Genomic DNA, 57,671 nt, shown 5'->3' with positions numbered 1-57,671 from the left:
TGCTGTGCATCAACACCGGCGAAAAGAAAAGCACACCGGGTTATGATGATTTTGTAAACGACGACACCAACATTAAAGACCGCCGTTTCAAATTTCCCAACGACCAGTTTTATTTTAAAACACCCGAAGAAATGTCGGCCCTGTTCAGCGACATTCCCGAGTCGATCGACAATACCAACATGATCGTTGACCGGGTTGAAGTACTGAACCTGAAAAAAGACATTCTGCTGCCGGCCTTTCCGCTGCCCAAAGAATTTCAGGTGCATGAAGACAACAACCTGAACCAGTGGGAATTTCTGAAGCACCTTACCATGCTCGGCGCCAAAGAACGCTATGTTGATATAACACCCGATATTCAGGAGCGGCTCGATTTTGAGCTGTTTACCATTAAAACCATGGGGTTTGCGGGTTACTTCCTCATCGTAAGCGACTTTATTAAAGTCGGCCGGGAACGGGGTGTGTTCATTGGCCCTGGTCGTGGTTCGGCAGCGGGCAGTGCGGTGGCTTATTGTATCGGCATTACCAACATCGACCCCATTAAATACAACCTGCTGTTCGAGCGCTTTCTGAACCCCGACCGTAAGTCGATGCCGGATATCGATACCGACTTCGACGATGAAGGTCGTCAGAAAGTGATCGATTATGTGGTGGAAAAATATGGCAATAACCAGGTGGCTCAGATCATTACCTACGGTACCATGGCTGCCAAAAGCAGTATTAAAGACGTAGCCCGTGTGCTTGACCTACCCCTGGTAGAATCGAATGCCCTGGCTAAAATGGTGCCTGAAAAACCCGGTATTGAACTCAGGCGGGTGTTGAAAGCTCCGTTAACGGCCAAAGAAGGCGAAAAATCGCTCGAAGAAAAAGACGGTATTGGGCCAGATGAATTAGAAGTCATTAAAAAGCTGCGTGAAATATACAACGGGGCCGGTCTTACCGCCACTGTATTGCACGAAGCAGAAAGGCTCGAAGGGTCTGTTCGTAATACCGGTATACATGCCGCTGGTATTATCATCGCCCCCCGGGACCTCACCGACCTCATTCCGGTTTGTACCGCCAAAGACTCCAGCTTATGGGTTACCCAGTTTGAGGGAAGCCTCATTGAAGACGCCGGGGTAATCAAGATGGACTTTTTGGGTTTGAAAACCCTTACCATCATTAAAAACGCCCTGCGGCTGATAAAGGAAAATCATGGCGTAGAAATAGATATCGATACCATACCGCTCGATGATCCCAAAACATTCGAGCTGTACCAAAAGGCCGATACCATCGGTACGTTCCAGTTCGAAAGTCCGGGTATGCAAAAATACCTGCGCGACCTGAAGGCCGACCAGTTTTCGGACCTCATCGCCATGAACGCCTTGTACCGTCCCGGCCCGCTCGCTTACATTCCCAACTTCATCGATCGTAAACATGGCCGCGAAACCATTTCCTACGATTTGCCCGAAATGGAGGAATACCTGAAAGATACCTATGGTATTACCGTGTATCAGGAGCAGGTGATGTTGCTGGCTCAAAAGCTGGCCGGCTTTAGTAAAGGGGATGCCGACGTACTGCGTAAGGCGATGGGTAAAAAGCAAAAGTCGGTACTTGATAAAATGAAAGCCCAGTTTGTTAAGGGTGCATCCGGGAAAGGACATCCGGCCGATAAACTGGAAAAAATATGGACCGACTGGGAAGCATTCGCCCAGTACGCGTTCAACAAATCGCACTCTACCTGTTATGCTTATGTGGCGTATCAAACGGCTTACCTGAAGGCCCACTACCCTTCTGAATACATGGCGGCCGTACTGAACAACGCCGGCAGCATTGAAAAGATCACCTTCTTTATGGAAGAGTGTAAGGCCATGGGCATTAAATGTCTTGGCCCCGATGTTAACGAATCGAAAAAAGGGTTTTCGGTAAATAAAAACGGAGATATCCGGTTTGGAATGGCGGGCATGAAAGGCGTAGGCGAAGCTGCCGTGGAAAGCCTTATTGAAGAACGCGAAAAGAACGGGCCGTTTGTATCGATCTTCGACATGATCAAACGTGTTAACCAACGCACGGTAAATAAGAAAACGCTTGAAAGTTTGGCTTATGCCGGCGGATTTGATTGTTTTCCCGATATGCACCGCGCCCAGTACTTTTTTACACCGCCCAACGATACCAGCACCGGTCTCGAAAAGATCGTACGGTTCGGCAACATTTACCAGGCACAGAATACCCAAAGCAGCAATACGCTGTTTGGCGACCTGCCTGCGGTAATGGATATTGCGCCGCCTAAAATTCCGCCCTGCGAACCATGGGCATTAACCGAGTTGCTGAATTACGAAAAAGAAGTAACCGGAATGTTCATGAGCGGCCATCCGCTCGACCATTTCAGGTTCGAAATAAAGCATTACGGCATTACCACCATGGCCGAATTCAACGAAATAAAAGAAACCTTAGCCATTCAACCCAATCCCGGTCGCCCCTTCAGGCTGGCAGGATTGGTAATTGACGCCCAGCACCGGGTAACGCGTACCGGCAGGCAGTTCGGTGCTTTAACCATCGAAGATTATTCGGGCAAAAGTGAGTTTATGCTGTGGAGCGACGACTATATGCGCTTTACCAATTATCTCGAAAAAGGCAAGAACCTGTTTATTACCGGCGCCTTTAAAACCCGGTTCAACAAGCAGGAATATGAGTTTAAGGTAGAAAAGATCATTCTGTTGGAAAGCATCAAACAAATTCTAACAAAACAGGTTATTATAGATGTTGAGGCGAGATACCTTAATGAGGAGATGGTTCGGTTCTTTGAAAAGAACCTGAAGTCGTTCCCGGGGCGTTCGGGTTTGAAGTTTAATATAAAAGAACCTAAAAGCCAATGTAAGATCAGTTTGCAAACCCTTGAAACCGGCGTTGAAATGAATGACGAAATGGCCGCTTTTTTACAAAGCCATCCCGAAATTGACGTGCAGGTGGTAACGACATAAAGGATTGAAAGTTACCGGTTACCTGTTTCCTGTTACCTGAAAACCTGTGAATTGTCATTTACCGGAAACCGGCAACTGGTAACCGGCAACTGGCAACCAGAAACTGGTAAACTGGCAGGTTTTCAGAATGGCACAAAATTCGTCGAATTAATGACAAAACTTTAAAAAATAATTGTTCAACTTTACATTAGCAATTCGATTTCAATACTAAATAATACTAAATTTTATATTTATGGCTTTAGAATTTACAGACACAAACTTTCAGGAAAAAGTTCTCTCTTCAGATAAATTAACTGTAGTTGATTTTTGGGCTGAATGGTGTGGACCCTGCCGTGCTATCGGTCCGGTAATTGAGGATTTATCTAAAGAATATGATGGTAAAATAAATGTAGGTAAAGTAAACGTAGACCACAATCCGCAGTTATCAATTAACTACGGCGTTACTTCTATCCCCGCTATTCTTTTCATAAAAGACGGCAAAGTGGTAGATAAGCTGGTTGGTGCGCAACCAAAAAGCAATTTTGTGAAAAAGATCGAGCAGCATATATAATCAGTTCGCTGATATAAGTTATATATAGCGGTCTGCCAGCTGGCAGACCGCTTTTGTTTGTGCATACTTCTACTTCATACTTCTTACTTCCAAATTCCTATATATTCTCAACTTTCTATATCTTACAATCCGAATCCTTATAATCAACCACATGAAATCAATCCGTTTCTTTTCATTTCTAATTCCGGTAATAGCCCTGTTTATTGGTGCCGGTCATTTATCCGGTAATAATACCCCGGCCAATATGGTAACGGGTAATCATATAGCTGCCATTGAAGATGGCAAAGAGCATCCTGTAGAATTCACCGACAACAACTTTCAGAGCAAAGTACTTTCCTCCGATAAACTATCTGTTGTTGACTTTTGGGCAACCTGGTGCGGCCCCTGCCGGGCAATGGGCCCTGTAATTGAAGACTTATCAAAAGATTACAAAGACAAAGTGAACATAGGGAAAGTGAATGTCGATGATAATCCGAAGGTTACCACGTCATACGGCATTACATCTATCCCTACTATTCTGTTCATAAAAAACGGCAAAGTGGTAGATAAAACAGTGGGAGTATATCCAAAAAGCTATCTGATAAAAAAGATCAAAAAATATATGTGATTTAACTAACATAATTAACTATTTTAAAAAGCGGTTCCCCAAAGGAGCCGCTTTTTACTTCCTGCTTCTTTTTCTTTGTTCTGTCTTCCCATTGCCCATTGCCTATTGCCTATTGCCCTTTCTTTACGTACCTTAGTTTCCGTTATACCAAAAACACCGCCATGAAATCAATCCTTTCTTTCGCGTTGATGGCCATCATTACGACCATCATTATTACTGTCAGTTGCCAGAAATCAAATACCGATGGCCCTGATAACCCTAACAAACCCATTGAATATGTTACCGCTACCATTACCGGCAGAATATTGGACGAAAGCGGCCAGCCTGTAAGCGCTGCTGCGGTAAAAGCAGGAAGCACCGCAACCACAACCGACATTAACGGCAGTTTCAGAATTACCAATGTGAGCCTCGATAAAAACGCAGGTTTTATTAAAGTAGAAAAAGACGGCTTCTTTCAGGGCAGCCGCACAATTATCGTAAATGCAGGAGCGGTTAATTATATATCGCTTCAGCTTATTAAAAAAACAGTGTCCGGCACAGTTAGTGCCGCCAATGGAGGCAATGTCACCGTATCTTCGGGCGGAAGCATCAACTTCGGCGGCAACAGTTTCGTAAATACCGGCACTACCAGCGCCTACACTGGTACGGTTTCGGTGAGCGCCTTTTTTATCAATCCGGCAGCCTCCAACTTCAACGATATTATGCCCGGTACCCTGCGAGGTATCAATGCATCGAACCAGGAAACGGGTTTACAATCATTCGGAATGATGGCGGTTGAATTAACCGGCGCGGGCGGCGAAAAGCTGCAACTGGCATCCGGCAAAACAGCTACCCTCACCTTCCCTATTCCGGCAGCTTTACAGGCCTCAGCGCCTGCTACTATTCCTCTATGGAGTTTTAACGATACCACCGGTTTATGGAAAGAAGAAGGCACTGCCACAAAACAAGGCACCAATTATGTTGGCACAGTTAGCCATTTTTCGTTCTGGAACTGCGATTACCCTTATGGCATGGTTGATTTTAAAGCCATCATCAAAGATCAAAACGGAAATCCTTTATTTCCCGCTCAGGTCGTAATGAAAACCACCAGTGATGCGGTTTCATCATACGGCTACGGTTATACCGATACAACGGGTTTCGTAAGCGGTAAAATACCAACCGGCAAAACATTTGAGTTGAAAATTTTCAATAAGTGCGGTACGGTATTGTATACGCAGAATGTTGGGCCTTTTAATTCAACAGCCGACCTCGGTACCATTACATTAACCACTACATCGTATACACAGGTTACTGTTTCGGGTTCTGTTGTCAATTGCAATGGAGTGGCCGTTACCAATGGCTTTGTGGATGTTAATATCGACAGCGTTCATACCCGCGCAGTTGTAACAAACGGAAGCTTCAATCTTACATTCAGCCGTTGCAACAACACACAAACTACAGGTTATGTTACGGCATACGATCTGAGCACCAGTCAAAGCGGTACTGCATCTGCCATTACAGTAACATCGGGAGCAGTAAATGCGGGTACATTAAGCGCTTGCGGAACTACCGTGGCTGAGTTCCTGAACTATACGATAAACAGCACAAATTATGGTTTTGTACCGCCGGCCGACTCACTGACTATGTATGGTTCGGTTAGCAACGGATATACTGTATGGGCTTCGCGAAAATCGGGTAACACCAGGGACCAGATATACCTGTCGTTCAAAGCATCAGGCACCGGAACAGTGCCTCTTAACTATGTGGTAATAGCCGTCAATAACAGCGAGTATGTTGAGCAATCGGCAGTTAACCTGAACATTACCGAATTTGGTACACCAGGTAATTACGTAAGCGGTAATTTCTCGGCCGTTCTAAAAGACACGCTGAATTCAAACACTACTGCACCTGTAACACTTAGTTTCAGAGCAAAAAGATATCAATAAAAGGTTACCCTGATATTTATAAAGTCATAACCAACTGCAAAAAGCGATTCCATCGGGATCGCTTTTTGTTTTAACGCGCTGAAAAAACCTCATTCGGTCAGGTCTCTGTTGTGTTCTTAGTACTTCCTGCTTTCGACCTCAAACACCCAACTGATTCCGTGTTATTGCCGTACTTAATTTTAGCTACACCAAAACACACTGCCATGAAATCAATTCTTTCTTTGGCACTGATGACTATTATTACAGCCATCTTCATTACTTTCAGTTGCCAAAAGTCAAATAACGATTTACCCCACAACCCCAATAACAAACCCATCGAATATGTTACCGCTACCGTTATCGGGCGCGTATTGGACGAAAGCGGCCAGCCTGTAAGCGGCGCCGCTGTAAAAGCAGGAAGTGCTGCTACCACAACCGACATCAACGGCAATTTCAGAATTACCAATGTAAGCCTCGATAAAAATGCAGGTTTTATTAAAGTAGAAAAAGACGGTTTCTTTCAGGGCAGCCGCACAATTATCGTAAATGCAGGAGTGGTTAATTATATATCGCTTCAGCTTATTAAAAAAACAGTGTCCGGCACAGTTAGTGGCAGCAGCGGAGGCCATATTACCGTTCCTTCGGGTGGAAGCATTAGCTTTGGCGGCAACAGTTTTGTGAACATCGGTACCAACAGCGCCTATACCGGTACGGTTTCGGTGAGCGCCTTTTTTATCGATCCGGCGGCATCCAACTTCAACGAAATTATGCCCGGTACCCTGCGCGGCATCAATGCATCGAACCAGGAAACCGGTTTACAATCATTCGGTATGATGGCGGTTGAATTAACCGGCGCCGGTGGCGAAAAATTACAACTGGCATCCGGCAAAACCGCTACCCTCACCTTCCCCGTTCCGGCTGCCTTACAGGCCTCAGCGCCAGCCACTATTCCTTTGTGGAGTTTTAACGATACCACCGGTTTGTGGAAAGAAGATGGCACTGCTACAAAACAAGGCACTAACTATGTGGGTACGGTTAGCCATTTTTGTTTCTGGAACTGTGATTATCCCTATGCGCTCGTTTATTTTAAAGCCATCATCAAAGATCAGAACGGGAATCCTTTATTTCATGCTCAGGTTGTACTGAAAATAACCGGTGATGCGGTTTCATCGTATGGCTGCGGAAATACCGATACTACGGGTTTGGCATGTGGTAAAATACCTGCCGGCAAAACCTTTCAACTGAAAATATTCAACATGTGTGGCACTTTGTTGTATACACAGGATATTGGTCCTTTTAATGCGACTGCTGACCTGGGTACAATTACCGTAACCAATGCATCGTATGCACAGGTTACCATTTCGGGTTCAGTTGTAAACTGTAATGGAGTGGCCGTTACCAATGGCTTTGTGGATGTTAATGTCGACAACTTTCATAACCGGGCCGTTGTAACAAACGGAAATTTCAGTGCTACATTCACCCGTTGCAACAGCACACAAACTACAGGTTATGTTACGGCATACGATATGAGCACCAATCAAAACGGGCCCGCCGGCAGTTTTACGGTCACAACAGGCGCCGTAAACGTGGCACAACTAAGTGCCTGTGGCACTACGGTTTCGCAATTCCTGAACTATACTTTAAATAACACGAATTATAGTTTTGTACCGCCGGCCGACTCATTTGGCATATATGGTTCTGTTAACAACAGGTACACTGTATGGGCTGCACGTAAAAGCGGTAACACCAGAGACCAGGTTTATCTGTCGTTCAATGCCTCGGGTACCGGATCAGTGCCACTCAGCTGGATAACAATATACCTCAATAACAGCCAGTATGTTCCGCAATCGACCATTAACCTGAACATTACCGAATTTGGTACACCGGGCAACTATGTAAGCGGCAATCTGTCGGCTGTTCTTAAAGACACGCTGAATTCGGGCAATACGGCCCCCGTTACACTTAGTTTCAGAGCAAGAAGACCTCAATAGTAAACTGGTTGCAGGTTACATGTAACAGGTTACAGATTGCAGGCCTTGTAACCTGAAACCTGTAACCTGTACCATACTGCCTATTGCCCTTAATGTTGCATCGCCACCTTACCCGCCTGCTGACGATCATGTTTATATTTAAACACCAGCGGGAAAACGATACCTAACAACAGCGCATAGCCGGCAAAACTAAACCAGATAGAACGCCAGTCTTTAACCCCGCCGATAGTGAAATAATCTACCACACGTCCGCTGATATAATTTCCCAGGAAAGCGCCAATGCCATTCGTCATCAGCATAAATAAACCCTGGGCGCTGGCCCTGATTTTCATATCGGCTTCCTTTTCTACAAACAAAGAACCGGAGATATTAAAGAAGTCGAAAGCCATTCCGTAAATAATCATGGAAAGGATGAGCAGCCAAAGCCCCTCACCGGGGTCGCCAATGGCAAACAGGCCGAAACGGAATACCCATGCGAAAATGCTCATCAGCATTACCTGCTTTATACCAAACCGTTTTAAAAAGAAAGGAATGGTGAGGATAAACAGCGTTTCAGAAATCTGTGAAATGGAAATTAACACATTGGAATGCTTTACACCAAAAGCATTCGGATAGGCATTTTTAAAATCAGCGAGGAAAGTTGAGCCGAACGTATTGGTTATTTGCAGGGCCGCGCCCAGCAACATGGCAAACAAAAAAAAGATGATCATCTTTTTTCTTTTAAACAATACAAAAGCATCAAGCCCCAGTGAGGAAGCAAGGCTTTTCTTTTCGGTTGATTTAACGGGCGGGCAGCCGGGCAGGGTAAACGCATACACACCGAGCAACAGGCCCGAACCGGCGCTGATGTACAACTGCAGGGGGCTTAAATTAAACCCGCAAAGGTCTACCATCCACATAGCGGCAATAAAACCGATAGTACCCCATACCCTGATGGGTGGAAAATCCTTTACAATATTTAAACCTCTTTTTTCAAGAACGATAAACGACACGGTATTGTTCAACCCGATGGTGGGCATAAACACAAACGAATTCAGCAGCATGATCAGGTACAACGTGGGATAATCGGTTACTTTAGAGGCCCAGAATAACAAAAGGGCGCCGATAATATGAGCAAGGCCAAATACCCGTTCGGCATTCAGCCACCGGTCGGCCACAATGCCAAACAGCGCCGGTGTGAAAATGGAGGCAATTCCCATGGTGCCATATATGCTGCCTACCTGCACTCCGTTAAAATGCAGTACATTAAACATATATGCTCCCAGTGAAATAAGCCATGAACCCCAAACAAAAAATTCCAGAAAATTCATTAGAATAAGCCGAATTCTGATATTCACTACGAAATAGATTTGGTTGTAAAAGATTGTTGCGGCGCCCAACCGGGCGTTGGGCTGTTCATTATGGTTTAGGAAGGGAAGATAAAGAATTTTAAACCAATAGGCAATACGCAATAAGCAATACGCAATAAGCAATAAGCAAGCAATAGACAATAAGCAATCTCTAAACGCAGTCATCACACTAATAGTACACCAATTGCTAATTGCCCTGACGCCCCTTGCTTATTGCCTGTTTTTATTGTGAGTTGTCTATTGCCAATTGCCATTTGATTTTCCTGTAACTTTGCTGCCGTTTCTTTGTTACACATAAGAAAAGGAAGAAAAATTCGATCAAATGAGTACTAATATCCAGGCTGTTATAGCAGCAGAAAAAGATCCTGCCCTTCGTACCGTAGCTGAAAAAATAGTTAACCGCCAGCGCATCAGCCCCGAAGACGGATTGTTATTGTTCGAAAAAGGCGGATTGCCTTTTCTCGGCGCCCTGGCCAATTTTGTTCGCGAACGCCTGCATGGCGACACCACTTATTTCAATCGTAATTTTCATATAGAACCCACCAATGTTTGTGTTTTTGCCTGTTCGTTTTGTTCATACAGCCGCCTGTATGCCCATCGCGAAGAAGGATGGGAACTGACAAACGACCAGATGCTGAACATTGTAAAAGGCTACGATGGCAAACCGGTTACCGAGGTGCATATCGTAGGCGGCGTTCATCCTAAATTAACCCTCGAATTTTTTGCCGACCTGTTACGCAAAATAAAAGCCCACCGGCCCAACCTGCATATAAAAGGCTTTACCCCTGTTGAGCTTGATTATATGTTTCGCAAAGCCAAAATGAGCGTTGAAGATGGTATGAAATACCTGCACGAAGCCGGTCTGGATTCATTACCCGGCGGCGGCGCCGAAATATTTCATCCCGAAGTGCGGGAAAAGATCTGCGCCGATAAAGTAGATGCCGAAGGCTGGCTGAAAATTCATGAAACCGCTCACCAATTGGCTATGCACAGCAATGCCACCATGTTATACGGACATATTGAAGAATTCCGTCACCGTATCGATCATATGGAACGGCTGCGTCAGTTACAGGATAAAACAGGTGGCTTTAATACATTTATTCCACTTAAGTTCCGCAATAAAGATAACGACATGAGCAATGTGCCCGAGTCGGGCATTATTGAAGATATGCGCATGTACGCCATTGCGCGGTTGTACATGGATAACTTCCCTCACCTGAAAGCATACTGGCCCATGCTTGGCCGTCAAAACGCCCAGCTAACTTTATCGTTTGGTGTAAACGATATCGACGGCACCATCGACGACTCCACTAAAATTTATTCCATGGCCGGGTCCGAAGAACAAAATCCTGCTATGTCTACAGCACAACTGGTAACGCTCATCAAACAGGCGAAAAGAAAACCGGTTGAACGCGACACACTGTACAATGTGATTCGTGATTATTCTGATATGAGCGTTGAGGAAATAGCGGTGAATCCGTTGATGAATTAGAGAAGGCAACGAGACATAAAAGTATAAGGTTTAAAGTTTAAGGTGTTCAAAATTCAGGCTGCATAATTATAGTCAACAAATTTAAATCGCGGCAGCACCTTATACTTTAAACTTTAAACCTTATACTTTAGGTTAATAACCGTTAGGCATAATTCAGCCTAACCGGTATTGACATATGTTAAATTCCGGGAAACATATTATAAAAAATTTTCTATTAAGAAAATTTTAATATAATCTTGTGCCTTGTTGTACTAAACACCTAAACCCGTCCCCTCTGTTGAATACCTCTCAATATTAAGTATGGTTCCCCCGGAACAGTATCCGCAGTGTACCGGATCAACTGTTTATATTTTTTCCGCCCTATACCATCAAGGTTTTGCTGGTAGCGATGTTCACAACATGGAACACCTTTAGTCATGTTCCGTGAAGGACATCTTTTTTTGCGATTGAAACATTTCAACCGCATGGTCAATTCATTTTGAAACGCTCGCCCATATCCTGGTGAATTTCCAATCAGTTTCATTACTCATATCAGAATGAAATGGAATCCCACTATCAGGAGTAACTGAAAAACCATCTCTTTTACTCTATTTATTCTGCGTGTAATTCGCAGCAGGGTTCTTTTTGCCTAACCTGTATATGAACGGCCCAATACCTTTTATGAATACATGATTAAAATCCATCTGCATAATTTATAAAAGGCCGCTCATAAATCGAACAGGAAAAGGACCCATATGCGAAGAACTGCAGTTTGCAGAAAGAAGAGCATTAGGAATTCCTTTTGGAAACTTTTCAAAACAACATTTTATGAGTACACCAGATTTACACATTAAAGAAAGGTGGTGGTACAAAGTCAGGGCATACTACCTGTATGCAATAGCGGTTGCCCTGCTTGCCTTATTTCGGCCATTACCTGTTAAAGCACAGAACATCTCGGCCAACCTTGACCAGGGTTCTAACGACAAAAGCACAACGCCATTAAGCCCGGTTGCATGGGTTAACGGCAACCTGAATGAAAATTCAGCACACTTTCGTGAAGGATATTCTGTTCCTTACCGCGCTGTGTTAAAAGGACTCACCGTAAACAAAACCTACACGCTGGTTATAGGGTACGATGTTAAAAATGGCGGCAAACAGGCGCTTGATTACCTTACACATTTTCAGCGACTGGAACCACATGCAATTTTCGGGCACGCTGCCGAAACCGTAAATCCTATACTGGATATTGCAGGTTTTCCGGCCTCTTATTTTACCACTACCGACACTTACCCCATTCCCCCACCGTCGAGTGCAACTTCGCCGGTAGCCGGACAACCGACCACAAGTTTTAATGCATTGCCTGCTGCAGAAAAGGTAATTACCGGTTACAATGCCGATATAACTGCCATGACCTATGCTTCGAATGGCGATTTAGGTGCAGCCCAGGCCGAAACAGTGATGAACATTACGTTCACCGCCAAAAAGGAAACGGTAGTTTTATCCTGGGGCGGTCATATAGCCAGCGTTGTCGACTGGGGCCACGACCCCGCTACCGGAGAGCCACGGTCGGCTACCGGCATCAGCGGTTCGCCCTATCATATGCGGCTAAAAGAATGGATCGTAGACGGAGAAGTAATTAGCATCGGTAACCAGGACAGGTCGCTGAAAACAGCAGCCGTGTTTGCGCCGCCTGAAAGTAATGTTGCCGGTCCTGCAAAAGCATGCTCCGATACTGCATCACTTAGCTATACTTCAACCGTTAGCGGCGATACTATTGGTATTACATACGCATGGAGCTTTTTAACCAATACTACCAATGCTATTATTGTTAACCCTACACTAAAAAATATTACCGTAAAACCATCATCCGGTTCATTCACTCCCGGAACATTTACGTTGCGGTTGATTGTTACCAATGGACATGGTTTAAAAGACACCAGCTACATCAATTCCAATACAGCACCGGGTGATGTGGTTACCATTACCAAAATAAATGTAGATGCAACCGCCACCCCCGATCACATCGATCTGGCGATATCGAACACGTCGCAATTAAATGCGTTGGTTTCGGGCGGTACAGGTCCATATACCTATAGCTGGTCGCCGGCAACGGGTTTAAGCAGTACTTCCATTGCCAACCCGGTATTTACCGCACCGGGCGGCGGTAATTTCCAGTTTATTGTAACCGTATATGATAACGGAACCGGTTGTACCGGAAAAGATACCATAATCATAAAGGTAGCTGCTTCTCAAATGCCTTGCGATGTAAGCGGTCCTTCACCCGTATGTCCGGGTTCATCGAATTTATACAACGGACCAGCCGATCCGAACGGATTGATCGGCTCATACCAATGGGTCATAAAATCAGTAGTGGGCAGCACCATCCAGGGCGCCAATAATCAATCATCTGTTACTGTAAAAGCAGGTACAAAATGTGGAATTGATACCTTGTTCGTAATGCTGACTTCGCCCAGTGGTTTGTTGCACGACACCTGCCACAAGGTTATTGTGATTGAAGATGTAACAGCGCCATCACTGTCAGGTGTACCTGCCAATGCAACCGTAGCATGCGCATCGAATGTGCCTGCACCGGCCAATGTAACGGCATCAGACAACTGCGGACTGGTTAGACTGAACTTTAGCCAGGTAACGCAGGACAGCACCTGTGTAAACAAATTCACTATCGTTCGCACATGGACAGCCACCGATTCGTGTGGAAATACCCAATCGGCTTCGCAAACCATTACTGTAAACGATAATGTGGCGCCCGTAATTACAGCCAACTTCGATAAAGACATATCGGTACAATGCATAAGCCAGATACCGGCTGTACCAACGCCAACTGCCAGCGACAATTGCAGCGGTGATATTCAACCTGCTTTCTCGGCTGTTGGTTCAGGCAAAGGTTGTGATTCAACAATCACCCGCAAATGGGTATTCAGCGATGCGTGTGGTAATAAAGATTCGGTAATGCAGGTAATTCATGTGAAAGACAATACAGCGCCTGTATTAAGCGGTTCAGCACCGGATGCCAGCTTCACATGCGCCAAAGATGTGCCTGCTCCACCGGTTATTACGGCTACCGACAATTGCGATGCCAACCCGGTTATTACTTACAGCCAGGTTACCAGCGACAGCACCTGTATAAACCATTTCACCTTAACCCGTAAATGGTATGCAACAGACAAGTGCGGTAATGTAAGTACTACCTTAACACAGGTGATTACGGTGAATGATAACACCAAACCGGTTATCACAGCCAACTTCGAAAAGGAAATATCGGTACAATGCGTAAACCAGATACCGGCCGCACCAACACCAACTGCCAGCGACAATTGCAGCGGTGATATTCAACCTGCTTTCTCGGCTGTTGGTTCAGGCAAAGGTTGTGATTCAACAATCACCCGCAAATGGGTATTCAGTGATGCGTGTGGTAATAAAGATTCGGTAATGCAGGTGATTCATGTGAAAGACGATACAGCGCCTGTATTAAGCGGTTCAGCACCGGATGCCAGCTTCACATGCGCCAAAGATGTGGCTGCTCCGCCGGTTATTACGGCTACAGACAATTGCGACGCCAACCCGGTTATTACCTACAGCCAGGTTACCAGCGACAGCACCTGTATAAACCATTTCACCTTAACCCGTAAATGGTATGCAACAGACAAGTGCGGTAATGTAAGTACTACCTTAACACAGGTGATTATGGTGAATGATAACACCAAACCGGTTATCACAGCCAACTTCGAAAAGGAAATATCGGTACAATGCGTAAGCCAGATACCGGCTGCGCCAACGCCAACTGCCAGCGACAATTGCAGCGGTGATATTCAGCCTGCATTTTCAGCTGTTGGTTCAGGCAAAGGCTGCGACAGCACCATCACCCGCAAATGGGTATTCACCGATGCGTGCGGTAATAAAGATTCGGTAATGCAGGTAATTCATGTGAAAGACAATACAGCACCTGTATTGAGCGGTTCGGCTCCTGATGCTAATTATACATGCGCTAAAGATGTGCCTGCTCCGCCGGTTATTACAGCTTCGGATAATTGCGACGCCAACCCGGTTATTACCTACAGCCAGGTTACCAGCGACAGCACCTGTATAAACCATTTCACATTAACCCGTAAATGGTATGCAACCGACAAGTGCGGTAATGTAAGCACTACCTTAACACAGGTGATTATGGTGAATGATAACACCAAACCGGTTATCACTGCCAACTTTGATAAGGAAATATCGGTACAATGCGTAAGCCAGATACCGGCCGCACCAACACCAACTGCCAGCGACAATTGCAGCGGTGATATTCAACCGGTATTGTCTGTCATTGGCTCAGGTAAAGCCTGTGATTCTGTTATCAGACGCATATGGACGTTTACTGATGCCTGCGGAAACCAGGATACCGTATCGCAGGTGATTCATGTGAAAGACAACACAGCGCCTGTACTCAGCGGTTCAGCACCGGATGCCAGCTACTCATGCGCCAAAGACGTACCTGCTCCGCCGGTTATTACGGCTACAGACAACTGCGACGCCAACCCGGTTATTACCTACAGCCAGGTTACCAGCGACAGCACCTGTATAAACCATTTCACATTAATCCGTAAATGGTATGCAACCGATAATTGCGGTAATGTAAGCACTACCTTAACACAGGTGATTATGGTGAATGATAACACCAAACCGGTTATCACTGCCAACTTTGATAAGGAAATATCGGTACAATGCGTAAGCCAGATACCGGCCGCACCAACGCCAACTGCCAGCGACAATTGCAGCGGTGATATTCAACCGGTATTGTCTGTCATTGGCTCAGGTAAAGCTTGTGATTCTGTTATCAGACGCATATGGACGTTTACTGATGCCTGCGGAAACCAGGATACCGTATCGCAGGTGATACATGTGAAAGACAACACGGCACCTGTACTCAGCGGTTCAGCTCCGGATGGAAGCTATGCATGCGCCAAAGACGTGCCTGCTAAGCCAACTATTACGGCTACTGATAATTGCGACGCTAATGCGGTTATTACTTACAGCCAGGTTACAAGCGACAGCACCTGTGTAAACCATTTCACCTTAACCCGTAAATGGTATGCAACCGACAAATGCGGTAATGTAAGCACTACCTTAACGCAGGTGATTACGGTGAATGATAACACCAAACCGGTTATCACCGCCAGCTTCGATAAGGAAATATCGGTACAATGCGTAAGCCAGATACCGGCTGCACCAACACCAACTGCCAGCGATAATTGCAGCGGTGATATTCAGCCTGCATTCTCAGCTGTTGGTTCAGGCAAAGCCTGTGATTCAACAATCACCCGCAAATGGGTATTCAGCGATGCGTGTGGTAATAAAGATTCGGTAATGCAGGTGATACATGTGAAAGACAACACGGCACCTGTACTCAGCGGTTCAGCTCCGGATGGAAGCTATGCATGCGCCAAAGACGTGCCTGCTAAGCCAACTATTACGGCTACTGATAATTGCGACGCTAATGCGGTTATTACTTACAGCCAGGTTACAAGCGACAGCACCTGTGTAAACCATTTCACCTTAACCCGTAAATGGTATGCAACAGACAAATGCGGTAATGTAAGCACTACCTTAACGCAGGTAATTACCGTAAACGACAATCAAAAACCTGTGATTGTGTTTAAACCGGCCGACGCCACCGTTGCCTGCACTGTTAAACCTGTATTTGGTACTCCGGTATTCAGCGACAATTGCGGTTCATTGAAAGTAGATTCTGCTACCTGGGTCGAAGGCACCAGCTGTCCGTATAAAAATATACGCAGATGGATTGCAACAGACGCCTGTGGTAACATGGACTCTGTACGCCAAACCATCACTGTTAATTGCTGTATAGTTAACTGTACCTTTACACAGGGCTTCTACGGCAATACGGGTGGCAAAGGCTGTACTACAAAAGGAAGTTTATCTACAGCAAAACAAAAGATGACGGCAGCAGTTGATGCACAGGCAGGTGATTCGGTTTACTTTGGTTTGAAATCGACCGGTAAATTCTTCACCCTGTTCCTGATCGATGTCAACAACGATTACATCTTCAATTTGTTACCGGGCGGTGGTACACCGGCTGCCCTGAAAGGATATGCTACATACACCAAACCGGGCACATGGCCCAATGTTCCGCTCGAAACCAAACAAAACCAGTATGGTAAAATAAAGAACAACCTGTTATCACAAACTATGACCTTGTTCTTTAACATGTTTGGAAGCAGCGATCTGCCGGGAATGGCCATTATGAGCGATTCGCTGTTTACTTCGAAACAAACAAGCTGTGGAAGTGGCAAGCCGGTTGCTAAGGTAGACACCTTTATACTGCCATCTAAAGTGGTACAATATCTGCAAACGACCGGAACGGCTACCGTTAAAGGATTGTTCGACCTGGCAAACAGGTATCTTGGCGGACAAACCGTTTCAGGCATATCAGCATCTGATGTAAATAATGCAGTGGATGTTATTAATAATGCATTCGACGAGTGTGCATTACTGGCAGGATGGGGCAAAAGCACAACTGTTGTTAACGACATCACCAGCCGTTCGGCTACTGTTGTTACCGGTGACAACAATACCACCATCGCTACAGGTAACATGCAGCTTTCGGTATTCCCCAATCCTTACGGATCGGTAGTTAATTTCCGTTTCAAAACAGCCGTATCGGGCCGGGTTGAACTGGTTATTTACGATATCGTAGGCGCCCGCCTCGCAGTGATCAATAAAGGATATATTCAGGCAGGAACATGGCAAATGATTCAGTACCATGTACCGGCAGGAACACATCCAACATTGGTTTACCGTTTATTCACAGGAAACAAGGCAATGTCGGGTAAGATATTACCTTACCGAAATGAATAAACAGCGTCTTTGAACAGTTGCATAAACTGTAATCCCGCCCTGCTTTTGCGGGACGGGATTTTTTATTGGTTGGGAAACAGTTGCTGTTAATTCATTACATAAGCTTCATACGAAATAACCGGCAGCAGGTCGTAATCGATCCATATATAACCTGCATCGCCCCAGGTAGTGCCCCAGCTATTCATCACCTTGTAAGCATGTTTTGCATCGTCATATCCGCAAATAACCATGGCATGCGAACCGGCAAATCCCGCATAGGTCTTCCAGATAGTACCTACAGTTGCATACTTAAAAGTATAATCAATATTGCAGGTAAATGGAATGGGTTTATTGGAAGCAATCATTGTTTTAATAGTGGTTTGATCGCCAGGTGACACCTGAGCATACGAGGAAACTCTATAATTGGCAGCTTCGGTAGTTTGTGCCGATGTAGGCATTAGTGAACAACCATTTAAATAACTGTAAGGCATGCTTTGCCAGGTGCATACGCCCTTACTTACCATAAGGGCCATCGCATCCATCATAGCTGAACCACCGCAATTAGTGCCGAATTTTATCTGGTTAAAAACAAATTCAGGGCTAAAAATATTTGTTGCATTGCTATACGAAACGGCATTGGTAGCATAATACTGCATGCACGACCTGGCTGCATAACCAACAGACCATGCTACACAGGAACCTTCAGAACCCTGGTATCCTACAGGCGGCATTACCAAACTATAGCTCGATGGTATAGTTGTAGTTGGCGGCGGCACTGTAATAACCGGGCTGGTTGTTGTATCAGTAGGAGGAGGAGGCGTTGTTGTTGTTGAGGTGGTTCTTTTCCGCGCATTTGCATCGTTGCTTACTACTATTACAGGAATTTTTTTGAGAGCGGCCTTGTCGGCTAAAATGGCGCCGGTAGTGGTTTCAATTTTCTGCACATTGTTTTCACTCGGGTTGGCAGATTCTTCTTTCTGGCAGGCGGTTGCAAATAAGGCACAGGTAAGGGCTACAAACAGCACAGTTTTCATGTTAGTACGCATAGGTTTTTCAAATGGATTGTTATTGAATTGGTTTTCATAATTACGGATCAGCAGGCATTATTCGTTCCCAAAAGAAGAAAATGGAATATGCACTTACTTTTTCCTTTTTCCGGAATCGACAATGCGAATGTGTACCATAAAAAAAAGCGTTAAATCATCTCAAATATGATACCAATCACATTGCTTTTTCCTGATATATAACTGCGAATGGTATGCGTGCATTGTGGCTCCCGGCCTGCATTTCAGAGGCTTAGGAGGTTTCAATAAACCCAAATAAATAATTTTAACTAAGGGTAAGAGTATGCAATATGCAGTTGATACCAGCCAGGCGGTGAACAGTTTGCAACAATGCATACTGCTCAGTGGTACAGCCGATCAAATTATAAATGGAAACCCATAGCTTCAGGCATAAAGCATTGGAAAAAAGCAGTCTTAAGGGATTTGCTATTAAGCAGTACAAACCAGCTTCCAGGTTTGCCGGTTTTTGAACCAGCCGGCTATCGTTGATTCAGGTATCTTTTCTTCTTTAATAAACCGTAATGCACTCAACCGGTCAACAAGTACCGTTTCAGAAGCTGCCACAGAAAATCCGCAGGCATTAAAAAAATCAGCGGCAGATTCATAGCTGTCGAACTTTTTTTCTTCTACCTGGTGCGAAGCCAAAAAGTTTTTCGCCGCTTCGCTTATATAATGCTCCTGCTGTTCAGCAGTTTTTTTCAGGTATATATCACCTGTGATCCAGCAACCACCGCGCTTTGCAAGAACGGAACGGATATTGGCGCACAATTTCCGCTTTTCAGCTTCATCGAGGTACATAAGCAAGCCTTCATTCAAAATGGTAATCTCTCCGGGCGGAAAAAGACTGATCACTTTATCAAACGCTTCTTCATCCAATGCATTCAGCGCATGCATGAGCAATTTTCCTTTTACTGGCAGCTTCCCGTTTTCTATAATATTTTCAACCAGTTGTTTTTTGGTAGCCATTGAATCGGGCAGATCAGTATCGATATATACGATATCGTCATTTACGCATAGCTGCAAACCCCTGAAAGAAAAACCGGAAGCTATTTCAAGAATATTTTTGGAAGGAGGTGGCTGCAAAAAGGCATCGATTGTACGGTATCTGTTTTCGAAATGTAATAACCAGCCAAATGATTCGCGGTTTGCACGGCCCTGAAGCATGTGCCTTAAGTTTTCTTCACCCCAAATCAAAGCAGCTGCTTCACGGGCAAAAGGAATCGTTGTAAGGGCTTTGGTAAGCAGCAAACCTGTTGCCGATGGACTTATAGATTCAAAGTTGCGATCAATCATGGATAAGTGTTTTGGTGAATGGTCAATGGTGAATGGTCAATGGTGAATCGGTCCCGCCATGGCGGGATGAATCGGCAAAGCGCTCTGTTCTTTTTAACTTATCAACTTTTTCAACCTGTTAACTTTTCAACGCCTTAATACTTCTTACTTACCACTCACTACTGCCCACTGCCTATTGACTATTGCCCTTAACATTCCGGCAAACTCAGCGGAATATGCACTGCCAGTCCGCCTTCGGCGGTTTCCTTGTATTTGAAGCTCATATCGATAGCTGTATCCCACATGGTTTTGATCACCGTATCGAGCGATACTTTCGCAAAATCGGGCGTGCTTTGCAATGCCAGCTGTGAAGCGGTAATAGCCTTGATGGCCCCCATGGTATTTCGTTCAATGCAGGGAATTTGTACCAGGCCGCCAATAGGGTCGCAGGTCAACCCCAAATGATGCTCCATGGCAATTTCTGCAGCCATCAGCGCCTGGCGCTGACTGCCACCCAGCACTTCGGTAATACCGGCGGCTGCCATGGCAGACGATACGCCAATTTCGGCCTGACAACCACCCATAGCCGCTGAAATGGTAGCACCCTTTTTAAAAATGCTTCCTATTTCAGAAGCGGTAAACATAAACTGAAGAATTTTATCATCAAGGTCTTTGCCGCCGGCCGTTGTGGTTTGTTGAGGATAGCAAAACGTAACATAATAATGTAATACGGCAGGTATTACTCCGGCAGCGCCGTTCGTAGGCGCGGTAACCACTCTGCCGAACGAGGCATTTTCTTCATTGATGGCTAAAGCAAAACAACTTACCCAGTCAAGAATATATTTGAAATCATTACCGCCGGCACGTACAGCCTGCATCCAGCTGTCGAAATCTGTATATGGTTTGCCCTGCAATAATTTTTTATTAAGATTGGCCGCTCTGCGTTTTACCTGTAACCCGCCGGGCAACATGCCCTCGCTATGACAACCCCGGTACATGCAATCTTTCATTACCTGCCAGATCTTCAATACGCCTTTTCGGGTTTCTTCTTCGGGCCGCCAGCTGTTTTCATTTTCCATGACCACCTCGCTGATGCTGAGTCCGGTTTTACGGCACCAGTGCAACAGATCATCTGCGGTGTTGATAGGAAACGGTAACTGAACGGCTGATGATGAAGTTGTTTGTTCACCTTCTTTTTGTACAAATCCCCCTCCTACCGAGTAATAAGTTTCGGCCAGTTGTTCACCCTGTTGCAGCGTAACTAAAAATGTAAGCGCATTGGGGTGATATGGCAATGATTCGGTAAATAAAAAATCAATATCTGTTTGCGGGTCAAAATCAATTTCGTGTTTACCATGCAGCAACAGCTTTTTGCGGGATCTGATGTCGTGCATCTTTATATCGATCTTTTCTACATCAAAAGTAACCGGGTCATCGCCGCTTAATCCTAATTGAACGGCCACATCGGTACCATGCCCTTTACCGGTTTTTGCCAGTGAGCCATATAACAAAACCCTTAATGACTGAACCTGCGATAACTGTTTTTTCTGTTCAAGTGATTGTAAAAAGTACTGAGCGGCGCGCCAGGGCCCCAATGTATGAGAACTGGAAGGGCCAACACCTATTTTAAATATATCGAATACTGAAATGGCTTCGTGTGGCAAGGGTATACGTTTTGGGGCAAATGTAAGTGAAAAGACAGTAGCTACAACACGGTGCGTATTCTGTACAGATGGCTATATGGTTTGATTGTTAGATGGTTAGGAACCTGAATTTCATACAGTTTAACAATTTGTAATCAGGTTTGCAGAACGGAGTCCATAACAATCAAACTATCAATAAAAGGTCGTGAGGTTAATATCGAATATCAATATTGAATTAGCCGGAATGACCACGTTTCCGTTTTTATCTTTAAAATCAGTAGAACCGTACGCCAGTGTAGGTGGAACAAATAATTTGATATGACCGCCTTTTTTAATAAGTGGGATTCCTTTTTTTAATCCTTCTATAGAAGACCCCAGCGTAAATGCGGTGCTTTCATCGGCAAAAGTATTGCCATTGGTAAATTTGCCTGTATAAGTTAATTCAACCTGCGAACAAAGGCCCGGATTGCTTCCCGTTCCACCGTCGGCCACCTGATAATAAAAACCACTTGAATCTTTGGCGGCCGAAATGCTATATGAGGAAAGATAATTATATACAGCCTGCTGTTCACTAAGTGGTGCTACAATATTCTGTTCGCTATATCCACAGCCTGACTCCTTTTTACAACTACCGCCTAATACAAATAACAGTATAAAGCCCGGAAAACCCCAAACAAGATTTCTCATTAGAAGTTGTTTTGTTTATATAAACCCAACTGAATCAATTGGCAACAGGCAACTGACAATTGGCAATTAACCCAGCTAAAAGACAATGGTAAAAACTCGATAGCTGCTTTTCAACCAATTGGCAATTGGCAACGGACAATTGGCAATAGTTACCTTAGTTATAATTTGCAATTGTATTTTGCTAATTGCCTGTTTTTTGTCAATTGCATATTGCCTATTGCTTATTGATCCTGCTCTTCCTGCTCCTTCGCTTTCAGCTCAAGATACTGCTGTTCCTTCATTTCCCACTGGTGCCGCTTGTAAAAAACAGCTACAAACACGGCAATACATACTATGGCAACCATAAGTATAACAGGACTACTTTGGCTGTTAGCCTCCATATTGGCCCGCTGATACCAGAATTTACCCGAAAACAACATAATTAATACAGGGATGGCAAAAAGTAACCCGATGGGCAGGCCCAGCAACAATTGCTTGTTTACCTTTTTTTCACGTAAACGATTAGCTTCCCAGTACTGCAAAAAACGCCTTTCTGATTCAGTAAGCATACGTAATAAATTAATCCACAATCCAATAAACTTCCTGCAAAAATAATAACTTGCCGCGGCCCTTCTATTGCATACACGTAAAATATGATTAACTTACACAAAAAATCCTTAATCTCTTGAAAATCTCTGTTTTAGTAGCCCAATATTTTTACCAGCACAAGGTTTTGAATTTACCCGGAATTGGTAGTTTTTACCTTGATGACGTGGTAGATGTACAGAGTATTGCGGACAGAAATTCCCGCGACCTTCTGGAGCATATTCATTTTGCCCAAAAAACGATCGCCCGGCCAGATGATGAGTTAATCGACTTTATTCGCAAACATACCGGTAAAATAAAGCCACTGGCAGAATCGGATCTTGAAACATTTGTTGCCGACGGCAAGCTGATGCTGAATATCGGCAAACCATTTCATATCGAAGGAATCGGCACTTTACAAAAAAACAGAGAAGCCGTATACGAATTCACACCGGGCCTGCCCGTAGTACAACGCCTCGAAGCGCCCCCGCCACTGGCTCCGCTCGAACGCGAAACGCCCCAGGGCGGCATTAAAAAGAAATCGGTTTTTGATGACAATCCTTATGAATCACGAAGTAATACAATCCGCAAGCTGGCAGTTATTATAGGAATTGTAGTAGGATTTGGCATTATTTTGTGGGGCGGTTACAGCCTGTTTTCCAAAAAAGTTGCAACGGCCAACACTACGGCTGCCGACACTTCTGATTCGGAGATCACGCGTACAAATCAATATCTTCATAACATCGATACACCGCAAAAGGCCCTGGCCGAAGCGATTAACCGCGACAGTATTCACTTAAACGCGAACGATAAGGTAGAAACAACCAAAACCGTTACCCCTGTTCCTACTACGGTAACCAAAACTACTACACCACCACCTGCAGCAGGCCCTTCAACAACGTACAAGTATGTGCTGGAAACATTCAAATACAAATCCTCAGCCCTTGATCGTTACAATAAATTAAAACCAAGGGTCAATCTCGAAGCATCTGCCGACTCAACCATTTTAAAAATTGTAATTTCTTTACCCGGCACACCTGCCGATACCACACGCATAAAAGATTCTTTACATAACTGGTATTGGGGCCCGCGTCCTAAACCGATCATCATAGAGCAATAACATGGTAAAACGAACAGCCGATTACTGGATCAATCGTTTAAACCTGAGTACACATATTGAAGGAGGTGCTTTTCGCGAAATTTACCGGTCGCCGGTTATGGTTCCCCGGCCGTCACTGCCGCTTTCGTTCAGCGGTGACCGCTCTTTTTGCACCAGTATATATTTTTTATTAAAGCAGCATCAGTTTTCGGCCTTTCATAAAATTAAAAGCGATGAGATATGGCATTTCTATTACGGGGATGCGCTTATCGTTTATGAAATTGATGCATCGGGCCAGTTGCTGGTGCACAAACTGGGCAATGATCCCGATAAAGGCGAATCTTTTCAATGTGTTATTTCAGCCGGCAACTGGTTTGCCGCACGCCTGTCGCCAGGTGGCGACTACGCCCTGGTTGGCTGCACCGTTTCGCCCGGCTTCGACTTCGCCGATTTTGAACTCGCCACAAAAAAAGAACTTATACAGTTATTTCCTGAATACGAAGAATTAATTAAAGAGTTAACCATTTAATGTTTCTGGTTTATTGTTCATGGTTTATGGTTCTTTAAAATCGACATCCTTCTTATTATTTCAAACCTTGTTGCTTGCAGAACAACTATAAACTATAAACCCAAAACTATAAACTGTATTTTCTTCCATCTTTCATCACAAGCTTCACCTTTCTTACCAGCGAAATATTATTTACCGGATTTCCTTCTACAACAACGATATCTGCCGGTAAGCCGGGTTTTATTCTTCCGGCCTTATCGGCAATGCCAAATACATCGGCATTCACCGAAGTAGCCGATCGCAATACATCGATCGGTTGCATGCCATAAGCGGCCATTGCTTCCATTTCCCAGGCATTATTACCGTGTGCATATACACCCACATCGCCACCCATGCATATGGTAACACCCGCAGCCAGTGCCGCAGCAAAACTTTTTCTTTTTTCAGTAATGCGCTCAGGCTCCTCATCGATACCCTTTCGCCATCCCTTGTACTGCGAAATGGCTTCACCGGCAGCAATGGTAGGACAAAGCGCTACGCCTTTTTCTTTCATCAACCTGAACACTTCGGGTGTTCCTTCATCGCCGTGTTCAATAGTAGATACACCGGCCAGTACGGCCCGTCGCATAGCTTCGGCCGATGACGCATGCACCACCACCTGGCGGCCGCTGCTGCGCGTAACATCAACCGCATGGGTTAGTTCTGCTACCGTAAATGTGGGTTGTGTTTTATCGTTCACACCCCAGCGATAGTCGGCATATATTTTTATAAGATCGGCCCCTTTGCTGATCTGGATTCTTATTTCCTTTTCCAGTTCATCAATATTACCCACTTCGGCTGCCCCTTTGGGAAAATCAACATCGGCCGAAGACGATTTGGGTCCGTAACTGCCGGTTGCTACAATAGCACGCGTTGCAACCAGCATATGCGGCCCCGGAACGATGCCTTTTTCAATGGCTGTTTTCAACCCTGCATCATCGTACATAGCCCCTTCGGTACCCAGATCGCGTACTGTTGTAAAACCGGCCAGCAGCGTAGCTTTTGCATGGTTTACTGCGCGGGCGGTACGTTCAGCCCGGGATTCTTTCAGCACCTGCTCATCCCAGGGCGTTTCGTTGTAAGGATGCAGAAACAAATGACTATGTCCTTCAATAAAACCAGGTAATAACGTACAGCCTTTTAGCGGTATAATGGTGGCTGTTTTGGGAACCTGTTTTATAGCACCTGCCGCTTCAATATGACTGTTCTTAACCAGCACCTGCCAGCCTTCATGCATTTGTTCACCATCAAATACACGATCAGGTTGTAACAGGTAAAAGGTGTCGGTTGCCGGCTGTTGTGAAATAACAGCAGTATTGTTGAGCAAAAGAAACAGTAATGTGGTAATCATGCGACTGTTTTCGTGAATGGTGAATTGTGAATGGTGAATGGTCAATCGTCAATCGTGAAACGGCAAACGTGAAACAGCAAAATCATCAGTTTCTGTTAACTTATCAACTTTGTCAACCTATTAACTTGTCAACTTCTTCTTCCTACCCGCCTTCTTTCTAAAATACAAATACACCGGTATGCCCAATGCGGTTACCAATAATCCCAGTAACGAATTTATAACCGGTACGCGGCCGTGGATATAATTGTATACATCATTCCAGATGGTGCTTACCACATAAAAAGAAGCGAAAGCAACAAATAACCAGGGCACTACCGGGTATCCCCACACTTTATAGGGGCGCTCCTGATGGGGCATTCGCTTTCGCAGCATGATGATTCCGATAGCGCCCAGCAGGTATGCCGCCCAGGTTACAAATGTGAACATATCGGCCAGCATATCGAACGAACCGGTAATAATTAAACAGCTGGCCCAGATGCCATGCAGCCACAGGGCATTGCCGGGCGTATGAAAACGCGGATGCTCTTTGCCCGTCCACGGAATAAACAAACCATCTTTTGCCATGGCATAGGTAACCCGCGAAATGGCCATTGTATTACCATTAATGGCGCCAAACGTACAAATAACGATCAGGGCCGCCACAATAGCGCCGCTTGTTTTTCCCAGGGCCACTGCAATAGCGTCTGACGCTACCAGCGGCGATGCCGCCATTTTATCTACCGGCAATACATACAAATAAGCCAGGTTCACTAACAGATAAATGCCTATACAAACAAATACACCGGTAATAAGACTTCGAAAAATATTCTTCTGCGGATTTTTCACTTCACCAGCCAGGAAGGTGATGTTGATCCATCCGTCGTACGACATAAAAGCGCCTGTTAACGCAGCAACAAAACCACCGGTTAACGACCAGCCCTGTAAAGGATGGGCAGCAGGCGTAATGAAATTGGCTGTTGTTCCGTTGCCTGAATAAAAAATACCGGCGACCAGCAGGGCCACCACAACGATCTTTATTAAAGTAGAAAAAATCTGCAGCGCGCTGCCGGCACGTACGCTTAAATAATTTATGAGGGTAAGCCCCAGCACCAGGGCAATGGATAAAAACTTTACGCCGATATTATCTAACGGATACAGATTCCCCAGGAATGGAATATGCCATATTACCGATTGTTCGGTGGCAAGTGGCAACCGGGGAAGATGTAGAAAAAAATCGGCATACTGGGCGCAAACGAAAGCAATGGCGGCTACCGAAGCTGTATTAATAACCGTAAAGGCCGCCCATCCATATAAAAAAGCAACGAAGTTGCCATACATATGGCGAAAGTAGATGTATATCCCGCCGCTTTGCGGAAACATGCATCCGGCCTCGGCATAGATCAATGCGCCAAACAAAGAAAAAACGCCGGCCACTATCCATACCACAATCAACCAAACGGGCGAGGCAACCTGTGCTGCCATTACAGCCGGCTTCATAAATATGCCCGAGCCGATTATGCTGCCTGCTACAACAGCCGTTGCGGCGCCAAAGCCTATTGTTTTTCGGTTGTTTGGTTTAGTCATTATTGGGTGCGCTGTGTATGCTACCCGCTGAAGCTTTTTGCGTAAGCGGGGTGAATTGTGAAACGGCAATTCGCTCAGTTTCCTGTTAACCTATCAACTTTGTCAACCTGTTAACTTGTGAACATCTTCCTACTTCATACATCTTACTCCCTGCTCCCAACCCTACCCCATCGCTTTTGCAATCAACCGGTGAAAGTGATGCGTTCCCTGCTCACGGGTTACCGAATACCGGCCATGGCGATAAAAGCGCGACAGTATTCCTTTCTGAACGGCTTCCACCACTTCTTCATCTTCCATTTCGACCTGGTTCAGATCGGCGCCGGCGCCGCGGTTGAACAATTCCTCCTTCCACACATACGTCAAAAACGACACTTTGCATTGTTGCTGCGACAGCGGTTTTACAATATTAACACTTAACCCCCAGGGATAGAAGTTGAACATCATATTTGGAAAAACGAAAAAATAATAGGCAGCCACCTGCTTGCCATAATCGGGCGATGAAGCGGGCAGATCAAACACTTCCTCGCCTTCTTTACCAATGCCCAGTTGCAGATTGCTGTACCTGAACAATTCGGTAACATAATTGCCAAAGTCGAGCACCGCATTTAAACCGGCATGTACGAAAGGAATATGAAAACCTTCGAGATAGTTTTCGCAATACAAGGCCCAGTGCGACTGTACAATATAATCTTTCGATAATTCGGGCTTAAACACAAAGTCGTTAACCGGCAACCACCCTACCCGGTCGATCATATCCTGCAGGTATGGTTCGGGAGCAGACTTTTGTTGCAGCGAAACAAACAGCCACGGTCCCCATTGAAAAAGCGGTAACCGGGCAAGGTTATCATCAGCAGTTGGAAAGTTTTTTACCTCTTTAAATTCGGGCATCGAAATAAAATGCCCATCCAAACCAAACTGGCGGCCATGATAACGGCATCGCAGGTTCACCGTTTTGCAGGGTTCTTTTACAACTATGGTGCCTCTGTGCGTGCAAACATTACTTATACAATGAATGGTATTTTGCTGATCGCGTGTTAGCAGCAACGGCTCATCGATGTATTTTTCAAGTAATGTGAGCGGGTAACAACGGCCCGGTTCATGCACCATGCCCGCATCGCCCACAAACTGCCAGCTGCCCGAAAATATTTTTTCTTTCGCCTGGTCAAAAACCACTGCATCGGTATAAAAATCGGTATGTAGTGTTTTGGCAATCGAAATATCAGGTTCTACATAAAAACGCGACATGGAGTTGATAAGTTAATGAGTTGAAAAGTTGGCTGGTTAACCAGTTAATACGCTAATAAGTTAGTAATTTAATGAATTACCGGTTAACTTATCAACGGGTTAACCAGTTAACTTGTTAATCAGTTAACAGGTCAACTTCATCAACCAAAATATACAAATGAAACAATTACTGCTATTTTCAGCTTTTTTGCTACTGACCCTGAGCATGACCGCTCAAAAATCAAAATCGCTTTTTAATGGTAAAGACCTTACCGGCTGGACGATTCACGGCACCGAAAAATGGTATGTCGACAAAGGCGAACTGGTATGCGAAAGCGGACCCGATAAGGAGTATGGCTATTTAAGCACAAACGAAAAATATAAAAACTTCGAACTAACCCTGCAATTCAAACAGGAAGCAAATGGCAACAGCGGTGTTTTTTTTCGTTCATCCATCGAGGGGGTAAAAATCAACGGCTGGCAGGTTGAGGTAGCGCCATTGAATAACCATACGGCAGGTATTTATGAATCGTACGGCCGTGGCTGGCTCATACAACCGAAACCCGAAGATGAACAATTGCTAAAGGAAGGCCAGTGGAATACATTAAAAATAAAAGCCATAAATGATGAAGTAACTACCTGGCTCAATGGCCACCAAATGGTTTACCTGAAAGATGAAAAAATTGGTCAGGGGCAGGGTTTTATTGCATTGCAGATACACGCCGGCGGCGGTATTAAGGTTAGATGGAAGCAGTTGAATATTAAAGTTATAGAATAGTTTCAAGTTGAAAAGTTAACAAGTTAACTGGTTAACCTGTTAACTTGTTAACCGATCAACTGATTAACTTATCAACCGGCGTCAACTTATCCACCGATACAACTTTTTGCAGCTAAAACCGGTCATAATAATTGTCCGACCCGTCTCCTTTTTAGTCTCAACAACCCGTTTTCTATCCGTAACAGGTATTCTTTGGGCACAAAAGTCCAAAGAGTTACATTTTGATAAGGTTGGGCATTATTGTGCCCGGCCTTTTTTTAAAGGCACAAGGCTCAGGAAAAGCGACAAGGCACAAGTGGTTCAATTTTAATTAACCTGATTAAACTGCAAGATCTTGTGCCTTGTACCTTGTTATTTGTGCCTTCAGGGAATCAATTCATTATATTTTTTCACCACCTGCACAAAATCGTCGGGCATATGCATTTTCAATTGCCGGGAAGCAATAAACTGTGCAATCTGATCTTTTTTATCAGGGAATTTTTCAGCAAGCAGGTTTTTGTTATCGGGTAAAAGAATCATTTCGCCTTTTTGATACAGGTAGTATTGTTCACCTTCTTCGAGCCGCCGGCTGGTGCGGCTGTTAATGGTTACCAGTTGCTTTTCTTCAACGATAGTTCTGAAAAATAAACGAAGCAGCATTACTTTATCCTGATACAACACCTGGAAGAAGGTATTTTCAGATGTTTTTTCGGTTGGCGGAAATCCTTTACGAAAAACAAGTGAATCTTTGTTTTTGCTTTTGGGATAAAGAACAAATTCCTGCACTTTGCTTTCGGTAGCAAAAGAATTACCATCGAACTGCAACAGCAATATATTTTTTAAGCAGTCGAATTTTAATTTGAACTGGTTCATGGTGCGTCCGCTTGTAAACCGCACAATGCCATCCGACCAGTCTTTAAACAAATAAGGATTGCCGCTCAGGTTACTGTAATTTTCATCAGTGTTTGTTTGACTCAGGGCGTACTGGCACAGCAACAGCAAACACCAGGTAATATGCTTCATGGCTGCAATTTGTTGGTTGGAATTATAAGTTACGAACTTTTTTTCTGACTACCTTACATCTGTCAGCTCGGTATAGCCTCCTTCATATTCAGCTTTAATAAGGCCGGTTTGCTCATTATAATAAAATACCGTTCTTACTATTGTATGTTTTCCGGAAAGTATGCACTCCCCTTCCCAGGTTATTTTATAACAGTCAAACTCACCCGCTTTGGTTGTGATCTTCTCCTGCCCTTCTACATACATCTTCCTTATTGTAAATTCCATATCACCCGATACGCGCATCATATTTCCTTTCGCTTTGGTTACTCTTTTATCAAATTCAATGTCATGCACGCCATTGAACGAAGGTGGTACCAGAAAGGCCAGGCCATTCTGCGGATAATCAATTGCCGAAAATAACCCGCCCCGCTGCCGATCTATATCACAGGAATAAATGGTATCGGGCATGTAAAGAACGAATGGCAGAATGATTCTTTTGCCATCGGATTTTATAATAAATTTTTTTGCGTATTTATAATTCGGGTTGTTGGATGCAATACCTTTTTTGGTAATATAACCTGAAATAACACCGTCATTCTCTTTAACGCTGTCGACAGTAAGTATTAAGCGGGTTGTTTCAAGCTTTTGGGTGGTTCTTACAGGCATTCCGGATACAACAATATATGTTTTATATTCAAGCCGGGTGCCTTCTTTAAAAAGGGCCCAATTGCGCGTATCCTGAGCTGTTGCACATACAACCAAAAAAAGAAAGAACAGGGTTACAGGTGTTTTCATTTAGCCGGGGTTTCTTTTAAAGATTGGTACAATATAAAATAAAAAAACCGCTTAGTTAAGCGGACTTATAAAATAATATAGGTATGATCGGGTTTGCCTACTGCCCATTGCCTACTGCCTTAACAAAAAAACCCCGCCGCGGCAGGTACCGGACGGGGTCTTTTTATTTAATAAGAACAGGAGGCACACCTCTACCTCCTGTTTCTTATTTTGTATTTTTTCTGACGTCAGATTGCTGACTTCAGACTTCATCTTAGTAGTCCATGCCACCCATACCAGGAGCACCACCACCATGTACATGTGGTTCTTCTTTCTTCGGTTTGTCGGCAATTACACACTCAGTGGTGAGCAACATACCGGCAATTGAAGCGGCATTTTCCAATGCGATGCGGGTAACTTTTGTAGGATCAATTACACCTGCGCGTAACAGATTCTCGTATTTTTCAGTGCGGGCATTGAAACCATAATCATTCTCGCCTTCTTTTACTTTTTGAACAACGATGCTGCCTTCGATACCACAGTTAGCAACGATCTGACGGATCGGCTCTTCCAGGGCTCTTTTTACAATAACAATACCGGTGTTCTCATCTTCGTTCAAACCTTTCAGTTTATTCAGGTCTTTGATGGCACGGATATAAGCTACGCCACCACCAGGTACAATACCTTCTTCAACAGCAGCGCGGGTTGCATGCAGTGCATCGTCTACACGGTCTTTCTTCTCTTTCATTTCAACTTCGGTAGCAGCACCAACATACAATACAGCTACACCACCGCTTAATTTAGCCAGGCGTTCCTGTAATTTTTCTTTATCGTAGTCAGAAGTTGTTACTTCGATTTGCGCTTTGATCTGGTTGATGCGGGCATTGATCTCATCTTTTTTACCCTTACCGCCAACAACAGTAGTGTTGTCTTTATCGATGGTGATCGAAGCAGCCTGTCCCAGATAGCTCAGGTCGGCGCCTTCGAGTTTGTAACCTTGTTCTTCGCTGATAACGATACCTTTTGTAAGGATAGCGATATCCTGCAGCATTTCTTTACGACGGTCGCCAAAGCCGGGAGCTTTAACGGCAGCAACTTTCAGGGTACCACGCAGTTTGTTAACTACGAGGGTAGCCAGTGCTTCACCTTCCAGTTCTTCTGCAATGATCAGTAAAGGACGGCCGCTTTGAGCTACCTTTTCGAGAATATGCAGAATATCTTTCATGGCGCTGATCTTTTTGTCGTAGATCAGGATATACGGGTTTTCGAGTTCAGCCTGCATTTTTTCGCTGTTGGTAACGAAATAAGCTGAAGTATAACCACGATCGAACTGCATACCTTCTACCACTTCTACAGTAGTATCGGTTCCTTTAGCTTCTTCTACAGTGATAACACCTTCTTTACCTACTTTTGAAAAAGCTTCGGCAATCAGTTTACCAATGTTTTCGTCGTTGTTGGCCGAAATAGAGGCAACCTGTTGAATTTTTTTGCTATCGATACCTACAGTCTGAGACTGGCTTTTCAGGTTTTCAATCACCGCTTCAACAGCCTTTTCGATACCGCGTTTCAGGTCCATGGGATTGGCGCCTGCAGCTACGTTTTTCAAACCTTCGCTAACGATGATCTGGGCCAATACAGTAGCAGTGGTAGTACCATCACCGGCAATATCTGCGGTTTTGGAAGCTACTTCTTTTACCATTTGAGCACCCATGTTCTCGATGGGATCTTCAAGTTCAATTTCTTTAGCTACGGTAACGCCATCTTTTGTTACTGAAGGAGCACCGAATTTTTTCTCCAGCACTACGTTACGGCCTTTGGGACCTAAAGTCACTTTAACGGCATTGGCCAGTACATCAACGCCCTTTTTCATTCTGTTGCGGGCTTCGATATCGAAGAAAAGTTGTTTTGCCATATTTGATTAATTTGAAAATTTACCGATTTGAAAATTTGAAAATTGAAACCTGAAAATCTGAAGCTGCTAATCATTTTCAAATTAGCACATCTTCAAATTTTCAAATTAAACGATTGCGAGGATGTCGCTTTCACGCATGATCAGCAGATCATCGCCTTCGATCTGGATCTCAGTACCTGCATATTTACCATATAAAACCGTATCGCCTACTTTTACTGTTACAGGCTCATCTTTTTTACCAGGGCCGGCAGCTACTACCGTACCACGTTGAGGCTTTTCTTTAGCAGTATCGGGGATAATGATACCGCCGGCGGTTTTTTCTTCCGCTTTAGCTGGTTTAACAATTACCCTGTCGTGCAGCGGGGTAACATTTAACTTCTTGGCCATAGTGTATTAATTTTTGATTTTAGATGATATAATGTAGGATTTGAATCTCCCCGAAAAAAGAAGCGTCGGGAATTCCCTGCCAAATCGTATTTAGCCGGGCGGCAAAAGTAAACGAATTTTGTACCAATCCGGTCTCAAAGGTCATTTTTTCAGCGTTTTGTACCTACTCTGACAGAAAGCCGAAACAATCGGGGTGGTATAAGGTTGAGCTATGTGCCAAATTTACAGCATTCGGAAGCAGAGGCCGGAAGTCCAGGGCCCAGGGTAAGAAGCGGGGAACAGGAAGCAGGAAGAACCCGTAATTCTTTGCCTGTAGACTATTGAATAATATTTATTCATTTATTACTTACTACATACCACTTGCCTATTGCCCATTGCCTACTGCCTATTGCCTGCTGCCTAATCAGCTATTTGCCAGCCAAATAACTGCCCATTAACAACATTATTAAAAAGATAATGACCGCGATTTTGGGTGTAACCCATGAAATCTGTTAGCTTTGTGCCCTCAAAAACAAGTTCTTGCAAGATGATCAGCAGAAGAAATATTCGTGTGAAGGTAATGCAAACCCTTTATGCTGTGGAAAGCCAGTTTGCAGAGTCAGGCGGAGAAGCCGTTGGGAAACCTGCCGATAGCGTAAAAGTTTTACAAAAGCATTTTGATCAAACCCGTCAGCTTTTTGTATACATGATCTGGTTCCTTACCGAAGTAGCCCGTTATGCAGAGACCGACGCCCGCAACCGCGCCTCGAAACATTTGCCCACCAAAGAAGATCTGAACGTTAATATTAAGTTAGCCGGCAATGAATTGTTATGGAAGATACTGGAACATCCTTCATGGAAACAGGCTGTGAAAGACGATAAGCCCGAACTGCAGGATAATGCGGAATTGTTACGCAAATTATACCTCGAGCTGGTTGAATCTGATAAATACAAACAATACATAGCCGTAGAAGGCAGGGATAAAAAAGACGAAAAAGATATGCTGGAGTATATCTTTAATACCCTGTTACTGCCAAACGAAGACTTTACCAGCCACATCGAAGAGCTTTTTACCAACTGGGACGATGATGCCGATATGCTGGTAGTGCTGATGCAGAACTTCTTTAACAAACCCGGCGCCTATAATTTTCAGGAATTAATAAGTAAGGAAAAATGGCAATTTGCCAAAAACCTGCTGCAAACCACTATTGAAAAGAAAGAGCTGGCAATGGAATACATTAAACCCAAACTCAAAAACTGGGACCCCGAACGCATTGCCTCGCTTGATATGATACTGATGCGCATGGGTGTTTGCGAGTTTTTATTTTTCGAAACCATTCCGCCCAAGGTTACCATCAACGAATACATCGACCTGGCCAAGGAATACAGCACCCAGCAAAGCGGCCAGTTTGTAAACGGCATACTGGATAATATTCATAAAGATCTTATCCGGGAAAATAAAATGCATAAGGTGTCTTTTTCGCCAAATGCGGCGCATAAACCTTCCTGATTACCTGGCATTAAGTAGATTTGCAAAAAATTAATTCCTTGATGAAATACTTTTTGGCCTTAATAACAGCAGTCTGTTTTATTGCCTGCGATTATGGCGATAAGCCTGCCAATGGCGCTGCCACGGCACCTGAGCCTTTCGACAGCACCAAATTCACTACCATTCAGTGGATCGACTCAGTTAAAGATTATGGCAAGATCAATGAAGGGCAAAAACTGGATGTATCGTTCCGTTTTAAGAACACCGGCGATAAGCCATTGATCATCCGCAGCGTTCGCCCCAGTTGCGGCTGTACGGCGGCTGAACCTCCCAAGGAACCGATTGCACCTGGCGCCATAGGAACCATTCAGGCTTCCTTTAACAGCCAGGGCCGCGAAGGCATCAACCGGAAAGACATTTATGTTGAAGCCAATACCAAAGGCACACAGAACCATACCATACATTTTGATGTTGAAGTAGTGAAAAGCAAGTAACAAATCAGCCAATTAGCAAATATGCAAATGACGGCTATTGAATTTTGAGATTGCTTTACATTTGCAAATTTTCACATTTTCAAATTTTCTAATTAATATGACAGCTTTAGTTATTTTTTTACAGGCACCTGGCGGCGGCGGCGCAGGTTTCATGCAACTGGCACTTTTGGTAGGTATGATCCTCGTTTTCTGGTTATTTATGATTCGTCCGCAGGCCAAAAAAGCCAAAATGGCCAAAAAGTTTCAGGAAGATTTACAGAAAGGCGACAAAATTGTTACAATTGCCGGTATTCACGGCAGGGTTAACAAAATGAATGACGATGGCACCATTGAAATGGAAACAAGCCCCGGTAGTTATATGAAAGTTGAAAAAAGCGCCATCTCTATGGAGATGACTGCTAACGTAAACAAACCAGCAGCTACTACACCTGCCAAATAATTCCCCCAAAAAGGGACGAAGAAAGATAATTCTACTGGCGAGTCTAACGGCTCGCCTTTTTTATGCCCCTGCTCTACCTGCAACCTGTAACATGTAACCGATATCCGGTAACTGGTAACTGGTCACCGGTAACTGGTCACCGGTCAACTTGTTAACCTGTTAACTTACCAACTTTCCCTAACTTGCTCCCCTATGTGTTTACGTATCGGCTTAACCGGCGGCATTGGCAGTGGTAAAAGCACTGTAGCCAAAGTATTCGAAGTACTGGGCATACCCGTTTATTATGCCGATGAAGCGGCCAAACGCATTATGAACGAAGATCCCTTGTTACAACAACAGATCATTGAGCATTTTGGCGCTGCTGCGTATAAGAACAACCTGCTCGACCGCCAATACCTGGCCAGCATGGTTTTCAACAGTAAGGAAAAGCTTGAACTGTTAAATTCACTGGTACACCCTGCCACCCTGCGCGATGCAGAACGCTGGATGCACCAGCAAACAGCGCCATATGCCATTAAAGAAGCTGCGCTGATATTCGAAAGCGGCAGCCAGGACCAGCTGGATTACGTAATTGGCGTATCGGCCCCTGCCCCATTGCGCATTTTGCGTGCCATGAAACGCGATGGCTCAACACGCGAACAGGTGCTGGCACGCATGGGCAAACAAATACAGGAAGTAATTAAAATGCGTTTGTGCGATTTTATCATTTATAACGATGAACAGAAAGCGGTGATACCGCAGGTGCTGGCGTTACACGAAAAGTTAATTAGCTAATTTGCCAATTTGCTAATATGCTAATGAAAAATACAATGTATTCCATTAGCAAATTATCACATTAGCAAATTATCACATTAGCAAATTATCACATTAGCATATTATCACATTAGCATATTGGCACATTCCTTCACACTAATACTGCTTTTTCAACCTGCTTCTCCACTTCTCTTCCCAACTGCATCCAAAATGTTTCATGACGTTTTTTGTTTTTGCGGTACACCATCCAGGCAACGGTGGCAATTATTGCAACACCGGCGATAATACCTGCTACCGGAGCCGTTTTGTTTTGCGGGTTTGGAATATAAGTTACCCCGCTTTCATCGGCCACAGCTGGCTCTTTTGAATACCTGCCATGATGCGGTACAGCCTGTTCTTCGAAATTATCGGCCAGTTTGTGGAGCATTTTCCGCATTTGTTCACCTTTCATGGGCTGTCCGTGCCCTGTAGCCACTGTTTCCGGCTCCAGGTTAGCAAGCGCCCTTACCGATTTGGCGGCTGCGCCCCAATCGGGCGTAAGAAAACGCGGCGGACCAGTTAGTTTGCGAACCTGCAACATCACCGATACTGCCGATTCCATGCGGGTGGTAACAAAGGCATCGCCTGCCAGTAACACCCTGTCTCTTTTTCTGAATAAACTAATATGACCGGGCGAATGACCGGGTGTATGTATGTATCGCCATTCAGGTAAATCGGGAATGCTGCCATCTTCGGGCAACAATTTTATGTGGTCAGCTATGTTGATAGGCCCGGCCGGAAAAACAGGCGAAAAGAACGATATCAAACCACCGCCGGCCCAGGGATCGGCAGGCGGATAGGGCGATAGTCCGGTTAAATAGGGTAACTCCATTAAATGAGCATACACCGGCACGTCCCATTCACGCGCCAGTTGAGCAACCGAACCTATGTGGTCAAAATGTCCGTGGGTTAAAATAATAGCTGCAGGCTTTGAATCGGGCCAGAAAAAGTTATCGGCCAGTTCTACAATTTTGGAAGCACTGCGTTTTAAGCCCGTATCAACAAGCACCCATTTTTTATCAACGGCATTATGAATTAAATATACGTTTACAAAAATGTCTCTCAGGCCCCATACCCCGGGAGCCACAGCAAACCAATTTAAATTGATCACTGATTTCATTGAACCGTTTTTCATGTAAGTAGTTTTATGATTGAGTGGGGATAGTTGGTTATATATGTATAAACAAAATCATGCCAGTGCTTCAACGGGCAATTGGCAATTGGCAATAAGCAATTGGCAATGCACCAAATCAAAATGCCACACGTTGAAGGTGTGGCACTGTTTTACCGGCTATTATTGTCAATTGTCTATTGCTTATTGTCTATTGGTATTATTTCAACATCCTTTATCTGTGCGGGAAACCAAACCATCATTTCGCCTTTGCCCCGGTTGGCCCATGCATAATACGGAATGGCTGTAAATGTTTTGCGGCTGGTTGATACCGTTTGAGTTTGTTCTTCGATATTTATTACCGGAACCTCACTTGTTAAAACCTCTACCCCGTTTAGCAAATCGGGTTTGAATTGCGCCTGAAATGTAGCATTGGCCGGAATAATAATATTCGAAGCTTTGCCATTATTATCAACCCATTCGGCACAATAAATAACCGGCCCACGCTGTAAAGCCACTTTTCCCTGATCGTCTTTTACTTTTTCATTGGCTGTAACCCTACGCACCTCCATAGGCAAGTCTACTTTCAGCACATCATTCTTTTTCCATGTTCTTTTGATTACCGCATATCCGTTTTCAATGGTGTAATCAACAGGCTGATTGTTTATGGCAATGGTTACTTTTTTATCGGTGTTACCGGCAAAGGCATACAGGTCAGATGGTATAGCTTCGTTACGAGCCCAGCCCGGTATGCGCACCAGCATCGTGAATGCATCGGTTTTTTGGGGCGATATGGTAAAGGTTAATGCGCCATCCCAGGGATAGTTATTTTGCTGTACAATGCTTACCGGTTTGCCATGTACCTGCAGGGTGGCATTACCCGATACGAACAAATTTACATATACCGCATCTGCCTTTTGTGCATACACATAACCCGGAATGGAAGGGATGAGCCTTGTTAAATTGGTGGGGCAGCAGGAACAATCGAACCAGCCCGAGCGAACAGGTTCCATGCTTTGGTGCGAAAAACTGTTTTTGATTTGCATGGCATTGGTATAGAAAAATGATTTTCCATCGAGACCAACACCTGATATCAATCCATTGTATAATGATTTTTCGAGAATATCCATGTATTTCGAATCGCCATGCAGCAAAAACATGCGGTAGTTCCAGTACACATTGGCAATAGCGGCGCAGGTTTCGTTGTAGGCAGTAGCGTTGGGTAATTCATAATTATCGCCAAAGCGTTCTCCGGCGGGTATCGCGCCTATACCGCCCTGTACATATATTTTTTTGCTGACCACATTTTGCCAGATGGAATCTATAGCCTGCAACAGTTTTTCATCGCCGGTTAATGCGGCTACATCTGCCACCCCCGAATACAGGTATGCCGCGCGAACGGCATGTCCCAGGGCTTCTTTCTGGTCAACCACCGGTATATGATCCTGCCAATACGAACCGTTTTTCCAGGGGTCTTTGTTTTTGGCATCGTATCCTTTAAACCGGCCGCGTTCTTCAATAAAGAATTTAGCGGTTTGCAGGTATTGCGGTTTGCCGGTGATGCGGTACAGTTTTACCAGGCCCATTTCAACAATTTCATGTCCGGGCGCCACCTGCATTTTACCGGGACCAAAAACCGAGCAAATCAGATCGGCATTTTTAAGAGCGATGTTCAGCAGATTTCGTTTACCGGTAGCATAAAAATGCGCATAAGCGGCTTCGTATAAATGGCCTGAGTTGTATAATTCATGGCTCAACTCGCGTTCTTTCACCCACCGTTCGGCGCCGGACCAGGCATGCGGTTCTTTTGGGTTGATGGTACGGGCGGTGTACAGGTAGCCATCGGGTTCCTGCGCTTTGCCTACTTTATATATGAGTGAATCGATATACGCTTCGAGCTTTTTATCGGGGAAAAGGCTCAGTGAAAAGGAAGCGCCTTCAATGGTTTTATAAATATCTGTATCGTCGAACGGAAAGGTAGTGCAGAATTTACCCGAATGGGCAGCGGCCATTTCGAAATTCCTTACCCGGCCGGTGCTTTCGCAGCGGGCAAAAGAAGCGGGAATGGTAACCGTATGATTAATTTTCATGCGGGGCAGCCAGAAGTTATCGGTAAACTTAACAGCGGTAAAATTAACTGCCTGAATGGGATAATCTTTCTGCTGGGCCGATAAAGTAGTGACAGAAGCAACAGCTGCTGCTAAAAGAATTTTTTTCATCATGGAAGCATAATTGTGAGGGATAAATTTAGGATAAAAATCAATAGGAAAGCCTGAATTGTCTGATTGACATTAAATATTAACATGAAAAAAATTACTTATTACATACGCGGATAGTTCCATAGAATTACCGAACGATGAACGTATTGCGACGCAACGGAAGGTCCATAGCGGTACCGGCGGTGGGCTCCTTCAAACAAAAAACCCCACCAGCGGCACAAACCACTGTTGGGGTATATCGTATATCATTTTTACCCGATTTTCAGACCGGGGCTATAATTAGAGCGCTTCAGACATCCGACTTCAGACTTCGGACATCCGACTTCAGACATCCGACTTCCTACTTCAGCTTCGCCAGCGCTGTTGAAATACGCTTCCAGGCTTCTTCAATTTTTTCCATGCTGTTGGCAAAGGAAATACGAATGGCATCGGGCGTACCAAATGCACGGCCTGTAACGGTACTTACATGTGCTTTGTTCAGCAGGTACATACACAGATCGTCGGCATCCTTGATAATGTCTTCGCCATCGCTTTTACCAAAATATGCAGTGATGGTGGGGAATACATAAAAAGCACCATCGGGCTCGGCGAATGTTAACCCTGGAATGGCTTTCATCAGTTCAATCACCCGTTTTTTGCGGCGTTCGAACTCTTTGGTCATTTCGAAACTGGGTTTCAGATCGGTTGTTAAAGCAGTTATAGCTGCCCGTTGGGTAATACTGTTGGTACCGCTGGTAAACTGACCCTGTAATTTTTCACAGCCTTTTACCACATCGGGATGAGCAGCAATATAACCTAAGCGATAACCGGTCATGGCAAAACCTTTACTTAAACCGTTCAGTACAATCACGCGGTCTTTCAGGTCTTCAAACTGCGCAATGCTTTCGTGCTTGCCAACAAAGTTGATGTACTCGTAAATTTCATCCGACAAAATGTAAATGTTCGGATACTTACGGAATACATTCGCCAATCCTTCGAGCTCGGTTTTGGTATATACGCTACCGCTGGGGTTGCAGGGAGATGAGAAAATAAACAACCTCGATTTTTCGGTAATGGCAGCTTCAAGCTGTTGGGGAGTGATCTTGTATTTGTTTTCGATCGAAGTGGGAACCAGCTTTACAACGCCTTCGCCCAGCTTAACGATTTCAGAATAAGTTACCCAGTATGGAGTGGGAATAATTACTTCATCGCCTTTGCTTACAGTGGCAAATACCACATTGGCCAAACTGTGCTTGGCGCCGGTTGATGCAATAATATTCTCAGGTTTATACGACAGATTGTTATCACGCTTCAGCTTGGTACAAACTGCTTCGCGCAGTTCGGGATAACCGGCTACCGGAGTGTAATGGCTCCAGTTATCATCAATTGCCTTCTTGGCGGCTTCTTTAATGTGCTCAGGCGTATCAAAATCAGGTTCGCCCAGGCTCAGGTCAATCACGTCAATTCCTTTGGCGCGCAATTCACGGCCCAACTTAGCCATCTTCAGTGTTTCAGGCTCGTTGAATAACTGTAAACGGGATGATAGTTGCATGATATTTATGGTTGAAAATTTTTTCGTGCCGCAAAAGTACGGCAAAAGCGATTAAGAGGTTATTTGAAAATGCTCCTTATCCGAAAATTTGAAAATTGAAAAACAGGGGGCTTGTTACAGGTTTCATGTTGCAGGTTACAAGGCTTCTGAGGGGTAAAACTTTTATAAATTGCAAAAAATGACCATTCGGGCATAAAATCAGCCATTCACCCAACGTATTTTTCGAATTTAACCATTAAAATGTAAAGCAAACTAAGCCACCGGAAAACCTGTAACCTGTAACTTGTAACCTGAAACCTGCACCTGGTACCCTGATTTTTCCTCCAATTTGGAAATATCCTGCCCAAAACCCTGTATTTCCTGACCTGTAACCTGAAACCAGTACCCCGAAAACCTTCCTATTCTGGCCGAAAACACTATCTTTGCCAACTCTTAAAAAATAAACGAAACATTCAAATGAGAGCACTGGTTAGCATTTTTGCAGGTCTGTTGATACTGATCTCTTTATACCAGCTTTCCTTTACCTGGTTTGTAAACCAGCATGAAGATGAAATGGCTAAAAAAGCAGATGCCTGGATTAAACGGACCTACCTATCCCCTTCCCAAAAGTACCCCTCTAACACAGAAACGCGGGCCTTTTACAAGGATACCGTAGACAACGCCCGCAAAGCTTATCTCGATAGCTTGCTGACTGCCTCCAGAGATAAAAAAATTACCTGGTGGGGACAAACCTACCAGAAAGCCAAAGAAAGCGAACTGTTGTTAGGTCTTGATTTGCAAGGTGGTATAAACGTAACGATGGACGTTGCCCTGGATGGCCTCATCAAAGGGCTGGCCAACAATTCCAAAGATCCGCAGTTACAAAGAGCGATTGCTGAAGCACAAAAAAGAAAACTTTCCAGTGATCAGAACTTTATCGATCTGTTTGCCGCTGCCTACAAGGATGTAAATCCGGGTGTAAAACTGGCCCCCCAGTTTGCCAATGCCAATAACAAACTGAACGTAAACGCAAGCGACGGCGCTGTGGTTGACTACATCCGCAGCCAGGCCAATGCCGCCATGAAACAAACCTTTCAGGTACTTCGTAACCGTATCGATCAGTTTGGTGTGGCACAGCCTAACATCAGCCTTGACGAAACCAAAGGCATCATTACGGTAGAACTGGCAGGCGCCAAAGATCCTGAAAGGGTGCGCAAATACCTGCAGTCTACGGCCCACCTGCAGTTCTGGGAAGTATATACGCTCGAAGAACTCAGCAACAGCGTAATGAATGCATCGAAATCGCTCGACAGCTATTTAGCCGTTGCAAAGACCGATTCAACCGGTGCTGTTGATTCTACCAAAAAAGATACGTCTGCTGCTAACCGTAACTTCCTCGCAAGCAAAATAAAATTCATTCCCCCTCAGCAGGACCAGCAAACCCAAAAGGTTAGCTACTCCAGTGCTTTGGGTGTTGTACTGATCAACGATACCGCCACGGTTAATAAATGGCTGAACATTCCTATTGTACGCAATGGCTTTCCGGCTAATATCAAATTCCTGTACGGCAAACAGGATCGCGACGATGATGGCAAGCTGAGCAACTTCCTCAGGTTGTATGCTATCAAAACCCTTCCCGGTAAAGAAAAAGCCACACTCGAAGGCGATGCTATTGAAGATGCCCAGCAAACTTTCGATCAAATCACCAATGAGGTGGCTGTAAGTATGGATATGAATGCCGGCGGGGCCAGAACCTGGGCAAACCTCACCGAAAAGAATGTTGGCAAACCCATTGCCATTGTTCTCGACGATATCGTTTACAGCGCTCCTAACGTAATTCAGAAAATTGAAGGTGGTCACAGCCGCATTACTATGGGAAGCGGAAGCGCTAAAAACCGCAACCTGGTTATTGAAGAAGCCAATGACCTTGCCAACATATTAAAAGCCGGTAAACTCGAAGCGCCTGCCATTATCGTACATGAACAACAGGTAGGTGCTACCCTCGGCGCCGAAGCTGTAAATGGCGGTATGCTGGCCTTTGGTATTGCGTTCCTCGTAATCTTCTCATTAATGATGGTTTACTACAATACCGCCGGTATTGTTGCCAACATTGCCCTTATATTGAACCTGCTGTTTACCATTGGTGTGTTAAGCGCGCTGAACGCTACCTTAACCGCTCCCGGTATTGCCGGTCTGGTACTAACCATTGGTATGGCAGTAGATACCAACGTAATTATATTTGAACGTATCAAGGAAGAATTGTCGAAAGGCAGCACTTACCAACAGGCTGTTAAAGCCGGTTACCTGAGGTCGTTGCCTCCGGTGCTCGATGCGCACATTACTACGTTGTTAACCGCAATCATCCTGTTCATATATGGTTTAGGACCTGTTTTAGGTTTTGCCACTACGCAAATTCTCGGTATTCTGTTATCGCTGTTCTGCGGTATCCTGGTATCGCGCCTGATTACCGACTTCTATACCAGCAAAAACAGGCACTTCACTTATTTCACGGCATTATCAAAACGCATCTTTAAGCATGCTGCCTTTAAATTCATCCAATACCGCAAAGTGGCTTATGGCATATCTGCAGTGGTATTATTGCTGGGTGTAAGCTCATTCTTCCATGGATTCAGATATGGTGTTGAATTCAGCGGCGGCCGCAGCTATGTTGTGAATTTTGGTAAACCAGTGAATGACCAGCAGGTACGTAGCGCCCTCGAAAAAACCTTTGGCCATATGCCAACGATTAAAACGTATGGCGGCCCCGATAAACTGAATATCACTACCGACTACCGCGTTAATGAAGTTGGCTTAAGTGTTGATTCAGCCGTACAAAGCACATTGTACACCGGTCTGCAGCCATTTTTGCCTGCCGGTACTACACATGAAGATTTCGATAAACGTTTTATAGAAGGATCAAATAAGGTTAGTCCTACCATTTCCGACGACTTAAAGAAAGGTGCACAATGGGCTACTTTCTGGTCGATGCTGATCATTGCCATTTATATCTTTATCCGTTTCCGCGACTGGAGATATTCATTAGGTACCATTGTATCATTGCTGCACGACGTATTGGTAACGATGGCGGTGTTCTCGTACCTGAAAGATGTGGTACCCTTCCCGCTCGAAATTGACCAGCACTTCATTGCGGCGTTATTGACCGTAATTGGTTTCTCGATGAACGATACCGTGATCGTGTACGACCGTATTCGCGAATACAGTCATACCATGCACGGCTCCGATAAAACCGCCATCATCAACAAGGCCATTAACGATACGCTGAGCCGTACCGTTATGACGTCGCTCACAGTGTTCCTCACCATCCTGATCCTGTTCCTGGTAGGCGGCGAGGTTACAAGAGGTTTTGCTTTTGCGATGCTGATCGGTGTATTTACCGGTACTTATTCTTCGATCTTTGTGGCTGCGCCGATCCTGATCGACTTTGCCAAAGACAAACCGCTGGGTGAACCCGCTCCTGCTCAAAAAGCCGGAACCACACCCGCCAAACCTTCGGCCCCCCTGGCCAAGAAAGCATAAGAAGTAAGAATTTACTATAAAATAAGGACCCTCTGCCTGAAAAGCAGAGGGTCTTTTGTTTGGGATCAGTTTGTTTGGGATGTCCTATATTCCGTACATATCCCGTACATATCTCGTATATAAGCCGTAGATATCCCGTTCCTATTAATGTACGGGATATCTATGGCACACCTATGTTATACAAACCAGTTAATCTGGGGAAAAACCTTACCTAAGTATTAACCATGGGTTAACCTAAACCACAAGAGCTTCCCGGGTGCTTCTCACTTTACTTAGGAAATCCGATATACAACTGTGATTTAAAAGTCATTACATAAACCTGAGAAAGATACCGTTTCACGGTAATAACACTGGTTAACAACCGCTTAACCGTTAACCGGCGGTTAAAGGGTGTTTTAACATTTACCATCTCATCAACTTTGTATTCATAAAGATGACCGAAAGTCAAAAACACCGATAGTCTGAAAGATACAGTCGACAAATGTGGCTTTCTTTCCGACCTACGGATCAGCCGGCAGGCTGGCAGGCTTTCCGGACTTCCTTAATAAAACCGACGATTATGCAAGTTTTCCAGACAACCTCATCAACCCGATGGAAACGTTTTAAATGGATATTATGCCTGGTTTTGCTGGCTGCCATTGTATCAATCACTGTACTGATAGTTGCCCTGCAGCAGGTATATACGCCTTCCCTGCCGCGTTTGAACAAACACCGCGAACAACTGGCTAAATGGCTACCCGATAGCAATGCCTCGTATCCCGGTAAAAAAATGGCTGCAGCCTGCAAGGGTTTTCAAAAATTTATAACGGCCCGGGAAAATCATACGGCAAACGCAACCTCATTAAATAAAAAAAATGCGCCTGTAACGGCAGCTTCGGTAGCACAAGGCTTCAACCGCTTTCCCTGCGGCATCAGGTCGGCATTTTATGTAGCCTGGGACCCGCAGTCGTTTTTTTCGTTGCAACGAAATATAAATAACCTGAACCTGGTGATACCCGAATGGATGTTCATCGATCCCAAAGCCGATACCGTATATACACAGGTAGATGACCGGGCGCTTGATATTATGAAAAAAAGTGGCGTACCCATTATGCCCATCCTGTCGAACAATTATCATTCACAATTCACGGGCGAAGCGGTGCACCGCATTTTAACCGACCCGCAGAAAAAAGAACGGCTGATCAACGACGTGATTAATATCCTTCAAAAGAACCACTTTATTGGTGTGAACGTTGATTTTGAAGAATTACAGGAAAAGACCGACGAACCCCTGATCGCTTTTCAAAAAGAGTTATATACCCGGTTGCACGAAAAAGACTTACTGGTTACCCAGGACGTTATTCCCTTTAACGAAGATTACAACTATGAACAGCTGGCCAAATACAACGATTATATTTTTTTAATGGCCTATGACCAGTTTTCTGAAAACACCGCCCCCGGCCCTATTGCACACCAGCAGTGGATTGAAGCGGCGGTTGACAAAGTAGCCCGTAAAATTCCATCGAACAAACTGATACTTTCACTGGCTGCTTACGGGTACGACTGGCCCAAAAATGAACCCGCCACCACCATCACGTACCAGCAGGCGTTAACAACCGCCCGCGAATCGGATGGAGTTATTGATTTTGATAACGACTCATACAATCTGCATTACAGCTATTACGACGATGACGACCATTTGCACAATGTGTATTTTATGGATGCAGCCACCACGTTTAACAGCCTGCGTTTTGCCTCCGAATACGGATTGGCCGGTACAGCGCTATGGCGCCTGGGCAGTGAAGACAGCCGCATTTGGAAATTCTATAACAACGATATGCAAAAGAAGGCCCTCCGGTCGTTCAATTTTAATGATTTTACCACTGTAAAGGCCAGCGACGATGTGGATTATATTGGTGAAGGCGAAGTGCTCGATATTTTGTCGACCCCTGTCGATGGCCGCATACGGCCCGAAATAGACAGCACCGACATGCTGATCAGCGAGGAGCATTACGATAGTCTGCCGTCGATGTTCGTTGTAAAAAAATACGGACAGGCCGATCCCAAAAAACTGGTATTGACCTTCGACGATGGCCCCGACCCTACCTGGACACCCAAAGTGCTTGACATATTGCAGAAAGAGCATGTTCCTGCCGCATTTTTTCTGGTAGGTATGAATGCCGAAAACAATATTCCGATCGTAAAACGCATGTATCGCGAAGGGTTCGAACTGGGCAACCACTCGTTCACGCATCCAAATATTGCCGAAATATCGCCCCGGCGCGCAGTACTCGAAATAGAAAGTACCCGCCTGCTGCTTGAATGTATTACCGGCCACTCGACCATTTTATTCAGAGCCCCCTATAATGCCGATTTTGAACCCGAGAAAATGGAAGAGCTGTTACCGGTAGCCATTGCCCGTAAAAAGAATTACCTCGATGTGGGTGAATCGATCGATCCGCTCGACTGGGAGCCCGGCGTTACGGCCGACTCTATTGTGGTAAGAACCATCCGCCGCAAACAGGAGTTAACCGCTGCCGGATTAAGCGGTAATGTTATTTTGCTGCACGATGCCGGCGGCGAAACCCGCAAAGCAACTATTGAAGCGCTGCCGCGCCTTATCAGGTATTTTAAACAACAGGGATACCAGTTCACCACGGTAGCCGATTTATTGGGTAAGCAAAAAAAAGAGCTCATGCCGGCCGTACCCAAAGGCAAGGGGTATTACCTGGTTCAGTTCAATTATATACTGGCCGAAGCCGGTTATTACGCAGGAAGACTATTGTTTTCATTGTTTGTTTTATTTATAGTGCTGTCGGTAGCACGGCTGGCCTTTATGGCCTGGCTGGCCATCAGGCAACGCCGCAAAGTAAAGAATACCCTATACGGGCCCATCACCAGTCATCCGCTGGTATCGATCATTGTACCTGCCTATAACGAAGAACTAAACGCCGTTCGGTCGGTAAACAATCTGTTAAAGACCACCTGGCCCAATACCGAAATCATTTTTGTTGATGATGGCAGTAAAGATGCCACCTATGAAAAAGTATTCAACGCATTTCATGACCATCCGCAGGTTAAGGTATTTACCAAACCAAATGGAGGTAAGGCTTCGGCCCTGAACTTTGGTATTAAAGAATCCAAAGCCGATTACGTGGTATGCATCGACGCCGATACCCATTTACAGCCCGATGCCATAAGCAAATTAATGCGACATTTTGAGGCCCCCTCCCCACGGAGAGAGGCCGGCCGGGCAGGTACAGTTGGCGCCGTTGCCGGCAATGTTAAGGTCGGCAATCGCAACAACCTGCTCACCCGCTGGCAGAGTATCGAATACATCACCAGCCAGAATTTCGATCGTGAAGCCTTTGCTTATCTCAATGGCATTACCGTGGTGCCCGGCGCCATAGGCGCTTTTCGCAAACAGGCCATTGAAGATGCCGGCGGTTTTACCACCGATACGCTGGCCGAAGACTGCGATCTTTCGGTGCGTATTTTACGAAGCGGGTATACCATTGCCAATGAACACGAAGCGCTGGCCTTTACCGAGGCGCCCGAATCGGTAAAAATGTTTATCAGGCAACGGTTTCGCTGGAGCTTTGGCGTAATGCAAACCTTCTGGAAGCATCGCGATGTGTTATTCAACAAAAAGTATAAAGCACTGGGTTGGGCTGCCTTCCCCAATATCCTGCTGTTTCAGTTTATTATTCCGGCCTTTGCGCCGGTGGCCGATTTCTTTATGCTCATTGGCATATTTACCGGCAATGCAGGCCATATACTGTTTTATTACGGAGTGTTCATGCTTACAGATGCAGCTGTTTCGGTAATGGCCTATCATTTTGAAAAAGAAAAGAAATCGCGGCTGCTTTGGTTATTGCCGCAACGACTTATTTACCGCTGGCTGATGCTGATTGTATTATTCAAAGCATTTCTGAAGGCAATAAAAGGCGAATTACAGGGCTGGGGCGTATTGAAACGAACAGGAACAAGCCAGTTACCGGTTACCGGTTTCCTGGTAACCAGTAACCGGTAACTGGTAACTGGTAACTGGTAACCGGTAACATATTAACTTGTCAACCTATTAACCTATTAACCTTTATCAACCAGTAAACTAATAACCATGCATTCATCAAAAGCACGCTATGTTCACGATCTGTTAAACACCGAAAACGACCACCTGAACAAACTAAACGAAATAGTTCTTAAGTCGATTGAAGAGGAAAAGCTGCTGTTGCAGAATATCAGCGTGCAACAGAAAGAAAAGCTCACATTCGGTCAGCGGCTGGCCGACCGGGTAGCTAAATTTGGCGGCAGCTGGAGATTCATCATCTCGTTTGCGGTGCTATTAATTATTTGGATAATAATTAATCTTATACTAACCGGCCGGCAACGCTTTGATCCCTACCCTTTTATACTGCTTAATCTGCTGTTATCGTGCCTGGCGGCCATCCAGGCGCCGGTAATTATGATGAGCCAGAACCGGCAGGAAGAAAAAGACCGGCAACGAAACGAGAACGATTATCAGATAAACCTGAAGGCAGAGATCGAGATCAGGACCCTGCACCAGAAAATGGACCTGCTGATACAGGAACAATTTAAACAGCTGATAGAAACACAGGCCGAACAAATAAAGCTGCTGCAGAATATCATCCGGGAAGAACGAAACGGAAAGCATAAGGAAGGGCCGAAGGGCACCGGACAGTAGAAAAACAACTGACTAAAATGCAAAGGTGAGCTCTCCTGGGGGAGGGCTCACCTTTGTTGTAGAAGGAACAGTTACCGGTTACGGGAGTTCCGGAACCTGGGATCCGGGGAACTGGTACCCGGTAACCGGTAACAAAAAACGCCGCTCACCCGGAGCGACGTTTAAACCCTAAAGAAACCGACCGTCTTTAATGTTTTTTATGATGTGTAGTATCAGTAGCTTTCTTAGGAGCCTTCATATGCATAGGCTTCGAAGTAGTATCTTTTTTGGTCTCTTTTTTGGGTTTTTCCTGAGCCATAGTGGCGATGCCTAATGTCATTACTAAACCGGCCAGCAATAAAACTTTTTTCATTTGTGGAACTTTAAATGGTTGTTTGGATATGTTTTGACGATGTGAAAATATTCAAATGCACACCTCCTGTAAAATTTTACGGCCTGCTTAACCGGTGATTAACAATACCTCCGGTGTTGCCGGTATGTAGCAGTTTCGTAACTTTCCCTTAACAAGTAGTTAACCAGAATAAAAAAATTTATAAGCATAATGGGTAGCAAATTTGCCAGTAGGAGTTTACACGGAGATATGCGTTCATCAACACTAAGATGGCTTGTTTTGCTGGCCAGCGTTTTAATAATGCTGATTATTGCCGTGCAGTTGTTCTGGCTCGATAAAGTGTATTCCTTTGAGCAAAAAACATTTAATACCAATGTGGTGAAAAGCATTCGTGGTTTATATGAGGATATTGATATTGCCGATACACACTACACGCATTTACAGGACCTGATCGAACACCCCAGCAATAATTATTTTTTATTCAGGATAGAAAACAACTTTCTCGAAGATTCAATAGCTTACTATCTGCAGCATGAGTTAAACGATTTTGATGTATTAACCGATGCCTACCTCGTATTTTACCGTGCCGGATATACGAACTATAAAAGAAGTATTTATATACCCGCCGCCGCATCGCGATATACCAGAGATGGCAACAACCTTACGGTATACAACCGTACCTTCAATTACGCTTTATTGTACTTTCCCCATCGCAATAAATACGTATTGGCCCAGATGAATTTTTGGTTTATCAGCAGTGCCGTTTTATTTGTAGTACTTATAGGGCTGGCAGTGATCCTGTTCTTTTTTTACCGCCAGAAATTTTTGGCAGAGGTGCAGAAAGATTTTGTAAATAACTTTACCCACGAGTTTAAAACACCCCTTGCGGTGATGAAAATTTCGGCTGAGGTGCTGATGCAGGATAAAATTCAAACGCAGCCCGACCGTTTACACAAATACGCAACGATCATTGAAAATCAAACCCGGCACCTGCAGGATCAGGTAGAACGCCTGTTACAAATTGCTGCCACTGACCACAAAAACCTGCCCATTCAAAAAAAGCCGGTACCCGTAAAAGAGATCATTGAACAGGCAGCCTCGAAACTGCAGCCGCTGATTGATGAAAAAAAGGCCGATGTTGAAATTCCGATTGATGATGATGAAAATGTAGAACTTTATGCCGATAAAGCACATCTTGAACTGGCCATTGTGAACCTGCTCGAAAATGCGCTCAAATTTTCGGTAAAACCGCATATTATTGTGAGCACCGGTAAAGAAGATGGAAACATTTATATTTCGGTTAAAGACAACGGTATCGGCATTGAAAAGAAATATCAGAAAAACCTGTTTAAAAAGTTTTACCGGGTACCAACGGGCGATGTGCATAATGTAAAAGGCTTCGGTCTGGGCCTTAATTTCGTAAAAAGGATCATCGATGCCCATCACGGTACCATTAAAATAAACAGCCTGCCGGGTATTGGTACCGAATTCAGGCTTATTCTTCCAGCAACAGTAAATTCCTGACCATGCAATCCAAAAAATTTAAAGTATTACTCGCTGAAGACGACCTTTCCCTTGGATATGTTATTAAAGACAACCTGCAGGATGCGGGTTATGATGTGGTATTGTGCCCCGACGGGCAAACCGCCATTGAAAAATTCGATAAAACGCAATATGATATTTGCCTGCTCGATGTAATGATGCCGAATAAAGATGGATTTTCAGTAGCTAAAAAGATCCGTCAGCAAAGCGATATGATCCCCATCCTGTTTCTTACAGCAAAATCGATGGAAGAAGATAAAATAAAAGGCTTTTTGACCGGGGCCGACGATTATATTACCAAGCCTTTCAGTATGCAGGAATTGTTGCTGCGAATGGATGTGTTCATTCGCCGTACCCGTAAACTGCATGCCGAAAGCATACAGGAATTTTCCATCGGTAATATGAAGTTTTCCTACACCGATTTAAAATTAAATACGCCCACCGAAACCTATACGCTTACACAAAAAGAAGCAGACCTGTTAAAATTCCTTTGCGAACATGCCAACCACATTCTCAAACGCGATGAAGTGTTGCTGAATGTTTGGGGTAAAGACGATTACTTCCTCGGCCGCAGCATGGACGTATTCATGACCAAATTGCGCAAATACTTCAAAGCCGACCCCACCATCATTCTCGAAACCATTCATGGCGTTGGATTCAGATTCAATGCAACTGTTGGTTAATAACATAAAGGTAATAGCGGGTAGCAAGGGATATTTGACCTAATGTGGGTCATAAGAATGGATTTTGCTTCACCCCGGTGCAAACCTCCTGCCTGGTGCCCACTGCCTGCTCCCTACTACCCACTCACCTCAAATTGTCTGGTGCTAATTGCCTATTGCCCATTGAATTTCACTCGTTAACGGCTCATTAACACATGTTAATAACTGCTTAACCAAACCTCATAGCACATTTGCGGTTGCGATTACCAAATAAAAACACCCGATGCGTCGTATTATTTTATGTGTGCAGTTGTTGATGGGGATAATATGCACCTGCAAAGCACAAGTTACCGGTGATACGTTAGTCCTTACCCTGCCGGAAGCTGAAAAGCTCTTCCTGCAAAAGAATCTTGCATTAATATCACAGCAATTCAATGTCGATATTAATAAAGCATTGGTTCAACAGGCACGTTACTGGGATAATCCCGTTTTATTGACCGACCAGAACCTGTACGACGGTAAATTTTTCCGTCATACAAAAGTCGACAACCAGCCTTACGGTCAGGTTTATCTGCAATTACAACAGGTTATTAAAACCGCCGGCAAGCGCAACAAGCTGGTACAGTTGGCCAATGATAATGTATTATCGGCCACACAGCAGTTTAACGACCTCATGCGCAACCTGAAATTTGTTCTCATTACCGATTTTACCAATCTGCACCAGCTATTAGGCACTAATGCTATATTTAGTAAAGAAGCCGATGCCATGCAAAAGCTGGTTGCCGGTATGGATGCGCAGTTTCAAACCGGGAACATTTCACAAAAGGATAATATCCGAATTAAATCGCTGTTGTTCTCACTGCAAAGCGACCTGGCCGATGTTCAACGCCAGATAACCGAAGTACAAAAAGAGCTGCATACGTTGCTGCAGCAAAGTGGTAACAACATTATTGTACCGGTTATTAATGAGCCGGCGGTAAATGGCAGCCTTACTTTGAATCAGTTGCAGGATTCGGCCATCAATAACCGGCCCGACTGGAAACTGGCGAAAATAAATCTGCTGGCACAGGAACATAACCTCAGTTATCAGAAATCGCTGGCCGTACCCGACCTTACCGTAGGCCTCGAATACGACCGCCTAAGTAACTATGTACCCAATTTCTGGGGGCTTACCATTGGTTTACCCATTCCCGTATTTAACCGTAACAAAGGCAATATAGTGGCCGCAGGCACTGCTATACGGCAGGCTAACAATACCGTTCTGCAGGTGCAAAACCAGGCACAGCAGGATGTACAAACGGCTTACAACAAATATCTGATTGCCGAAAATCTTAAGAAAATATCGCCTCCCGAACTGGGCGAACAATACGACCGCCTGTTACAGAATGTTATTACAGGTTATCAGCAACGCCAGATAAGTTTAATAGAATTTGTTGACTTTTTTGATGCCTACAAAGAAACATCGATTAAAAAGCTGCAACAACGAACCTCATTGCTCAATGCCATAGCGGAGATCAATTTTACAACAGGCACTAACATCATCACAATTCAATAACCGCTAAAAACTAAACCCTAAGTAAATTATGAAACGCTTATTATATATATCAGTGATCGCATTAGCAGCAGCCAGCTGCAATACCCAGTCGCAACCCGCCCCGGAAGGCAAAGCTCCTGTATGTGTAAGTGACTCACTGGCTAAGATTATTCAAATCGATTCGGCATATACAGCCAATATCAGCGATGAATTAAAGCTTTCTGGCGAAGTAAGCTTCAACGATAATAAAGTGGTACGGGTATTTCCGTTCAGCAGCGGACAGGTTGTACAGGTAAATGTTTCACTGGGCGATAAAGTGGTAAAAGGACAAACGCTGGCCGTTATTAAAAGCGCCGATGTGGCAGGCAATTACGCCGATTTATCAAGCGCAGGCAATGATGTAACCATTGCCAAAAAGCATTTGGATAATGCCGAATCACTGTACAAAAGCGGCATTGCCAGCGAGCGCGAATACATCGAAGCCAAAGAAAATTACAATAAAGCGCTGGGAGCGGCCAATAAAGTAAAAGAACAAATAGCCATCAATGGAGGTGGTAATACCACAGCCAATGGAACCTACGTTATAAAAGCACCCATAAGCGGTTATGTGGTGGAAAAGAAATTAACACAGGGCAGTTTTATCAGAAACGACAATAGCGACAACCTGTTTACCATTGGTGATATTAAAGATGTGTGGGTATGGGCCAATGTATATGAAAGCGATATAGCCAAGGTGAAAGAAGGATACGTAGCCAAAGTAAGCACCCTCGCCTACCCCGATACTACTTTCAACGGCGTGGTAGATAAGGTAAATCAGATTCTTGACCCCGTTACCAAAGTAATGAAGATAAGAGTTCGGCTGGCCAACCCCAATATGCAGCTGAAACCCGAAATGTTTGCCAACATTCTTATTGAAAATAAAGAAGGCGCCCCGTGTACCACCATCCCTGCAACTGCAGTCATCAGCGACAATGGTAAAAATTTTGTGATCGTTTACAACAACAAATGCAGTCTTGACCTGAAAGAAATTAATGTACATAAAACCATAAACAACAGGGCCTATATCAAACAGGGACTGCAACCCGGCGATAAAGTGATTTCACAGAATCAGATTCTGTTGTACAGAGCATTAAAAGAAGGATAGTTGAAAAAACAAATGGTAGTGAGCAGTTTGCAGTTAATGTTGCCAATGGCTAACTGCAAACCAGCCTGCCGGCAGGCTGCCAACCTGAAATTCAGCGTGCATTAAATATATCAGAGAGCCCAAAATTAAACAATGAACAAGTTTATAAAACGGATTATACATTTTTCACTAAGGCACCGTTATTTCGTGTTCTTTATGACGGCCGTACTGGTAGCGCTGGGTATATGGAGCTATAAAGAAACGCCTATAGAAACCTTTCCCGACGTTACCAATACACAGATCATCATCATTGCCCAGTGGCCCGGCCGCAGCGCCGAAGAAGTGGAAAAGTTTGTCACCATTCCGCTCGAAACCGTATTGAATTCGGTACAGAAAAGATCAAACCTTCGCACCACTTCGGCCTTTGGATTATGTTATATCCGCATCATTTTCGACGATGATGTGGATGATGCGTTTGCCCGTCAGCAGGTGTTAAGCCGCCTGGGCGGCGCCGACCTGCCCGATGGTGTAAAACCCGATGTGCAACCGCCTTACGGGCCTACCGGTGAAATTTTTCGCTATACGCTCAAAAGCAAAACAAAATCGATACGCGACCTCACCACCATTCAAAACTGGGTGCTCGATCGCCAGTTTAAATCGGTTCCCGGCATAGCCGACGTAAATAGTTTTGGCGGCGAAGAAAAGATATTTGAAGTAAGTGTGAACCCCGAAATGCTGATTAAATACAACCTTACTTCGCTGGATGTATACAATGCCATTACCAAAAGCAACGTGAACGTAGGCGGTGATGTAATTGAACGAAACGGCCAGTCGTATGTGGTGCGTGGCATTGGTATTTTGAACGATGTAGACGATATTGAAAATATCATCATCACCAAAGTGAACGGCGTACCCCTGCTGATTAAAAATGTGGCCAATGTGATAGAATCGGGTAAGCCCCGGCTGGGAAAAGTATCGCGCGATACGCAGGAAGACGTAATTGAAGGTATAATCGTTATGCGCAAAAGTGAAAACCCCGCCGAAGTGCTCGACAGGGTTCGCGAAAAAGTAGATGACCTGAATAACAATATTCTTCCCAAAGATGTTCATATAGACACCTTTTACGACCGTACCAACCTGATGGATTATGCACAGGAAACCGTTATTCATAATCTCATTGAAGGTATTGTACTGGTAACTGTGATCGTATTGTTGTTCATGGCCGACTGGCGAACAACTGTTACAGTTAGTATTATCATTCCGTTGTCGCTGTTATTTGCCTTTATTTGTATGCGCATCAAAGGCATGAGCGCCAACCTGCTTTCGATGGGCGCAGTTGACTTTGGTATTATCATCGACGGAGCTGTAGTGATGGTTGAAGGACTGTTTGTAGCCCTTGACCATAAGGCAAAGGAAGTAGGCATGGAAAAGTTTAACAGGCTGGCCAAACTCGGTTTATTTAAGAACAAAGGCACCGAAATGGGTAAAGCCATCTTCTTTTCTAAACTTATCATCATTACCTGCTTAATGCCCATCTTCGCCTTTCAAAAGGTAGAAGGAAAAATGTTCTCGCCCCTCGCCTACACATTAGGCTTTGCATTATTAGGCGCACTGTTGTTTACCTTAACCCTTGTGCCGGCATTATCGAGCATATTGTTACGCAAAAATGTTCGCGAAAAGCACAATGTTATTGTAATATTCTTCGAAAAAGGTGTAGGTAAATTACTTTCGCTCGTATATCGTAATCAAAAGAAAAGCGTATTGCTGGCAGTCGCCTTCATGGTCGTATCTGTTTTTTCGGCCAAATTCCTGGGTACAGAATTCTTGCCCGAATTAAACGAAGGTGCGTTATGGGTAGAAGCCGAATTGCCTATGAGCGTTTCGTTATCCGAAGCCAATACGGTTTCGAATAAGATGATCGACATCTTATCGAAATTTCCTGAGGTAAAACAAACCCTGTCGCAAATTGGCCGTACCAACGACGGTACCGATCCCAAAGGTTTCTTCAACGTGCAGATACAGGTTGACCTGAAGCCTAAAAAACAATGGGACAGAAAGATCACGGATGAAGAGCTGATCGACGAAATGGACAAACAGCTGCGAAAACTGCCCGGTATTGTATTTAACTATTCGCAACCGATACGTGATAATGTTGAAGAAGCAGTGGCGGGTGTAAATGCAGCGCTTGCAGTTAAAATATTTGGCCCCGATTTTCAGGTGCTCGATTCAAAAGCCGATAGCATTGCCGCCGTATTAAAAACGGTGCGCGGTATTGAAGATCTTGGGGTGTTACGTAACCTGGGGCAGCCAGAGTTCAGAATAGAACTCGATCAGCAAAAGATGGCCTTTTATGGAGTGAATATTGCCGATGCCAATGCTGTTATTGAAATGGCCATTGGCGGTAAGGCCGCTACCCAGCTGTACGAAGGCGAACGGAAATTTGATGTTCGTATCAGGTACCAGAAAGAATACCGCGCCGACCAGGCATCTATCGAAAATTTGATGGTTCCCACGAACGACGGCGCCAAAGTACCACTAAAAGAAATTGCCACAATACAAACGTTAACCGGACCGGCCTTCATTTTCCGTGATAATAATACACGCTATATAGCGGTAAAATTCTCCATCCGCGAAAGAGATTTGGGAAGCACCATTGCCGAAGCACAACAAAAAGTAAACAAACAGGTGC

40 protein-coding genes (2 of these 40 cut by a window edge) are annotated in these 57,671 nt (G+C 44.6%); 23 read left to right on the top strand and 17 right to left on the bottom strand.

What is annotated here, in order from left to right:
* From dnaE to AC59IL_RS08715, 5 genes are all read left to right on the top strand, one after another.
* Window positions 1–2,957, top strand: the 3' portion of a protein-coding gene (gene dnaE, locus AC59IL_RS08735; protein WP_496551724.1) for a DNA polymerase III subunit alpha. 685 nt of this gene lie to the left of the window's left edge; only the last 2,957 of its 3,642 coding nucleotides appear in the window; the start codon falls outside the window, past its left edge; its stop codon occupies window positions 2,955–2,957.
* Window positions 2,958–3,189: 232 nt separating this feature from the next.
* Window positions 3,190–3,507 carry a thioredoxin gene (gene trxA / locus AC59IL_RS08730; RefSeq protein WP_496551723.1) on the top strand — a complete coding sequence of 106 codons (318 nt, stop codon included), beginning with the start codon at window positions 3,190–3,192 and terminating at the stop codon, window positions 3,505–3,507.
* A 151-nt stretch (window positions 3,508–3,658) separates the two neighbouring features.
* Window positions 3,659–4,114 carry a thioredoxin gene (gene trxA, locus AC59IL_RS08725; RefSeq protein ID WP_496551722.1) on the top strand — a complete coding sequence of 152 codons (456 nt, stop codon included), beginning with the start codon at window positions 3,659–3,661 and terminating at the stop codon, window positions 4,112–4,114.
* Between the two features lie 161 nt (window positions 4,115–4,275).
* A complete protein-coding gene (locus AC59IL_RS08720; protein ID WP_496551721.1) occupies window positions 4,276–6,039 on the top strand; it encodes a carboxypeptidase-like regulatory domain-containing protein in 1,764 nt (587 codons plus the stop codon).
* Between the two features lie 203 nt (window positions 6,040–6,242).
* A complete protein-coding gene (locus AC59IL_RS08715; RefSeq protein ID WP_496551720.1) occupies window positions 6,243–8,009 on the top strand; it encodes a carboxypeptidase-like regulatory domain-containing protein in 1,767 nt (588 codons plus the stop codon).
* An 89-nt stretch (window positions 8,010–8,098) separates the two neighbouring features.
* Here the strand turns inward: AC59IL_RS08715 and AC59IL_RS08710 are convergent, their stop codons facing one another.
* Window positions 8,099–9,346 carry a nucleoside permease gene (locus tag AC59IL_RS08710; RefSeq protein ID WP_496551719.1) on the bottom strand — a complete coding sequence of 416 codons (1,248 nt, stop codon included), beginning with the start codon at window positions 9,344–9,346 and terminating at the stop codon, window positions 8,099–8,101.
* A 334-nt stretch (window positions 9,347–9,680) separates the two neighbouring features.
* Between AC59IL_RS08710 and mqnE the strand changes: the two genes are divergently transcribed.
* Both mqnE and AC59IL_RS08700 read left to right on the top strand, forming a co-directional pair.
* Window positions 9,681–10,850, top strand: a complete 1,170-nt coding sequence (gene mqnE / locus AC59IL_RS08705; RefSeq protein WP_496551718.1) for an aminofutalosine synthase MqnE — start codon at window positions 9,681–9,683, stop codon at window positions 10,848–10,850.
* A gap of 807 nt (window positions 10,851–11,657) precedes the next feature.
* A complete protein-coding gene (locus AC59IL_RS08700; protein ID WP_496551717.1) occupies window positions 11,658–17,711 on the top strand; it encodes an HYR-like domain-containing protein in 6,054 nt (2,017 codons plus the stop codon).
* Between the two features lie 86 nt (window positions 17,712–17,797).
* On the opposite strand, the gene AC59IL_RS08695 is transcribed toward AC59IL_RS08700, so the two are convergent.
* The 5 genes from AC59IL_RS08695 to AC59IL_RS08675 all read right to left on the bottom strand — a co-directional run bounded on the left by AC59IL_RS08695 (window position 17,798) and on the right by AC59IL_RS08675 (window position 22,904).
* Window positions 17,798–18,724 carry a C1 family peptidase gene (locus AC59IL_RS08695; protein ID WP_496551716.1) on the bottom strand — a complete coding sequence of 309 codons (927 nt, stop codon included), beginning with the start codon at window positions 18,722–18,724 and terminating at the stop codon, window positions 17,798–17,800.
* Between the two features lie 459 nt (window positions 18,725–19,183).
* A complete protein-coding gene (locus tag AC59IL_RS08690) occupies window positions 19,184–20,047 on the bottom strand; it encodes a hypothetical protein (RefSeq protein WP_496551715.1) in 864 nt (287 codons plus the stop codon).
* Window positions 20,048–20,235: 188 nt separating this feature from the next.
* Window positions 20,236–21,621 carry an L-serine ammonia-lyase gene (locus AC59IL_RS08685; RefSeq protein WP_496551735.1) on the bottom strand — a complete coding sequence of 462 codons (1,386 nt, stop codon included), beginning with the start codon at window positions 21,619–21,621 and terminating at the stop codon, window positions 20,236–20,238.
* Between the two features lie 240 nt (window positions 21,622–21,861).
* Entirely contained in the window at window positions 21,862–22,356 is a 495-nt protein-coding gene (locus AC59IL_RS08680) for an FKBP-type peptidyl-prolyl cis-trans isomerase (protein ID WP_496551714.1), read from the bottom strand.
* A gap of 221 nt (window positions 22,357–22,577) precedes the next feature.
* Window positions 22,578–22,904, bottom strand: coding sequence for a hypothetical protein (locus AC59IL_RS08675; protein ID WP_496551713.1), 327 nt, complete (start codon window positions 22,902–22,904; stop codon window positions 22,578–22,580).
* 116 nt (window positions 22,905–23,020) lie between these two features.
* Here AC59IL_RS08675 and AC59IL_RS08670 point away from each other — a divergent pair, with 116 nt between their 5' ends.
* Both AC59IL_RS08670 and AC59IL_RS08665 read left to right on the top strand, forming a co-directional pair.
* A complete protein-coding gene (locus AC59IL_RS08670; RefSeq protein WP_496551712.1) occupies window positions 23,021–24,040 on the top strand; it encodes a hypothetical protein in 1,020 nt (339 codons plus the stop codon).
* Window position 24,041: 1 nt separating this feature from the next.
* Window positions 24,042–24,548 (top strand): cupin domain-containing protein, encoded by a 507-nt coding sequence (locus AC59IL_RS08665; RefSeq protein ID WP_496551711.1) that lies wholly within the window; start codon window positions 24,042–24,044, stop codon window positions 24,546–24,548.
* 106 nt (window positions 24,549–24,654) lie between these two features.
* On the opposite strand, the gene AC59IL_RS08660 is transcribed toward AC59IL_RS08665, so the two are convergent.
* The 3 genes from AC59IL_RS08660 to AC59IL_RS08650 form a co-directional block, all read right to left on the bottom strand.
* Window positions 24,655–25,917, bottom strand: a complete 1,263-nt coding sequence (locus AC59IL_RS08660) for a metal-dependent hydrolase family protein (RefSeq protein WP_496551710.1) — start codon at window positions 25,915–25,917, stop codon at window positions 24,655–24,657.
* Window positions 25,918–26,037: 120 nt separating this feature from the next.
* The gene (locus AC59IL_RS08655; protein ID WP_496551709.1) at window positions 26,038–27,480 is read right to left on the bottom strand and encodes an APC family permease; all 1,443 of its coding nucleotides are present in this window, start codon (window positions 27,478–27,480) and stop codon (window positions 26,038–26,040) included.
* A 162-nt stretch (window positions 27,481–27,642) separates the two neighbouring features.
* The gene (locus AC59IL_RS08650; protein ID WP_496551708.1) at window positions 27,643–28,725 is read right to left on the bottom strand and encodes an aromatic ring-hydroxylating oxygenase subunit alpha; all 1,083 of its coding nucleotides are present in this window, start codon (window positions 28,723–28,725) and stop codon (window positions 27,643–27,645) included.
* A gap of 157 nt (window positions 28,726–28,882) precedes the next feature.
* Here AC59IL_RS08650 and AC59IL_RS08645 point away from each other — a divergent pair, with 157 nt between their 5' ends.
* The gene (locus AC59IL_RS08645) at window positions 28,883–29,482 is read left to right on the top strand and encodes a 3-keto-disaccharide hydrolase (protein WP_496551707.1); all 600 of its coding nucleotides are present in this window, start codon (window positions 28,883–28,885) and stop codon (window positions 29,480–29,482) included.
* A gap of 363 nt (window positions 29,483–29,845) precedes the next feature.
* Here the strand turns inward: AC59IL_RS08645 and AC59IL_RS08640 are convergent, their stop codons facing one another.
* From AC59IL_RS08640 to AC59IL_RS08625, 4 genes are all read right to left on the bottom strand, one after another.
* Complete coding sequence (locus AC59IL_RS08640; protein WP_496551706.1) at window positions 29,846–30,484, bottom strand: hypothetical protein; 639 nt, start codon at window positions 30,482–30,484, stop codon at window positions 29,846–29,848.
* A 48-nt stretch (window positions 30,485–30,532) separates the two neighbouring features.
* Window positions 30,533–31,258, bottom strand: coding sequence for a TapB family protein (locus tag AC59IL_RS08635; RefSeq protein ID WP_496551705.1), 726 nt, complete (start codon window positions 31,256–31,258; stop codon window positions 30,533–30,535).
* A gap of 253 nt (window positions 31,259–31,511) precedes the next feature.
* Window positions 31,512–33,149, bottom strand: a complete 1,638-nt coding sequence (groL, locus tag AC59IL_RS08630; protein ID WP_496551704.1) for a chaperonin GroEL — start codon at window positions 33,147–33,149, stop codon at window positions 31,512–31,514.
* A gap of 105 nt (window positions 33,150–33,254) precedes the next feature.
* Window positions 33,255–33,536, bottom strand: coding sequence for a co-chaperone GroES (locus tag AC59IL_RS08625; RefSeq protein ID WP_496551703.1), 282 nt, complete (start codon window positions 33,534–33,536; stop codon window positions 33,255–33,257).
* 526 nt (window positions 33,537–34,062) lie between these two features.
* Here AC59IL_RS08625 and nusB point away from each other — a divergent pair.
* The 4 genes from nusB to coaE all read left to right on the top strand — a co-directional run bounded on the left by nusB (window position 34,063) and on the right by coaE (window position 36,711).
* The gene (nusB, locus tag AC59IL_RS08620) at window positions 34,063–35,025 is read left to right on the top strand and encodes a transcription antitermination factor NusB (protein WP_496551702.1); all 963 of its coding nucleotides are present in this window, start codon (window positions 34,063–34,065) and stop codon (window positions 35,023–35,025) included.
* A gap of 41 nt (window positions 35,026–35,066) precedes the next feature.
* Entirely contained in the window at window positions 35,067–35,498 is a 432-nt protein-coding gene (locus AC59IL_RS08615; protein ID WP_496551701.1) for a DUF1573 domain-containing protein, read from the top strand.
* A 97-nt stretch (window positions 35,499–35,595) separates the two neighbouring features.
* Entirely contained in the window at window positions 35,596–35,937 is a 342-nt protein-coding gene (gene yajC, locus AC59IL_RS08610; RefSeq protein ID WP_496551700.1) for a preprotein translocase subunit YajC, read from the top strand.
* Window positions 35,938–36,129: 192 nt separating this feature from the next.
* Window positions 36,130–36,711: a dephospho-CoA kinase gene (gene coaE / locus AC59IL_RS08605; RefSeq protein ID WP_496551699.1), complete on the top strand. Its 582-nt coding sequence runs from the start codon at window positions 36,130–36,132 to the stop codon at window positions 36,709–36,711.
* A 130-nt stretch (window positions 36,712–36,841) separates the two neighbouring features.
* Here the strand turns inward: coaE and AC59IL_RS08600 are convergent, their stop codons facing one another.
* The 3 genes from AC59IL_RS08600 to AC59IL_RS08590 all read right to left on the bottom strand — a co-directional run bounded on the left by AC59IL_RS08600 (window position 36,842) and on the right by AC59IL_RS08590 (window position 41,590).
* Window positions 36,842–37,864, bottom strand: a complete 1,023-nt coding sequence (locus AC59IL_RS08600; protein WP_496551698.1) for an MBL fold metallo-hydrolase — start codon at window positions 37,862–37,864, stop codon at window positions 36,842–36,844.
* A gap of 173 nt (window positions 37,865–38,037) precedes the next feature.
* Window positions 38,038–40,062 (bottom strand): glycoside hydrolase family 127 protein, encoded by a 2,025-nt coding sequence (locus AC59IL_RS08595; protein WP_496551697.1) that lies wholly within the window; start codon window positions 40,060–40,062, stop codon window positions 38,038–38,040.
* Window positions 40,063–40,399: 337 nt separating this feature from the next.
* Window positions 40,400–41,590, bottom strand: a complete 1,191-nt coding sequence (locus AC59IL_RS08590) for a pyridoxal phosphate-dependent aminotransferase (RefSeq protein ID WP_496551696.1) — start codon at window positions 41,588–41,590, stop codon at window positions 40,400–40,402.
* A 456-nt stretch (window positions 41,591–42,046) separates the two neighbouring features.
* Between AC59IL_RS08590 and secDF the strand changes: the two genes are divergently transcribed.
* From secDF to AC59IL_RS08570, 4 genes are all read left to right on the top strand, one after another.
* A complete protein-coding gene (secDF, locus tag AC59IL_RS08585; protein ID WP_496551695.1) occupies window positions 42,047–45,106 on the top strand; it encodes a protein translocase subunit SecDF in 3,060 nt (1,019 codons plus the stop codon).
* 559 nt (window positions 45,107–45,665) lie between these two features.
* Window positions 45,666–49,118, top strand: coding sequence for a trifunctional glycoside hydrolase family 18/polysaccharide deacetylase/glycosyltransferase family 2 protein (locus AC59IL_RS08580; RefSeq protein ID WP_496551694.1), 3,453 nt, complete (start codon window positions 45,666–45,668; stop codon window positions 49,116–49,118).
* Between the two features lie 87 nt (window positions 49,119–49,205).
* On the top strand, window positions 49,206–49,790 hold the full coding sequence (locus AC59IL_RS08575) for a DUF1003 domain-containing protein (RefSeq protein ID WP_496551693.1): 585 nt from the start codon (window positions 49,206–49,208) through the stop codon (window positions 49,788–49,790).
* 25 nt (window positions 49,791–49,815) lie between these two features.
* Window positions 49,816–49,962, top strand: a complete 147-nt coding sequence (locus AC59IL_RS08570) for a hypothetical protein (RefSeq protein WP_496551692.1) — start codon at window positions 49,816–49,818, stop codon at window positions 49,960–49,962.
* A 15-nt stretch (window positions 49,963–49,977) separates the two neighbouring features.
* On the opposite strand, the gene AC59IL_RS08565 is transcribed toward AC59IL_RS08570, so the two are convergent.
* Window positions 49,978–50,142: a hypothetical protein gene (locus AC59IL_RS08565; RefSeq protein ID WP_496551691.1), complete on the bottom strand. Its 165-nt coding sequence runs from the start codon at window positions 50,140–50,142 to the stop codon at window positions 49,978–49,980.
* 228 nt (window positions 50,143–50,370) lie between these two features.
* On the opposite strand from AC59IL_RS08565, the gene AC59IL_RS08560 reads away from it, so the two are divergent.
* The 5 genes from AC59IL_RS08560 to AC59IL_RS08540 all read left to right on the top strand — a co-directional run.
* Window positions 50,371–51,645, top strand: a complete 1,275-nt coding sequence (locus tag AC59IL_RS08560) for a sensor histidine kinase (protein WP_496551690.1) — start codon at window positions 50,371–50,373, stop codon at window positions 51,643–51,645.
* 2 nt (window positions 51,646–51,647) lie between these two features.
* On the top strand, window positions 51,648–52,346 hold the full coding sequence (locus AC59IL_RS08555) for a response regulator transcription factor (RefSeq protein WP_496551689.1): 699 nt from the start codon (window positions 51,648–51,650) through the stop codon (window positions 52,344–52,346).
* A gap of 262 nt (window positions 52,347–52,608) precedes the next feature.
* A complete protein-coding gene (locus AC59IL_RS08550) occupies window positions 52,609–53,880 on the top strand; it encodes a TolC family protein (protein WP_496551688.1) in 1,272 nt (423 codons plus the stop codon).
* A gap of 28 nt (window positions 53,881–53,908) precedes the next feature.
* On the top strand, window positions 53,909–55,003 hold the full coding sequence (locus tag AC59IL_RS08545) for an efflux RND transporter periplasmic adaptor subunit (protein ID WP_496551687.1): 1,095 nt from the start codon (window positions 53,909–53,911) through the stop codon (window positions 55,001–55,003).
* Between the two features lie 132 nt (window positions 55,004–55,135).
* A protein-coding gene (locus AC59IL_RS08540) for an efflux RND transporter permease subunit (protein ID WP_496551686.1) crosses the window boundary here: on the top strand, window positions 55,136–57,671 show its 5' portion. Its footprint extends 599 nt past the window's final position; only the first 2,536 of its 3,135 coding nucleotides appear in the window; its start codon is at window positions 55,136–55,138; its stop codon lies beyond the right edge, outside the window.

This window comes from Niastella sp. sgz303648 (assembly GCF_059587045.1).
Note: the sequence above shows the minus strand (reverse complement) of the source record. Positions and strands in the feature narration are given on the sequence as shown.

Coding starts and splice junctions, on each gene's coding strand:
- trxA (WP_496551723.1), top strand. CDS start 3,190: ATGGCTTTAGAATTTACAGACACAAACTTTCAGGAAAAAGTTCTCTCT.
- trxA (WP_496551722.1), top strand. CDS start 3,659: ATGAAATCAATCCGTTTCTTTTCATTTCTAATTCCGGTAATAGCCCTG.
- AC59IL_RS08720 (WP_496551721.1), top strand. CDS start 4,276: ATGAAATCAATCCTTTCTTTCGCGTTGATGGCCATCATTACGACCATC.
- AC59IL_RS08715 (WP_496551720.1), top strand. CDS start 6,243: ATGAAATCAATTCTTTCTTTGGCACTGATGACTATTATTACAGCCATC.
- mqnE (WP_496551718.1), top strand. CDS start 9,681: ATGAGTACTAATATCCAGGCTGTTATAGCAGCAGAAAAAGATCCTGCC.
- AC59IL_RS08700 (WP_496551717.1), top strand. CDS start 11,658: ATGAGTACACCAGATTTACACATTAAAGAAAGGTGGTGGTACAAAGTC.
- AC59IL_RS08695 (WP_496551716.1), bottom strand. CDS start 18,724: ATGAAAACTGTGCTGTTTGTAGCCCTTACCTGTGCCTTATTTGCAACC.
- AC59IL_RS08690 (WP_496551715.1), bottom strand. CDS start 20,047: ATGATTGATCGCAACTTTGAATCTATAAGTCCATCGGCAACAGGTTTG.
- AC59IL_RS08680 (WP_496551714.1), bottom strand. CDS start 22,356: ATGAGAAATCTTGTTTGGGGTTTTCCGGGCTTTATACTGTTATTTGTA.
- AC59IL_RS08675 (WP_496551713.1), bottom strand. CDS start 22,904: ATGCTTACTGAATCAGAAAGGCGTTTTTTGCAGTACTGGGAAGCTAAT.
- AC59IL_RS08665 (WP_496551711.1), top strand. CDS start 24,042: ATGGTAAAACGAACAGCCGATTACTGGATCAATCGTTTAAACCTGAGT.
- AC59IL_RS08660 (WP_496551710.1), bottom strand. CDS start 25,917: ATGATTACCACATTACTGTTTCTTTTGCTCAACAATACTGCTGTTATT.
- AC59IL_RS08655 (WP_496551709.1), bottom strand. CDS start 27,480: ATGACTAAACCAAACAACCGAAAAACAATAGGCTTTGGCGCCGCAACG.
- AC59IL_RS08650 (WP_496551708.1), bottom strand. CDS start 28,725: ATGTCGCGTTTTTATGTAGAACCTGATATTTCGATTGCCAAAACACTA.
- AC59IL_RS08645 (WP_496551707.1), top strand. CDS start 28,883: ATGAAACAATTACTGCTATTTTCAGCTTTTTTGCTACTGACCCTGAGC.
- AC59IL_RS08640 (WP_496551706.1), bottom strand. CDS start 30,484: ATGAAGCATATTACCTGGTGTTTGCTGTTGCTGTGCCAGTACGCCCTG.
- AC59IL_RS08635 (WP_496551705.1), bottom strand. CDS start 31,258: ATGAAAACACCTGTAACCCTGTTCTTTCTTTTTTTGGTTGTATGTGCA.
- groL (WP_496551704.1), bottom strand. CDS start 33,149: ATGGCAAAACAACTTTTCTTCGATATCGAAGCCCGCAACAGAATGAAA.
- AC59IL_RS08625 (WP_496551703.1), bottom strand. CDS start 33,536: ATGGCCAAGAAGTTAAATGTTACCCCGCTGCACGACAGGGTAATTGTT.
- nusB (WP_496551702.1), top strand. CDS start 34,063: ATGATCAGCAGAAGAAATATTCGTGTGAAGGTAATGCAAACCCTTTAT.
- AC59IL_RS08615 (WP_496551701.1), top strand. CDS start 35,067: ATGAAATACTTTTTGGCCTTAATAACAGCAGTCTGTTTTATTGCCTGC.
- yajC (WP_496551700.1), top strand. CDS start 35,596: ATGACAGCTTTAGTTATTTTTTTACAGGCACCTGGCGGCGGCGGCGCA.
- coaE (WP_496551699.1), top strand. CDS start 36,130: ATGTGTTTACGTATCGGCTTAACCGGCGGCATTGGCAGTGGTAAAAGC.
- AC59IL_RS08600 (WP_496551698.1), bottom strand. CDS start 37,864: ATGAAAAACGGTTCAATGAAATCAGTGATCAATTTAAATTGGTTTGCT.
- AC59IL_RS08595 (WP_496551697.1), bottom strand. CDS start 40,062: ATGATGAAAAAAATTCTTTTAGCAGCAGCTGTTGCTTCTGTCACTACT.
- AC59IL_RS08590 (WP_496551696.1), bottom strand. CDS start 41,590: ATGCAACTATCATCCCGTTTACAGTTATTCAACGAGCCTGAAACACTG.
- secDF (WP_496551695.1), top strand. CDS start 42,047: ATGAGAGCACTGGTTAGCATTTTTGCAGGTCTGTTGATACTGATCTCT.
- AC59IL_RS08580 (WP_496551694.1), top strand. CDS start 45,666: ATGCAAGTTTTCCAGACAACCTCATCAACCCGATGGAAACGTTTTAAA.
- AC59IL_RS08575 (WP_496551693.1), top strand. CDS start 49,206: ATGCATTCATCAAAAGCACGCTATGTTCACGATCTGTTAAACACCGAA.
- AC59IL_RS08565 (WP_496551691.1), bottom strand. CDS start 50,142: ATGAAAAAAGTTTTATTGCTGGCCGGTTTAGTAATGACATTAGGCATC.
- AC59IL_RS08560 (WP_496551690.1), top strand. CDS start 50,371: ATGCGTTCATCAACACTAAGATGGCTTGTTTTGCTGGCCAGCGTTTTA.
- AC59IL_RS08555 (WP_496551689.1), top strand. CDS start 51,648: ATGCAATCCAAAAAATTTAAAGTATTACTCGCTGAAGACGACCTTTCC.
- AC59IL_RS08550 (WP_496551688.1), top strand. CDS start 52,609: ATGCGTCGTATTATTTTATGTGTGCAGTTGTTGATGGGGATAATATGC.
- AC59IL_RS08545 (WP_496551687.1), top strand. CDS start 53,909: ATGAAACGCTTATTATATATATCAGTGATCGCATTAGCAGCAGCCAGC.